Genomic DNA, 56,847 nt, shown 5'->3' on the forward strand with positions numbered 1-56,847 from the left:
GACGAAGGTCGGAAACGACTTCGTGCGTACGGCGTCGAAGGTCGCGGGTGCATTTCCCTCTACCAGGAAATCCTCGTCAGGATATTGAATGTCGAACCACGCGGCGACTTCGCCGTTGGAGACGACTACGGAACCAAATCCGTTGCGGAGCAACAGCGCCCGTCGGGAGCCGTAGGTGCCGTCCTTGTAGAACGAGTCGCCGTCTCCCGCTTCACCACGCAATTCGCTGCGCTTCTTATCCCAGGCAGCGACAACCTGGGAGTCGGCGCCGATTCCGCGCAAGGTCACCTTGAATCGGCCGTTGTCCTCCATCTCCCACGAGCACTGCACATTCTTGGGCGTCGAACCGCCGCCACCTTCGTACATGCCGGTCGCGCAGAGCTGGGTTCGCGAAAAGTTCTGTGTCGGGATGAAGCCCTTGAGTTGTTCGGGGCTCAGCAGATTATTGATTTCGGGCCAGGTCGCCGGGTCCACCATCGCCGACTCGCCGCCATCGGGCAGTTTGACGTCGGACAGTGGGTCGCCTTTGACGACCTTGTACTGATCGTCGTCGGCCTTCTCACCGTCTTTGTCGTTGGTGTTGGTCGCTTCAGCCGCGGCCCAGGCCGTTGGCTTGGGCTCCGCGGGTTTCTCTCCGTCGCCGCAGGCCGTCAGTCCCACGGCTATGAGCGATGCCGCTGCCAGGCTTGCTCCCCGCGCCCGAAGTCGCATGACTTTCCTTGTCTGCTCGTCCAACCAGTGTGCTCACTGTATGTCCGATCCAGTATGCCGCCCGGCACCGACGAGTTCATGTCCGTGGGTGCCAGGTGGCGGCCGTACACGGGTATCTCGCCGGGGGCTAAGGCATATGGTTCGAGGAAATGACTGGATCTCAAGGGGTGTAGCGGTCCGGTGCCACGGTCGGATCGACGGCTGGCGGCTGCGCCACCTGAATCTCGGTGCCCTTGCCGCGATGGACCAGGATGCCTCGGCCGGGCACGACCCGACCGGTATGGGGAACGTGAGCGGCCAAAAGGTCGCCGTCCCCACGTGCGGGCTGAAGGATCAGGCCACTTTGTCGGCGCCTCAGGTCGGCGGCAACTCCCTGATAACTACCGATGAGGTCGCTGGTTGCGCCGGCAACAAGAAGAGCGCCCGCTCCCTGGGCGCAGCGGTCGAGGAAGGACTCGGCAAGGCGGTCGTAGGGCGGCGCGAGAAGTTCGACGTCGTCGATCACGAGTGTCGCAAATCCTGCGGACAGTAGGTCCCAGACGTGGTCAGCGTCGTCTTCAACCCTCAGGTAAGTGACGCCTGGCGAGGATTCATGGCGGTCGCGCGCACAGGCGAGCCAATAGAGAGGGCCGCGATCGTGCAGTTGGGCGGCCAAGGTCTGCAGTGCGGTGGTCCGACCGCTTCCGGGCGGCCCGGCAATCAGCGCGACGCAGCCGTGGACTGGATCTGGGTGCCACCATCGCGGCTGCGCCGCCTCGCCACCCACGCCGAGGACGAGCGCGTCGGGACTTGGCGCGGATGTGGCGTCGAGGTCTTCCCACCTGATGCGCTCGGGTAGGCCGACAAACTTCTTGGGAGGGCACGAGCGGGGCGGTGGCGTGTCGCGCGCAATGGCACGAATCGCTTCTGACTGGGCCGCGCCTTCTGCGCTAGCGCCGGGCAGCGCCACCTGGAGTTCGTCGCCGTTGGGCAACACGAGGGCTCGACCGGGCGGCATGAACGATGGAACTTGGGCCGGCCGCAATCCCGCCATGACGAGATCCATTTCGTCGGCCATACGAAGGCAGATGCGGTGCTGAACCAGGCTCGCCACCCGACCCGACAACACGGCGCGCCCACCGGTGAGCAGCACGCTGAGCCCGACTGCCGGACCATCACGCAACAGGTGGGCCACGCTGTCCACCACGGCGCCGTCGGCGAGTTCGTACTCGGCCTGGAACCCATCCCAGCCGTCGATGATCAGGACGAGGTAGGAAAGAGCGGACCCGGCCGCAGCGCCACGGCGCTGCTCGGAAAGGTCGGCATAGTCGCCGGCGGCCAGAACCTGCTGTCGGCGGACGCATTCGTGGGCGAGCCAGTCCAGCACCTTCTTGACCAGGGTGGTGTCGGTGCTTGGAATGATGGCTCCAGCGTGGGGGAGTTCTTGGAGGGCGCCCAGCGTGCCTGCGGTATCGATCGCATAGACGTGAATGTCCTCAGGTGTCCACCGCTCGGCGAGCCCGGCCACGATCGTCCGGACCGCGGTCGTACGTCCACTGCGCGGTCCTCCCACGACTGCCAGATGCCCGCTGCCGAGGTTCCATGCCACGGTCACCTGTTGTTGCTCCGCTGGTAGATCGATCAGGCCCAGCGGCGCCGCGGGTTGGTCATCTGCCGAGGTTCCTCCCTCGAGAGTGCGCCACGTGGAATGTCCTACGGTCCGGGCGAGCATTGCGGGCAGCGGCGGTAACCATGGAGAGGGCATCTGCGGCAGCTCGGCGAGTTCTGCCGCCCCGCGAAGGGTGGTGACCACGAAACTCAAGTCGCTAGGGCCGCCGGAGGTCTCGATGGTTGGGGGACCCGTCACCCGTCCCGTGCACGGGTCAACGGGCAGAACCCGAACGGCTTCAACGCCGGCTGCGCTGCCGCCGACCCGCGCAGCTTGCACCGCGATGGGTGGTGTCGCGCCCGTGCGCAGCAGCGCCCGCCCAGGGGTGTGCGCACTCAAGGCTGCCGCAGCTGGCGATTCGATGATGTCCTCGGAGTCGGAGGTGTCTCGTACGCGCAGCGCGATGCGCAGATTGACGTTGGCCCGGATATCCCCAGAGATCACCCCGGCGGGCCGCTGGGTGGCGAGGATGATGTGGATTCCGAGGCTGCGCCCGACGGCCGCGAGTCGTACGACACCGTCGATGAAGTCCGGGAGTTCCTCTGCAAGGACACGGAACTCATCGATGACGAGGACGAGTCGAGGGATCGGCGGAGCGTCCGATGTGTGAGCTTGATAGTCCTCGAGGTCCTTGGCTCCGACCGCGGCGAGGAGCTTCTCGCGGCGTCGAACCTCGGCGTCAAGCGAAGAGAGCGCGCGTTGGGTCAGGAAGGGGTCCAGATCGGTGACGAGGCCGACGGTGTGCGGCAGGTCGACGCAATCCTTGAATGCGGCGCCACCCTTGTAGTCCACGAGCAGGAAGGTCAGTTCATCAGGTCGGTTCCCCAAAGCAAGGGAGGCGATGAGCGTCTGCAGGAGCTCTGATTTTCCAGAGCCCGTCGTGCCACCCACCAGGGCATGCGGGCCGTCGCGGACCAGGTCGACCGTGACGGGTCCCTCGGCGCCGAGACCGACCAGGATCTCGTGGCTGCGCGGACGGCGGTGCCATTGGTGGCGCACCTTTTCACTGGTGAGGTCGTCATCAAGCACGTCGAGAAGGCGCACCTGTGCTGGCGGTTCGCCGCCGTGGGCTCCCGGCGTGGTGTCGACGGTTGCAGAGAGAGCCGATCCGATCGAGTCCCGCCATGTGGGTGCGGGCAGGTCAGGTACGAACGGTTGGACGATGTCGCCAACCAACAGTCGACCCGATAGTGGGTCGTCGAGTACCGCCATGGCAGTGCAGTCGGCCGGCAACCCGTCGGCGTGCGGCGCCGCGGCGAGAACCACGACGCCATGGTGCGCCCCGTTCTGCACCAAGGCGTGCAGAAGCGGGCGCTGCGTCAGGCCGGTGCCGTCGAGCACCACGACCGTGTGCACGCTGGGCTTGGACGCACCGATCAGGGGGGTGTCCAACGGCCGTGACCAGGCGTCCAAGGCACTGCTGATCTCCTCGAGATCGTGGTCGGGATGAAACACCAGCGGAGAGCCGGTGGTGTCCGGTCGCAGATGGGGTAGCCAGACCGCCCACCCCCAGCGGCCCGGTTCGGCGCTGCGCGAACTGATCACCAGCAGCCGCAGCGCGGTTGGGGAATGAGTCGCGACGAGTTGTCCGACGAGAGAGTCGAGCACGCGGTCCAGAAGTTCAGGAGTGCCCGTCAGCCCCGTCACGGGATGCTCGTTCAGGTCGACGGTGATCGGCATGCGTTCCAGAGGGAAATGCTCGCGCGCGCCGTCGCTATCCCGAACGCTCGTGTGTGCGGACACCGTTCCGGTGCCGAGCCGGCAGAGCAGATGGTCTTGGTCTCCTGGCCGCCGGGCCCAACAGCGACCAATGCGAACGCTCGTGGCGATCTCGGCCAAGTCTGGAGCCAGGCGCCGTCGGTCGGTGGTTTCGCGCAGGAGTCGCTCGGCGAGCTCGCGCTCGATTTCTTCGGTCCGGGCCTGGAACTCCTCCAGTTGCGCACGCCGAGCCCGCCGCCCGCCGATGCGGTCGTGGAGGTATTGGCCCATCATCATGAGCGGGCTGAAAGCGGCAAAGGCGAGGAACATCGGACTACGGAGCAGGATGGCAAGGACCAGGGCGATCGGGACCGGCAGGAGCAGGACTAGCCACGGAATGCTGAACTCGAAGGCCTGAGGAGCGGTGGGGCGAGTGAGTTCACCGGAGATCAGCTCGGGGACCTGACGGGGTGGGCGGCTGAGTGCCCGGCGTCCGGCTCGCAGCGGCAGCGGCGGGGCCGTGCGGACGGGGGTGAGTCGGCTGACTGTGTGGCCGGTGCGCAATCGCTGGCCTACGCGAAGTTCGCGCGGCACGGTGGCGTCGAGCCGCCCGTCGTCGATCCAGGTGCCGTTGGTCGAGTCCAGATCCCGGACTGTTGCTAGGCCGTGGGTGATGTCGATAGCGGCATGTTCACGCGACAGCGAGGGGTCGCATAACGGGAGGTCGCACACGGGGACACGCCCGAGCACGGCGCGACCGACAAGGGGCCGGACCTGTCCACTGTCCGGTCCCTCAGCGATGGTGAGTTCGAGAAGGGGGCGGCGGGGCGGTTGATGCGGCCGGTCAGTGAGTTGAGCGGCGTGCAGCAGTGGAGGTTCACCGATCAGAGAGTCGTCTGAAACGGGCGTTTCGTATGCGTACCAGAGCGATTCGCGTAGGTCGCCTGGCAGGAGTGTTCGGACCTCGGCCCATGGGGTGGATGACGCGACGCTCACGACGAACGTGCTGGAGCTTGCGGCCTCGGCGCGGACGAAGGTCAAGGCCACGGTGATGGGCTCGCCAACTGAAGTGCTCACGAAAGTGAGTATGTGCAGATTTCTCGGCTATCCATCCGGTGCTCAGGGCGCTCCTGTGGACAACTCTGTTGAGGCGGCGGGAACTTTTTTTCTGTGGATAACCTCCGCGGAGCCCTTATATCGGGTTTATTTGGCCTCGGAGTAGTACGGCGGGGCCGGGCATCGGTCCATCACAAAAGAAGTAGACGAGTCGCGGGAAAAGGAATGCCATGGAGGGGATTCAGCTCATTGAGGGCGAGGTCCGTGAACTCATTCGCCGTCAGCGGCTGGATCCTGCCCTCGACCGGGAGGCTGTTCGCACGCTGATCGACGACGTCGTCCGCGACTACGAGGAGCGAAGCCTGCACGGTGGTCTGACACCGTTGGCTGACCGATCCGTGGCGAAGTCGTCCGTGCTGGATGCCGTGGCAGGGCTTGGTCCGTTGCAGCAGTATCTGGACGATCCGAGCGTAGAAGAAATTTGGATTAATGAGCCGGCCAGAGTCTTCATTGCCCGGTCAGGAGTCCCCGAACTTACCCCGACAATCCTGACCCACGACCAGGTGAAGAACCTTGTCGAACGCATGCTCAAGCCGTCCGGTCGCCGGGTCGATCTGAGTTCGCCGTTCGTTGACGCCTCGCTCCCGGATGGGAGTCGGCTACATGTTGCGATTCCTGATGTGACGCGGTCGCACTGGCTGGTCAATATCCGCAAGTTTGTGGTCCGTGCGCACACTCTGGATGACCTTGTCCGGATGGGGAGCATGTCCGCGCAGGCAGCGCGCTTCCTTGGCGCGGCCACTGCGTCAGGTCTCAATGTGTTGGTTTCGGGTGGAACCCAGGCCGGTAAGACCACCATGCTCAACTGCTTGGCCTCATCGATCCCGTCTAACGAGCGCGTCGTGAGTTGCGAAGAGGTTTTCGAGCTCAAGTTGCCGCTGCGGGACTGGGCCGCGCTGCAGTGTCGCCAGCCAAGCCTTGAGGGAACGGGCGAGATTCCGCTGCGCCGCTTGGTCAAGGAAGCGCTGCGCATGCGTCCATCACGGGTGATCGTAGGGGAGGTGCGGCAAGCCGAAAGCCTTGACCTGCTCATCGCACTTAACTCGGGGCTACCTGGGATGTGCACGATCCACGCCAACAGTGCCCGCGAGGCGATCGTGAAGATCTGCACGCTGCCACTGTTGGCCGGGTCCAATGTCAGCAGCTCGTTCGTCGTGCCGACGGTAGCCAGTGCAATCGACATCGTGGTGCACCTAGGGCTTGAGCGGGACGGCAGCCGTCGAGTGCGAGAGATCGCAGCCGTTCCCGGGCGGGCCGAAGGGGACGTCGTCGAGCTTGCTGACATCTTCGTGTCGCGGGGCGGGCGCCTCGTGCGTGGAACGGGCTTCCCACCGCACGTCGAGCACTTTGAGCGCGCCGGCTACGACGTGCACGAAATGTTGGGGGAGAGCGGATGAATGGCACGCTCCTCGGACTGACCTTTGGGCTGGGTCTGTTCTGTATTTGGTGGTCCTTCTGGCCGAGAACAGAGCGGCGAGTCGACCCGCATAAGGAAACCGCCGTCGACCGCCTGCGCGATGACCTGGCCCAGGCCGGGTGGGCGCAAGTCACGGTGACTCGGGTGATTGTCAGCTGCATCCTGATGGGGATTCTCGGGTCCTTGGTGGCGTACATCCTGACGGCCGTTCCTGCGTTGGCATTACTGGGCGCTGGTGCCGCGGCGTACCTTCCGGTTGCGGTGGTCCGGGCTCGTGCTCGCCGTCGCCGCAAACAGCTTCGCGATGTGTGGCCCGACGTGGTGGACCACATTGCGTCGGCCGTACGCGCGGGCATGGCGCTTCCGGAATCCTTGGCCCAGCTCTCGGTGCGCGGGCCTGAAGAATTGCGCCCCGTGTTCGCCGACTTCGCCCAGGACTACCGCACGACCGGGCACTTTCATGAGTGCCTGGATGCGTTGAAGGTACGCCTGAGCGATCCGGTGGCTGACCGGTTGATCGAGTCTCTGCGCATTGCCCGAGAGGTCGGCGGCACCGATCTTGGCATGCTGCTGCGTACGCTGTCGACCTTCCTGCGGGAGGACGCGCGGACCCGTGCCGAGCTGGAAGCACGCCAGTCGTGGACGGTCAACGCCGCACGGTTGGCGCTCGCTGCACCGTGGATCGTGCTGCTGATGCTCGCCACCCGCGGTCAGTCCTTGGAGGCCTATCGGGCACCACTCGGCGTGGTCGTCCTGATCTTCGGCGGATTGGTGTCGCTGCTGGCATACCAGATCATGCGTCGCATTGGTCGGCTCCCTGAAGAAGTGCGGATCATGCGATGAGCAGCATGCAATGGTCGTGGCCCGGTGCCGCCGTTGGCGCGATCATTGGTCTGGGCCTCATGCTGGTGCTTGCTGGTCTGCCGGTATGGCGACGCCCGGATTTGATTGCTCGCGTCGGTCCATATGTCAGCGATCGACCGCGCCCGTCCCGACTCCTCGTCGCGGCGTCGGGAGATGTCAGCGTGCATAAGGCGTTACGTCCTCTGCTGCACCGTCTCGGCGCGTTGGTGGGGCAGATCTTGGGCGGTTCGACGTCGGTACGGCGGCGCCTGGAGCGCGCTGGACAGCCCACCGATGTCGAGGGTTTCCGTGCGCAGCAGGCATTGTGGGGAGTGTTGGGTGGTCTCGCTGGCACGGTCTTTGCGACGACACGCGTGTGGAGTTCGGGAACCTCACTACCGGTGGCCGTCGTCCTGATCGCGCTGTCGGTCGGTGGGGGAGTCGTCGCACGCGACCAGAAACTCTCCCGTGATGCGTCCAAGCGGGAAGAGCGCATTCTCGCCGAGTTTCCTTCTGTGGCAGAGATGCTCGCGCTCGCCATCACCGCCGGTGAGGGAGCAGCGGCGGCGCTCGACCGGGTGACGAGGTTGTCCCGAGGCGAGTTGTCCGGTGAACTCGGTCGCTGCCTCGCAGACGCCCGGGCCGGCGCGACACTGCCGCAGGCTCTGCAGGGCCTGGCGGACCGTACCGGCATCCCGAGTCTGGCGCGCTTCGTCGACGGCATCGTGGTCGCGGTCGAACGTGGCACCCCACTCGCCGATGTCATGCGCGCGCAAGCTCAAGACGCGCGCGACGCCGGCAAACAACTGCTCCTTGAAGAGGGTGGTCGCCGGGAGATCGCCATGATGATCCCGGTGGTCTTTCTCGTGCTCCCTGTGACGATCCTCTTCGCCATATTCCCTGGTCTCAGCCTGCTCAACCTGAGCGTGTGACCGCCCAATGAAAGGAAGACCATGACAACGAACCGACTGGTGGCAGACCGCATCGTCCGGATGATGGTGGAGGCCCGCTACCGATTGCAGGCGCAGCGGGATCGTGGGGATGTCCCGGGCTGGGTCCTCATTACGTTGATGACCGCAGGCATCGTCACGCTTCTGTGGAGTGTGGCCGGGGACCTGCTGAAGAACCTCTTCACGAACGCGGTCAACGGTGTGAGCGGTCCGGGCAGTTGAACGGGCGGCGTTCTGGTCAAGAACGCCGCGAGAGGCTCGACCGTGGGTCGGCTGTTGCTGAGTACGCCATGGTGAGCGGCCTCGTGGTCGTGTTCTTCCTTGCGGCCTTCCAGCTCGGCTTCACCCTATATGTGCGCAACACGCTGATCGCGCATGCCGCTGAGGGTGCGCGATACGGCGCCCGTGCCGATGCCACGCCAGCCGACGGCGTGGACCGCGCTCGGACGATGATTCGAGCGAGTTTGCGCGACTCGTATGCCCAAGACGTCACGGCACAACGGACCACGACCGACGGTGGGGCGGCGGTTGTGCAGGTCCGAGTCTCCGCGCCGTTGCCGGTGGTTGGTCCGTGGGGCCCGAGTGGTCAACTCACCGTCTCTGGGCGCGCGTACGCCGAGGATCAGTGAGCCTGGTGATCGCGTTCTGGTGGCGAACGGCCGAGGCCCTGCGTCGGCGGCGTGGGGAGGAGGGAAGTGCCGTGGTCGAGTTTGTCTTTCTCGGGGTGCTCGTGACGCTGCCGATCTTCTACCTCGTGGTGCTGTTGGCCCGGCTGCACGCTGGGGCATACGCCGTTTCGCTGGCGACCCGGGAAGCTGGGAGGACCTTTGTAACCGCACCCACTGGCGCATCGGCGCCTGCGCGGGCGCAATCCGCCGCTCGAATCGCTTTTGAGGACCAGGGGTTTGGTGGAGAAGGAAGTGTCGCGGTGGCCTGCGCGGCGAGCCCGTGCCTCACGCGTGACGCCGAAATCCGGACCGAGGGAAGGTTGGCTGTCGAACTGCCTTTCATCCCAGACTTTCTCGCGGACGCGGTGCCAAGCAGTATCACTCTGACGTCGACTCACGTGGAGTCGGTCGACCGCTACGGGGACGCGTCGTGAGGCGCCTCCTGAAGGCGCGCCGCGATGACGGGCGAATCTCCATCCTCATCGCGGGTTTCCTCGGCATCTTGGCGATGCTGATTCTGGGAGCCGTCGATGTGACAGCCGTGCAACTGGCCCGGATGCGGATCTTGGATGCCTCCGATTCCGCGGCGGCAGATGCGGCCGATGCGATCGATGAGGGTGGCGTCTATACCGGAGGTGTCGACGGTGAGCGCCTACGGCTGACAGATGGCTCAGTGCGCCAGGTCGCCGTTGACAATCTGGGCAAGCAGCGACTGCCGCAGAACGTGACGTCGTGGGGGTTACAGTCGGGCACTGGAACCCGCGATGGACGCACCGCCCGAGTGGTGCTGAGTGGGACGGTGCAGCCACCCATTAGTGGTGGTGCGTTGGGCTTCTTCAAGGAGGTCACCGTCACCGTGGAATCCAACGCCCGCGCCGACGTGCAGCCTTAGCGATGTGCCCATTCACTATTTATGACCAAGGAACGTGCCCGGGGCAAAGGCGACATCATCGAACTACCGAAGGGGAACTGATCATGAGCGAACATCAGAATCGCACTGGGCGCCACTCGGGTCGACGAGCGGCGCTTGTTGTGGCGCCGATGCTCGTGCTGGCGTTAGTTGCCTGCGGCAGCGGATCTTCAGACAAGGGCGATGACGGCGGTGAAGCGGCGTGTGCGTTCAGGGTCGAATACGCCGACGTCACGTTCACTGATGTTGCCGCTATGCCCTCGAAGCCCACTGAACTGCTCGGCCAGGGCACCCAGTTGGGGTGCAGTGACTCCAATGACGAGACCGGCAAGGACGAGTCGGTCGACGTCTATCGCGTCGAAGGAATCGACCCCAAGGTAGCTGTGGCCGCCGGTGACGACGCACGGCTGCTGCGGGTTGACAAGGGATCGAAGGTTCCTGCCGAAATCACCAGTTGGCTCAGTCAGGACTCCGCATCGGGCTAGATCCGCTGCGGGCCGAAATCCGTCTTGTTAAGGGTAGAAACATCACCCAACGGGCGAATGTGCTGTTACCCGTTCGTGTCGATGTTTAGTCCTTCATGGGCGAAAATGACTTCACCCGAGAAGTTCTCTTGCGCAACCTCGAGCGCGCGCGCCGCTGGTCCGGGCTGCGCAACGGATGGGGTGTGGTGAACGAGGACGAGCCGCTTGACGCCGGCCTCGGTGGCCATCAGCGCTGCGTCTTCAGGCCCGCACATATTGCCGACCATTCCCTCCGCTACACATTCGTCGATCTGGTCGTCGCCATCGTGATGGTCCCAGCAGCAGCACAGCATGGTGTCGGCATCTTTTGCCAACTCTGTGACCTCGGGGCAGCGGGCCGTGTCTCCCGTAATGACGATGCTGGTCTCAGAGGTGTCAAAGCGGTAAGCCAGCGACTCGTGGAACGGTTGCACGTGGGATGCGCGTGCGGCCGTGACAGTCCACCCATTGCCCTGGACTGAGTTTCCGGACACCAAGTCGCTGGTTTTCCAACTCGGTTCCGGTCGGGGCAGGACGCCTCCACGCATCTGGTAAATGCGCTGGCTGGAGGGGTGCTCGCTCCGGGCATGGATGTCGTGGCGGAAGATTCCGTTGACTCCGGTGATGCCGTCGACGAGGTTGACCGTCGGAGCTGGCCCGTAGACACCCATCGGTTCGGATCCCGGGGCTTCGTGATCCCAGCGGGTCATGAGCATGCACGGTAAGTCAACGCAGTGGTCGTAGTGGTGATGGGTAAGGAACACGGCGTCAATGGCGGTAATGTCAATGCCGGCTTTGGCTGCTTTTGCTGTGGCGCCTGGTCCACAGTCAAACATCACTGTGGACTGGCCCGTGTCAATGACATAGCTACTACCAAATCGGTCACGAGTCGGCGCCGGCGTACCTGAGCCAAGGATGTGGATGTTTGTCATGGAGTCGTTCTCCTCATGAGTAGTGTTGCCGTCGGTCTAGTGCGGTTATTTCGATGGGGTCAAGGCTTGACCGTAGTGCCAATCCGCCGGAGCGCGACCATGGAGATTAACGAAATGAGGCCGGCGAATGTGAGATAGAGAGATACAGTCCAGGACTGCCCCCCGGAAACTTTCATCAGCAGGCTGGCGATGAACGGGGCTAGCCCACCTCCGAGCACTGCTCCGAGGGAGTATCCGACCGACACTCCGCTGTAGGCAACTTTCGTCGGGAAGAGTTCGACGAGAAATGCCGCAAGCGGCCCAAATACCGCAGATGCTCCGCAAAATCCTATGGCGAGTGCCAGTACTACGATGATTGGTTCGGCCGTGTTAAGGAGTGCGAACATCGGGAACGGGTAGATGACGAGAAATGCCGCCCCGAAGAACATGACGGGTGGGCGGCCAACCCTGTCCGAGAGTCTTGCGAAAACGAGAATGCTGACGATCATCACGACTGACCCGATGAGAGTTGCGCGCAACATCAATTCACGCGACAACGAGAGATACTCGGTTCCGTAGGCCAGTGAGTAGCTGATGAGGACCCAGATGAATGCGTTGAATCCCAAATTGACGCCAATGGAAATGAGGACATGCCTCCACGACGTCTGGAACACTTGGATTATCGGAGCCTTAGTTTTTCCCTGCTCGCTTTTGACTTTCGCGAACTTCGGACTCTCGGTGACGGTGAAGCGAATGACCAGGCCCACTCCAAGGAGGAGGAAGCTGAGGAGGAAGGGTATGCGCCAGCCCCAGGTGAGGAAGTTATCTCCTGTTGTGGCCGTGACGATGCTCATGACACCAGCCGCGAGGATCGTGCCGCCGGGACTTCCGATAAAAGTCCAGCTGCCATACCAGCCACGCTTGTCGGGTGGGGCATGCTCAACTGCCATGAGCACTGCGCCGCCCTGTTCGCCGCCGTGGAAGATTCCCTGGAGCAGTCTGAGAAAGACGAGCAGTATAGGCGCCCAAACTCCCACTGAAGCAGTTGTCGGAAGGAAGCCCATGGCGGTGGTGCATCCTCCCGCTCCCATAAGCGCGGTGACAAGGAGTGCTTTTCGGCCGACGCGGTCACCGAAATGTCCGAAGATGATCGCGCCGAAAGGTCTGGCGAGGAATCCGACACTCAACGTGGCAAAAGAGAAGACCACGCCTAAACTGCTGGAAACATCGGAGAAAAACACACTGCTGAAGACCAGCGCCGAGGCGACTCCATAGATTTGGAAGTCATACGCTTCGATAGTGGTTCCGACTGCGGAGCCGATCGCCGCCTTGCGGACCATTTTCGATTGACCCGAGTCTGTCTCCGGTGGGCTGGTTTGAGCTGTAGCCATAGCGTTTCACGCCTTTGTGAGGTGAGATCTTCTTTGGTGGACGGGTTCAATATCCTTGCTGCCTTGATGCGTTTACGACTCAGATATGGGTGAGTGCGCCATCAGGGGACGTTTCAGTACAGCCTCGACATCTCCGAAGTCGGCTACGCGGAGGCGCTGTTCGGAGCGGATTCGGGAGTCAACCTTTACTGGACCACAGGTGGTGCGCAACTCGCTACGCATCCTTTCCAGCACAGATGCGTGGTTCGGGTCTGCAGCACGGCTCGTGTTCTGATATGGGTCGGCTCCCATGTCGACGAATGGTTCATCGATGTTCGGAGTCCGTGCAGCATTACCGCCATAGGAATCGCCGGCGAGGGGGGCAGGCTGATCAGACATTGCTAGCAGAGAGTTGCGGGACATGAATCGCCTTCGACTTGGATCTTGTTGACGGTACAGGAGTTCTGTTATAGAATCGAGTGATATCTTTTAATAGTATCGATTATAAATAGTTATAGGGGTTCCTTTGGATAGGCGCAGTCTCGAGTATTTTCTCGCCGTCGTCGACACTGGATCGTCCTCGGCTGCTGCCGACGCGGTCCATGTCTCTCAACCGACGATTTCTGTGGCGGTGAAGGGTCTGGAGAAGGAACTGGGCGGCGCTCTGTTCGTGCGAACGCCGACCGGCCTGACCCCGACGGCCGCCGGTCGTTCCTTGATCGGGCCAGCCCGGCAGGTCATGGGAGATTTCGATGTTGCCCGCGAGAGTGTCCGGGACACGTTGGGGTTGCGCGGTGGCGAGATTGACATCGGCACAGTCCCGGCCCTGGCGATGAGCTGGCTCAACGAGCACATCGTCAACTTCCGAATGGAATACCCCTCAGTGGCGGTGCGCGTCCACTTGGAGAACGATGATCGGCTGATCAGCGATCGGGTCCGCAACGGACACTACGACCTCGGGCTCACAGTCACGGCTCCTAGCATCGTTGGACTGTCTGCTCGCTACGTGGGATCGCAACATCTTGTGGCACTCCTCCCGCCTGGTTCGGCGGGCGGGGATGAGCCCATCGACATCGGCGAGCTTGCCCACAAGGACCTCGTGACACTGCACCGCGACCTTTCCTCGTCTCGTCGGTGGCTGGAGACGGAACTCGGGCAGAGAGGCATCGAACCCCAGATCGGCGTGGTCCTGGGGACGCCATTTGACCTCATTCCCATGGTTGCTGCAGGGATCGGCTACGCGCTGTGGTGGAGCCCGGTGTGCGACGAATCCGCTCTTGTTGTGCGCCCGATCCAGCCTGCGTACAAGCGCCCAATCAACCTCATCAAGCGTGATCAGATGCAGTCTCCTGCATCGCTGGCGTTCCTCGCCATCGTCGAGAGAGTTTCCACGAGCGAGTCGCTTTACTTTCCAAGCGCTGGAGACGCCAAGCCCGGCTAACTCCGGTCGGCACTGGCTCATGAACTCCGCTGTCGTGTGACAGTGCTCGGGCGTTATGGTGGATGTCGACGCGGGGTGCCACCGACAGGAGGTGGCTGAGATGACACCCGTTGCACCTGATCTAGGTTGTTCTAGCGATAGGGACGTCATGTCTGACATCAGTTCACCCACCCATGCCGCGATCGATGCGGCCGCGGTCGGGAACACGCTGCACCGGTTGCGTGAGCGCTCCCCGTTAGTGCAGTGCCTCACCAACAATGTCGTGATGGGGTGGACCGCCAACGTCTTGCTCGCGGCGGGCGCGGCGCCAGCGATGGTGGACAATCCCCGCGAGGCTGGCGAATTTGCAGCGGTAGCCGATGGCGTACTCATCAATCTGGGCACCCCACAGGACAGCACCATTGCGGCCATGAAGGTGGCAGTCACCACGGCTGCCGATGCGGGTACGCCCTGGGTCCTGGACCCGGTTGCAGTCGGTGGTCTGTCCTGGCGCACCGGCCTAGTACCGGAACTCATCCAACTCGAGCCGCCTGCGGTCATCAGGGGTAACGCCAGCGAGATCATGGCCGTCGCGGGTGGGAGCGGCGGACGTGGGGTCGACGCCATCGACTCCCCAGAGCAAGCAGCGCTGCCAGCGCGGCAGCTTTCGCTTGGCGGGCCGGTGGTTGCCGTGTCGGGGGAGGTTGACCACCTGGTTCATCACGACCGGCTTGTACGCGTCCGCAATGGTCACCCGTGGATGACCAAGGTGACCGGCGTCGGGTGCGCCTTGGGAGCCCTGATGGCGGCCTTCGCGGGAGTCGAAGATGACTACCTGCTGGCTGCCGTGGCGGCGACAGCGACCTTGACTGTCGCGGCCGACCTCGCCGCCGAAAACGCCCGCGGCCCAGGCTCATTCGCGATGAATCTGCTCGATGAACTTTCGCTTCTCGAACCCGACACCCTCGCCGAACGCGTGAGGTTGGCATGAGCGGCCGTCCTCCATTGGACCTGTCGATCTACCTCGTCACGAGCAGCGCCCACACCGGGCGTGATCGCCTGGTGTCGACCGTTGTGGCTGCGGTCGAGGGAGGCGTCAGCATCGTCCAGCTGCGCGAGCCCACGGCAACTGATGAGGTCGTGCTCGACCTCGCGATCCAGCTCGTGGATGCCCTTGCTGGGTCAGATGTTCCGCTGCTGATCGATGACCGAGTCCACCTGGTTGAACCCTCTGGCGCAGCGGGCGTCCACGTGGGGCAGACCGATATGCCTGCGGCGCAGGCACGCGACCTCATCGGGCCGGACCGTTGGCTTGGTCTGTCCGCTCACACCACTGAGCAAGCTCGAATCGCTGAAGCCGAAGGCGTGGTCGACTATCTGGGGATTGGCCCGGCGTGGCCGACCAGGACAAAGGACACCGGACGAGATGCGTTGGGGCCTGAGGGTATTCGAGCCGTCGCCACCGCCACACCGCTTCCATCGGTGGCGATCGGCGGGATTGACGCAACCCGGGCGCCCCGCCTGAGAGATGCCGGAGTGGAAGGCATCGCCGTGGTCACAGCGATCTGTTCCGCGCCCGATCCACAAGCTGCTGCCCGCGACATTCGCTCCGCCTGGGAAGCGACACCATGAGCGCGACGTCCAGGCCGCCAGTAGCGCTCACCCTCGCCGGATCAGATCCTTCCGGGGGAGCGGGCATCCAGGCAGATCTCAAGTCGTTCAGCGCGCTGGGGGCATACGGCTGCGCGGCATTGACCGCCCTGACCGCCCAGAGCACGCAAGGAGTCACCGGCGTGCATGCGGTGCCCCCAGATTTCGTCCGTGAGCAGGTGACAACTCTGGTCAGTGACGTACGCCTTGATGCCGCCAAGCTTGGCATGTTGGCGAACGCTCCAATCGTCGAAGTGGTGACCGAGGTCGTACGCGACGTGCTCACCTGCCCGGTCGTTCTGGACCCCGTCATGGTCTCTACCAGCGGAAGCCGCCTTCTCGATGATGACGCCGTCTCGGCGATGCGCCGACTAGCGCCGTACGCCGATCTGGTCACGCCCAACCTGCACGAGGCGGCTGTCCTGTTGAACTCTGAGGTCGCCCTGACGGTGGATGACCAGCAACGACAGGCGAACTCACTCCTGGAGCTGGGCATACCTCGCGTTCTGGTCAAGGGCGGACACCGGGTCGGTGACGACGCCATCGACATCTATGCCGACGCCAAAGGCATGCACGTGCTGGAGCAGCCGCGCGTGAACACTCCGAACACGCACGGCACCGGTTGCTCGCTATCAGCGGCAATCGCGGCGTTGCTGCCACAGCTCGACGCCAACTGGCTCACCGCGATCAGCGATGCGAAGGACTGGCTGACCACCGCCGTAGCAGCTGGGCACGTCCTCCAGATCGGCTCCGGGTCCGGCCCGGTCCACCACTTCCACGAGTGGTGGTGACACCAGCGCGGGTCGAGCCACCAACGTTGGTCGAGCCACCAACGCTGGTCGAGCCACCAACGCTGGTCGAGCAGGTGGAGGCGTTAGCCGAGGCCGTGTGGACCCTGGTGGGTGGTCTCGATTCGGCGGTCACTTCGTTCCCGCCTACTCGACCGGCGTAGGTGGAGCCACCAACGTTGGTCGAGCAGGTCGAGGCGTTAGCCGAGGCCGTGTCGAGGCCGTGTGGACCCTGGTGGGTGGTCTCGATACGGCGGTCACTTCGTTCCGGCCTACTCGACCGGCGTTGGTGGAGCCACCAACGTTGGTCGAGCAGGTCGAGGCGTTAGTCGAGGCCGTGTGGAGACCCTGGTGGGTGGTCTCGATACGGCGGTCACTTCGTTCCCGCCTACTCGACCGGCGTTGGGCTCGACCGGCGTTGGGCTCGACCGACCTACTTCATCGTTCCCTGCGACAGCGAACCTTGCAGCTGTCGTTGGAAGACGACGTAGACGATCAGCACCGGAACGACGGTGATGACCACGGCGGCGAACAGCGCGCCGAAGTCAACGGCGTAGCCAGCGGATGAGGCGAAGGACTCCATCCCCTGGGACAGAACGTAGTTGGACTCATTGGTGTTCAGCGCGACAGGCAGCAAGAACTGGTTCCACAGCCCCAGAAAGTTGAAGATGGCGACCGCCGCGATCCCCGGGCGCGCCATCGGCAGCATCACTTGCAGGAAGGTCCGCCAGTCACCAGCCCCGTCCATTTCAGCGGCCTCAGCGATCTCGCTGGGCAGGCCTTTGAAGAACGGGTAGAGGAAGAAGACCGTAAAGGGAAAGGCAAAGGCGACGTACGCCAGGATCAGGCCCGGCAGCGTGTTGAGTAGTCCGAGGTTCCGTAAGACGAAGAACAGCGGCACGATTGCCAGGAAGATCGGGAAGGTATTTCCCGCCAGAATCAGGTAGTAGATCGTCCGGTTCCCGCGGAAGTCGAAGCGCGCCAGTGAGTAGGCCGCCATCGAGCCAAGGATCATCACGATGATGAGTGAGATGCTCACCACCACAACGGAATTGAGCAAGTAGCGCCCGATGTTGGAGTCGTTCCATGCCCTGACGTAATTGTCGAAGGACAGGGTGCGCGGCAGTGACAAGGGGGAATCGAAGATCTCGCCGGTGGTCTTCCACGATGACAAGAAAACCCAGAGCAGCGGAAAGATGACGATGATCGACCAGATCGTCAGGACCACATGTGAGGTCACGACGACCGCGCGGTCCTGGCCCGTGGTCTGTGGCGTTTCACTCATCGCGGGTCCTTTCCACGGGTCAGTCGGAATGCCAGGATCACTAGGACGGCGAAGAACAGCGTCAGGAGCGCGAGGACGACACCCATGGCGCTGGCGAGCCCGAACTGGTTCTTCCTGAACGCGGTCTCGTACAGCACCTGTGGCATCACCAGAGTGCTGTTCTGCGGGCCGCCACCGGGGTTGAGCGCCTGCATGTAGACGAAGGCGTCGAGGGCGAAAATCCCGAGATAGATGTAGGCCGTTTGCACGTTGTCGCGAATCATCGGCACCGTGATCGTGAAGGTCATCCGGATTCGGCCCGCGCCGTCGACGCGGGCCGCGTCGTACAACTCGGCCGGAATCCCCTTGATTGCTGCGACGAACAGCACCATGTAGAAGCCGACAAAGGCCCAAATGATGACAAACATCGAGACGGGCATCGCCGTCCTGGCGTCGCCGAGCCACGGGTAGGACTCGAAGCCAGACAGACCGATCGAGGTGAGGGCGCCGTTGATCAGGCCGTTCGAGGGGTCAAAGTTCTGAGCCCAGATCAGGCCAATGACGATGGCCGGGATGGTGTAGGGAAAGAAAGACACCACGCGATAGAAGGATGACCGGCTCAGGCCGCGTACGGCACCTGAACTGGCGCCACCGACCGTCAGCATCGTCGCCAGCGCAAGCGCCAAGGTGATGGTCACTAAGGGCACGACGGTGACCAGCAGGATGTTGTTGATCACCGCCCTGCGGAAGACTTCGTCGTTCCACAGCGTGACGTAATTGTCCAGGCCGATGACGTCGAAGTTGCCGGAGAACCCTGTCCAGTTGGTCAGCGAGTAGCCGAAGGCCTGAATGAATGGCCAGACGACCAGGCCGAGATAGAACGCCAGCGGTAGGCCCAAGGTCACCAGCAGGAAGCCGACCCGCCCGGGACGCATTCGGCGCCGTGAGGGGGCAATCGATCCTTGCCCGGTCGCCACGGGCGGAACGAGCGCCCCGCTCACGTGACCTTGGCCTTCTTCACCGAGGAGTCGTTGCGGACCTTGTCCGAGATGGCCTGCAGGCTCTTGGTCAAGCCTGCAGCGTCGATCTTCCCGGAGAGGAAGGAGTTCCACGGGACAAGCTGATCCTGGTTGGTGCCATACAGATTGACGAAGTTGAAGGTGAAGACATCCTTGCCGGCATCCTCCAACAACTTCGTCTGGGACTGAAGCGCGGTCGAGCCAAAGCCGTCGGTGGGGACAGTGTCTTTGACGATGGTCGGCGTGAGCTTCGTCTTGGCGAAGTTGGCGGCAGCCTCCTTGGACAGCATGATCCGCAGAACCTCTTTGGCCGATGCTGGGTTCTTGCCGTCACTCGGAACGATGAACGCTTCGTCTGCGGCGGCGTGCAGCGCCGTCAGCGGCATCTTCGAGGAGCCCGTCTCGGTCATTTCTGGAGCGCCGGTCATTTTGAAGCCACTTTTGGTTTGCTTCTTCATTTCGTTCTCGATCCACGAGCCCGAGGGGTAGAGCAGCGCCTCCTGACTCCGGCTCCACTGCGCTTGTGCCTGGGTGAACTGGGTGCCTGCCCCGCCCGGCTTCATGTAGCCAGCTTTGATGATTTTCTCCAGGCCCTTGATGGCGCCCTGGACGGCCGGGTGGGACCAGCCATCCTTGTCGAGGTTTTCCAGGGCCAGACGAACGTCGTCGCCGCCCTCCTTGATCGCCGACCCGATCACGAGCGTCTGGTAATAGGTCGCGGCCTCCTTGCCCCACAGGAAAAGGAACTTGCCCTTGCTCTTGGCCTTGCCGCCGAGCTCGTAGGCCTCATCCCAGGTCTTCGGTGGGGTCCAGTCGTTCTCCTGGAACAGGCTTGCCGAGTACCAGATCGCAAAGACGGTCTGCACGTAATTGATCGCGATGAGCTTGCCGTCGATCGTGCCGGGGCTCTTGGCACCGGGGTACAACGTGTCCTTGATCGGCTTGCCTTCAAGGTTGTTCGCGTCCAACACGTCGTTCAGATCTTCGAGCTGATCGACGATGGCGTTGAGGCCGATCTTGTTCGCGCCCGAGTTGTCGATGAGGTCGGGCGGGTTCTTCCCCACGAAGCGTGGCTGCAGTTGCTGGGAGATCTGCGTCGAGGGTTTGACCTCGAACTTGCCACCGTGGGTCTTCTCGAACATCTTCGCGGCGAAGGTGACGTAGTCAATTCCCCATCCGCCATTGAAAATCACCGAGGTGCCGGTCGCGCCGTCCTTGATGCCGAACGGATTCTTGGCGTCAGCCTTAGCGCCGCCGCCGGTTGCCTTACCCCCGGTATCCTCATCGCCACCGCTCGTCGCGCACGAGGTGAGCGCCGAGGAGGCCGACAGCCCCACGCCAGCAGCAAACGCGAGGCGAAGGACATTTCGGCGGTTTGGCATGCTTCGCGAATCGGTCATCGGGCACTCCTAGCGTGGTGTGTGAGCCATGTCATGACTGAGTTTCATGCTGGTCCGCGTGATCAATGTTGTCAATCAGATTGACAAAATGAGCACAAAAGATCATGTTTCTCGGTATGAACCGGACACTGGTGACTGTCACCACCGCGCAGGTTCGGGGATCCGAATTAGGACCAGAAAGTCGGCTTCCCGCCTACGCACCGGTCCGTTCGGCGAGTGCCCCGGCGGTCGAAGATGGCGCCCCGCCGGACATGGTGGAGCGCGTTGCGCGCGGGCGGCTTCGGACGCCTCTGCCATACGGTCTGATGAGTGATTACGACCGGGGGAGTCACCAACTCGCCTTACCTGCAATCGAATTGGCAAACGAGCAGGCACGAGTCACGATTTTGCCGACGCTGGGCGGTCGGGTGTGGTCTTTCGTCGATGTGCGGCGCGATCGCGAGTTGCTCTACTCCCCGCCACGCCTGCGGTACGCCGCCTTTGGGCTGTCTGATGCGTGGTTCGCCGGAGGCATCGAGTGGAACCTGGGGTCGTTCGGGCACACGACGATGACCACGCGGCCGATGCACGCCGCACGGATTGCCTCGCCCAACGGTGATGGCGAGGGCGTGCGTCTGTGGGAATGGGAGCGCACTCGCGACATCCCGTTCGCGATCGACCTGTGGCTCGATGGTGCGTGCCTGATGGCCTCGACCCGGCTGGTCAACCTCGACGCAGAGGACAAGCCGCTCTACTGGTGGACCAATATCGCCGTGCCAGAGACAGACGAGACGCGAGTCCTGGTTCCCGCGACGCACGCCTGGCAGACTGACTACCGCGGCGTCCTGACCCGCGTTGCGGTGCCACGACCCGACCCGAACGGCGTGGACGTCAGCCGACCGGCGGCTTCGACGTTCGCAGCGGACTACTTCTTTGAGGTCTCTGATTCGCCCGCGAGGATGGTGTCCGCTTTCGAGCCGGATGGTCGGGGCTTTGCTCAGACCTCCACGGCGGCGTTGCGTGGCCGCAAGTTGTTCCTGTGGGGGCGCGGCCCAGGTGGTCGCCGATGGCAAGAGCACCTCGGTGACGGTGGTCGCTATGCCGAGATTCAGGCGGGTGTATGCCCCACCCAACTTGAGCATGACCTCCTCCCCGCGAACAGCATGCTCACGTGGACTGAGTGCTTCACTGGCGTCGACATGACTGCGGCCGAGGTGGCCGGGGACTACCAGGCGGCGAGCGCCGCCGCGGCGCGTGCTGCCTATCGCGAGATGCCTCCGGAGCGCATTAACGCACTTCACCAGCAGTGGCTTGAGACGACCGCCGAGGCCGACCCGGGCGAGCAGTTGGCGCTCGGATCCGGCTGGGGCCACGTCGAACTCGCGCTTCGATCCACCTCCTCGCCGGATGGCATGACCTTTCCTGAGGTGGCCGACGATAGTCTCGAAATGTTGCCCCTTGTCCGAGGTGGCCAGGTCGTCGCGCAGCCGTCGTCGGCGCCACTTCCTGGGGTATCGCCGCGATGGCGTCGAGCTATCGCCGAAGCAGCCGCCCGGCCCGACGCGACGTGGTGGGCGTTTTACGCACGAGCGGTCTTGGCTCACCTCGACGGCGAACACGACGCCGCCCGAGCCGATTACGAGGGCAGTGTGCAACGTGAGGCCAGCGCGGCAGCCTTGCGTGGATTGGCTCAGCTCAGTTCCGACATAGATCTGGTGGACCGAATGTTGGCGCAGGCGCATGAGATTGCCCCACACGAGCGGCGATTGGTCACCGAGCGACTGAGCCGGCTGCTGGAGGCGGGGCGACCACAGCGGGTCCTTGACGTGCTCGACGAGGTGCCGGACGACATACGCCAGCATGGGCGCACACAATTGTTGGCGGCCCAGGCCCTGGCCGACCTGGGCGAGACCAGCCGGGCGCTGGACATCCTGCGCGCACTCGAGGTCCCTGACCTTGCCGAAGGAGACAAGACCATGGCACTCCTATGGCAACGACTATGTCCCACCGAGCCAGTCCCAGAGCATCTTGACTATCGGATGATGCGAGACACCGAAGCGACCACGTCGTGACGGGCGCAGAGGTCGACCAGCAGTCACGGTGGCGCAGGCTCCTCGACTTGCTGTCGACTCGGGAGCGGCTGACGGTGAGTCAGGGTGCCGAATTGCTCGGCGTCTCACCGGCGACCGTACGCCGAGACTTCAGCGAATTGGCAGCCCGCCAACTCGCCACGCGAGTTCACGGCGGCGTGGTGGCGACCTCGGTGGCTTATGAGTTGCCAGCGCGATATCGCTTGGCAGAGAACGACCCTCGCGTTCGGATCGCCAGGGCTGCTGCCGCCGGGGTGAGTCCAGGTGCCGTGATTGGCTTCAATGGTGGCACCACAACGACTGCCGTCGCCCGTCACGTCGCGCAACGTCCGGACCTCCGCGACAGCGGAGTCACCGCGGTGACCAACTCCCTCAATATCGCGACCGAATTGGTGCTTCGCCCATACATCCGCACGATCTGCATCGGCGGCGAGGCTCGACCGGAGTCCTACGAGTTGCATGGGCCTTATGCGGCCGTCCTACTCAAGGAACTGCGCGTCGAATGCCTGTTCCTTGGTATCGATGCCATCAACGCGGAGGCGGGTGTGACGTGTGGACACCTGGGAGAGGCAACCGTGAACGCCGAGATGGTTCGTGCCGCGCAGCGGGTCGTCGTGGTGGCCCACGGGGCAAAGGTCGGCGGGTACGCGCTAGCTCGGATCTGTGGAAGCTCGGACGTCGATGAACTCATCACCGATGACTCTGCCGACGCGTCGGAGATTGACCGACTTCGAGACGCCGGTGTCACCGTCACGTTGGTCTGAGTGATGGAGGCTAGTCCACCTCGTGGTGGATCGGGCCGCCGCGAGCGGCGAGCGGCATACCCTGACCGCCCCACCGCCGACTGATGATTTCGGCGGCGATTGACACGGCCGTCTCCTCCGGCGTGCGCGCCCCGAGATCCAGGCCGATAGGGCTCTGCAGATTCGCCAGTTCCTGTTCGGTCAAACCACTTTCGCGTAGCCGTGCCACCCGGTCGTCGTGAGTGCGCCTCGATCCCATTGCCCCGATATAGCCCACGTCCGAGAGCCGGAGCGCGACCTCCAGGAGCGGTACGTCGAACTTGGGATCGTGGGTGAGGACGGTCAGGACCGTGCGTCCATCGACTCGACCGGCCTCGACCTCGGCCGAGAGGTAGCGGTGGGGCCATTCCACGACGACCTCGTCGGCATCGGGGAAACGGGAGTTGGTGGCAAACACCGGTCGCGCATCGCAGACCGTGACGTGATAGCCGAGGAACGCGCCCATACGGGCCGCGGCGGCCGCAAAATCGATGGCTCCGAAGACGATCATTCGGGGGCGCGGGGCGTACGAGCTCACGAAGACCCGCATGCCCTCGCCGCGACGCTCGCCGTCGGAGCCATAGGTCAAGGTCGCGTTCCGTCCGGACTCCAGCAACCCCCTGGTGTCATCGGTCACCGCGTCATCGCGCCGCGGCGATCCGAGGGTGCCCACCACGTCGTGTGGTTGAACGACCAATCGGCGGCCGACGAGGCGGGGGTCGGGGTGCTCGATGACCGCGGCGACGGCGACTGGCTGCTCCTGCTCAATGAGGCGCGCAACCTCCTCGAGTTCAGGGAATGTGGTCCGCGAAATGGGCTCTATCTGGACGTCCAAGATCCCACCGCAGGTGAGGCCTACCGCGAACGCGTCGTCATCACTGACGCCATAGCGATGCAGTTGCGGGGACCCGGATCTCAGGACCTCCTGGGCGGTCTCATAGACCGCACCTTCGACGCACCCGCCCGAGATCGACCCGACGGCTGCGCCGTCAGGTCCGAGCAGCATGGCGGCTCCGGGCGGACGCGGAGCCGAGCGCCAGGCGCCGACCACCGTGGCCATACCGACAGTCTCGCCGGCGCGCCACCACGTCAGTAGGTCCGGGAGCACCTCACGCATGACTGTTCACCACACCTCTTCTTGAATGCACCTGTGCAGTATGCCTATCCGACCCGGGTGCTGGGTGAAACGGTCAGGTCGGAAGGTCGCCCTCGTAGTCAATATCCCGCCCAGTCGCCAGGTCGCCGCACTCCACGAGGACCGGTTGGTGGCGCCGGAAGTAGTTTCGTGCGCCTTGGTCGCCGGTCGCCCCGTCAGCGACCCCTGCCCAATGCTCCCGGCCGATGAGAACGGGATGGCCGGGGACGCCGCCGTATGCCGCACGGGCCAGAGCCGCCCGCGAGTCACCCCCGTCAGCGACCAAACGCGCCACCACCTCCGGGCCTACGTCGGGCAGGTCCACGAGGGACACCACCAGACGGTTCGTGCTGAGCCCGCTGGCCGCGGCAAGTCCCGCACGGAGCGAGGCGCCCATCCCGTCAGCCCAATCGGCGACGGCCACCACGATCTCGTCGGTGAGCAGAGCCGTCACCGTGTCGGCTTCGGCGCCGACCGCGACGAGGACCGGGTCGCAACCGCCCGTCTTCAGAGCCTCGACGCTGCGCTGGACCCACGGCGTCCCATCCGGCGTTCTCACGAGTGCTTTAGGCCGGCCCATACGAGTGCCGGAGCCAGCCGCTAGGAGCAGTGCCGCTACTGGAGTGGTCATGTGGTCCATCCTGGCGCGTACCCTGTCGTCTCGTGGCTGTTGACTTCGCACAAGAGATCAAAGACCTGCGCACGACGATGGAATCCGTGCGCCAGGTGACTGACCTTGGCGCGCTGCGTTCCCAGATTCGCGAGCTGGAAGAACAATCCGGCGCACCAGACCTATGGGATGACCCCGAGCATGCGCAGCAGGTGACGAGCCGCCTGTCGCGAGCCAATTCCGAGCTGGAGCGCATCGAGGGCATGGACTCCCGCGTCGAGGACCTCGAAGTTCTCGTGGAGATGGCGCAGGAGGAAAGCGACGCGGACACGCTGGCCGAGGCACAGCGCGAACTCGAGTCGCTGACCAAGGCGGTGAAAGAACTTGAGGTACGCACCCTGCTCGCTGGCGAATATGACGAGCGCGCCGCGGTCGTGACGATCCGAGCGGGAGCCGGTGGCGTTGATGCGGCCGACTTTGCCGAGATGCTGATGCGGATGTACCTGCGGTGGGCCGAGCGACACGGCTATCCGACCAAGGTGATGGACACCTCCTACGCCGAGGAAGCGGGCCTGAAGTCGGCGACCTTCGAGATCGACGTGCCCTATGCCTACGGCAACCTCTCGGTCGAGGCGGGAACGCACCGCTTGGTGCGCATCAGCCCCTTTGACAACCAGGGCCGCCGACAGACCAGTTTTGCTGCCGTGGAGGTCGTTCCACTGATTGAGCAGACCGATTCGATCGACATCCCCGAAAACGAGTTGAAGATCGACGTTTTCCGGTCGTCAGGGCCTGGCGGACAGTCGGTCAACACCACAGACTCAGCGGTACGTATGACGCACCTTCCGACCGGCACCGTCGTGTCGATGCAGAACGAGAAGAGCCAGATCCAGAACCGTGCCGCGGCACTTCGCGTCATGCAGTCGCGCCTGTTGGTGCTCCAGCGGCAGCTGGAAGCCGCGGAGAAGAAAGAGCTTGCGGGGGACATCAAGGCTTCCTGGGGTGACCAGATGCGTTCCTATGTCCTGCATCCGTATCAAATGGTCAAGGACCTGCGTACCGAGTACGAAGTCGGCAAAACCGATGCCGTACTCGATGGTGACATCGACGGCTTCATCGAAGCCGGGGTGCGCTGGAAGCGTGGCCAGGAGCGCCAGGACAGCTAACCATTCAAGGGAGAAGCGATGCGTTCTAGAGCGATCCGCGCAACCGTCGGTGTCCTGGCGACAGCTGCCGTTGTGGCGCTCACTGGCTGTCAGGAAGCCACCGCACCGGCGAGTCCCTCGAGGCAGGAATCGCCGAGTGGCGCGAGCACGTCGGGCCCGGCCTCGGCCTTTGTCCCGGCGGAGGGTGCGCGCGCGAACGGGTACACCGCCGTCGTACGTGAGCCGGACGCCGCCCGCGACACCGTGGCCGAGCTGATGCTGGTCGGGCCGGACGGGCGCAGCAAGTCGCTGGGGGACGTATCAGCCGAGGAAATGGTTTGGGACATCAGCCCAGACGCCAGGACGGTGCTGACGGCCCGGAAAGTCGAGGAAAAGCGGATCCTGACGGTGTGGGACACGGCGTCGGGAAAGCCGACGAAGTTGGACGCACCTGCAGCCCAGGATGCCGTCTTGGTGAAAGACGGGATTTTGGTGCTCCGAAAGGGACCTGGGAAGTCCGCCGCCGCGCGAACGGCGGTCTACAGCGTGTCTGGCAAGCGGCTGCGCAGCCTCGGCAACGTCCCTTTGGTGTACCCAGTGGCGTCCGCCGATGGTCGGCTCGTGGCTGCCAACGAAGGCGACATCATCACGGTTCGCGACACCAAGACGGGGGCGCTGAAACGCGCGATCGACAAGCCCAAGGGGAAGGGCGATTGCTATCCCGGATTGCAGTATGGCGCTTCCGATTTCGCGATCCACTGCACGGCCAGGGAAGAAGCACGTGAAAAGGGTTCGGTTATCTATGTCACTTCGTACGAGGGCGACAGCGCGCTGCGGCGGGCGCTGGCGGACGACGAGGGAATTCAGATAATCCGCAAGGTTGCCGGTGGCGCCGCGTACGGCCGTGGGGTGAACGCTGAGTGTGCCGCGGCGATGTGGGCTCACGACGGCCGTGTCGAGCAGGCATACCCTGCTGGCTCGAAAGTCGAGTCAGCGCGGAACGACCTGCGGTTCATCGGGGCATACGGGGCGACCATGGTCCTGGCGGGAAGCAGTGACTGCCGACAGCCAGGCGGGCTGCTGCGGGTCGACCTCAAGACCGGAAAATCAACCCACTTGATTGGCGAGCAAGCGAAGATCAAGGGCTACGTCACCAGCGCGAGGACCGTCGACGGCACCTGAGACTAGTCACGGCGGACCGAACCTGTGAGTACGCCTGGAAGTGTGGGGTATTGCGGCGCGTCTACCGGATGGATCACCTCCCGCGCCCTAGCGTGAGCCTCGCCTGTTTCGGGGCAGGTTGTCCACCGCTGCCAACGCTGAGGTTTCGCTTCCACGATGATCCGCTTCGATCAGGTCACGATGCGGTACGACAAGGAGCCCGACGCTGCCCTTGACGACCTGTCCTTGGAGATTGAGCGCGGCGATTTCGTCTTCGTGGTCGGCGCCTCCGGCTCCGGAAAGTCGACCCTCCTGAAGTTAATGACCCGCGAGCTCATCGCGACCGATGGTGAACTGCTGGTCGCTGGGCGTGACTTGCGGCGACTCCCGGACCGCAAAGTGCCTCAACTCCGGCGTGAGATCGGCGCGGTGTTCCAGGACTTTCGACTGCTGGAGGACAAGACCGTCTCGCAGAATGTCGCCTTCGCCCTCCAGGTCCTCGGCCGCAAGCGGCACCAGATCAAGCAATTGGTACCGGAGGCACTTGAGGTTGTCGGGCTTAATGGCAAGGGTGCCCGCACGCCGCGCCAGCTCTCCGGCGGTGAACAGCAGCGCGTCGCCATCGCCCGGGCCATCGTGAACAAGCCCACGATTCTGTTGGCTGACGAGCCCACCGGAAACCTCGACCCAGACACCAGTACCGAGATCGTCGAGGTACTCGAACGGGTCAACAAGGCCGGGACCACCGTGGTGATGGCCACCCACGACCACCACATCGTCGACGACTTCCGTAAGCGGGTGATTGAGCTCGCAGGCGGCGTCGTCGTGCGCGACGACCTCATGAGCGGATACGTCGCTGAGCCAAAGCGGGGGATCCGCCGATGAGGCTGCAATTCCTGCTGAGTGAGATCGTCGGGGGGCTGCGGCGCAACACCTCGATGATCATCTCGGTGGTCATCGTGTCGATGGTCTCGATGTTCTTCCTCGGGGCGGGGCTCCTTGCGCAGCGCCAGGTCGATGTGGCCAAGGGCTTCTGGTACGACAAGGTCCAGGTTTCGGTGTTTCTGTGTACGGCCCAGTCGACGGGCACGCCCTCCTGCGCCGATGGGAAAGTGACCGACGCCCAGCGCACGCAGATCCGAAGCGACCTGCTCAGCCTGCGGCCGCTGGTGCAGGAGGTGCACCACGAGAGCGCGAGCGAGGCGTACAAGAGGTTCACCGAACAGTTCAAGAACAGCCCCGAACTCTCCAGCGTTGACCGGGACGCGATCCCGGAGTCCTTCCGCATCAAGTTGTCCGACCCACAACGTGTCGGTGAAATCATCGCGGCGATCGATGGCGCGCCTGGCGTCGAAGCCGTGAGTGACCAGCGCAAGGTGCTCGACACCTTCTTCCGGCTCCTCAATGTGGTGTCGATCGGTGCGGTCGCGCTCGCGGGGTTGATGACGGTCTGCGCGGTGCTGCTGATCACGACGACCATTCAGCAGGTGGCACGCACCCGCCGCCGTGCGGTCGAGATCATGAGATCGGTGGGCGCTTCGGCCTTGGTGGTCAGGCTTCCGTTCCTGGTAGAGACGGTCGTCGCGGTGTTGATTGGCGCGGGCCTGGCCATTGCGGGCCTGTGGGCCACCGTCCGATACGGCACCGCCCAATTCTTGGACGACGGTGGTGGCGGACTCGTGAGCCTGATCGGAACAGAAGACGTGTGGATGGTGGCGCCGTGGCTCGGCGTCGGGGGTTTGGTGGTAGCCAGCGCAACAGCCTGGCTAACCCTTCGACGGCACCTGCGGGTGTGAGGAGCACGATGTCAACGACGAGGACGCGCAACCTTAAGGGCGCCAGTGGCGCTGTGGCCGGAGCCTTGGTGCTGTCGCTGACCTTCGGGGTCGCGGGCGGTGCGCTCGCGGACGACCCCGATGAGCAGAAGAAGTCCGTCGACAAACAGTTGGTCAAGTCGAAGAACGATCTTGACGGGATCTCTCAGGAACTCTCCGCTGCCGTCGCGACGATGAACTCGACCTCAAAAAAGGTGGGGCTCGCGCGCAAGGACCTTGATCGTGCCCAGCGAGCCTTGAACACGGCCAACCGGGAGAACCGGGACATCAGCGGACGTCTCAAGGTCGCCCAGGCCAACGAGAAAAAGTCGCTCAAGGTGTTGGCCGCCAACAAGCAGGCCCAGCAGAAGTCGAAGGTCGCCGTCGGGGGGCTCGCGCGCCGTAGTTACATGAAGGGTGGGCTTGGCGGCTTCGAGCAGACCCTGAACGTGCTGTCGTCTCCGGGGGGCGGCGCCTCGGATGGCTTGACCCTTGCAGATGTTCTCGCCCGCCAGCAGGGCGGAGTCCTGAACTCGTTGTCCGGTCAGCAGGCGACGGCGCGATCAGAGAATGCCCGGTTGGGCGGCATACGCCGCCAGATCAGCAGTTTGAAGATTAAGGCGCAGGCCGCAGTCAAGCGAGCGGGCAAGGCACGCACGGACGCGCAGTCCGCCAAGTCGGCGCTGGATGGTCTGCTCAAGAAGCAGACCAGGGCGGCTGCCGACCTTGGCAAGCGGAAGAAGGCCGAACAGGCCGACATTAAGAAGTTGACGGCGCGCTCTAAGCAACTCGGCACGCTTTTGCGCAAGCGCGCGGCTGCTCGGGCCAAGGCTCGTGCCGCTGCCGCGGCACAGAAGAAGCAGGCGGCCGTGCCCGACCAGGTCAAGGCGCCGCCCGCCGACGGGCATTTTCTGACGGGGCCTGCGCCGAAGGCGCAGATTTCATCGCCGTACGGCTACCGGATGCACCCCATCCTGCGGGTGCGCCGGTTGCATGGAGGCGCCGACTTTTCCTTCAACTGTGGCACCCCGGTCTATGCGGCCGCGGCCGGTCAGGTCGTCCAATCAGGCTTCAACGGCGTCTCGGGAAATCACGTCATCGTCGATCATGGTGAGGTCGGTGGAACGAGCCTGGCCACGCAGTACGACCACCTCAGCGCCATCACCGTGCGCAGCGGATCGGTCAAGAAGGGCCAACTGATCGGTCGGGTCGGTACGACCGGACGGTCGACCGGATGTCACCTGCACTTCGTGGTCCTGGCTAACGGCAATTACGTCGATCCGGTGAACTGGATCGGCTGAACCCCATCCTCCGCTCGGGAATGTCGTTCGAACACAGGCGTTAACGCAGGTACGCTGAACCGCCGCTGAGCAACGATCGAGAGGAGGAGCCGTGGCCAAGGCAAAGAAGCCCAAGGAGCAGGACCAACGCAATCGGGTGATTGCCAACAACCGCAAGGCACGCCACGACTACCTCATCGAGGACACCGTCGAGGCCGGTCTGGCGCTGATGGGAACCGAGGTGAAGTCCCTCCGGATGGGGCGGGCCACGATCACCGAGGGCTGGGCCAGTGAGAAAAACGGAGAACTGTGGCTCGAGGGAGTGAACATCCCCGAGTACCTCAATGGCAGTTGGACGAATCACTCAGCCCGCCGTCGTCGCAAGCTCCTGATGCATCGCCACGAGATGGACAAGTTCATTCGTAAGAGCGAAGAGGCCGGACACACCCTGGTCCCGCTGTCGATGTATTTCAAGAACGGCCGCGTCAAGGTCGAGATCGCGCTGGCCAAGGGCAAGAGAGAATTCGACAAGCGGGAAACGCTGCGCCGTCGCACCGATGACCGTGAAGCTCAGCGAGCGATTCAGGTCCACCTCAAACGCGGTCGTTGACGACCCATAGCAAGGTTTGGCCGCCTTCGACCTGACCGTGCGGGTCGGGCATCGCCACCCGAACGTGTCCGCTGGTGGGGGAGCGGATGGCCGCCTCCAACTTGACCGCTTCGACGACGGCGAGCTGGTCGCCAGCAGTGACCTGATCACCCGCGCGCACCGCGAGCGTGGCGTATCCCGCGAATGGTGCGCGCACGACTTCTTCGGACATCACGCACCTCCGGTCTGGGACCACTGAACGGCGCCGAGCCTAGCGCGGGATCATCCGAACCGCGCGGCGAACCGCCCAGGGGTCAGCCCGGTGGCCGACCGGAAGTCCCGCGTCAGGTGCGCCTGGTCGGTATAACCGAGGTCGGCCGCCAGCCCGGCTAGATCAGTCTCGGATCGTTGCAGCCTGCTGACCGCATCGTGCAGTCGGCGGCGCCGGATGAGCCACTTCGGGCTCAGCCCGAGGCGACGCCGGGTCAGCCGCTGGAGACTGCGCTCGGTGATCTCAAAGCGCTCGCAGAGGTCGTTCACCCGCAGCACATGCTGGTCGATCTCGACGCGATCGACGATGTCGTTGACGAGACGGCCCTCGTCGTCAACAGGGCCGTACGCGCGCACCTGTGCCTCGATGCGCTCGCGCGCAGACTTATGTGCTTCCGCTGCGGTCGGGTCTGGCGCCATCGCGGCGCGTACGTCCTCAACCACGGTGGGCGTGAACCCGGGGATGGTGGTCAGGCCGACGTATGTGTCGCGCAACTCGGCGACACTGCGTCCGGTGACGAGCCGCCCCGCCGCGGGCTGCAGCATGAGGCCGACCGCCCACCCGTCGCCGCGCAAGATCGTCTCGGAGAGGCCAGAGGTGACTCCATAGAAGCGGGCGTAGTCATCCGCAATCACGATGAGGCAGACGGGGTATTGCAGGACGTGCTGAGGGGCCTCCTGGCCAGGTGGTACCGACCAAGTCGGGATCCAGAATCGGCGAGCGAGAGCATCGAGGTCGGTACTGACCGGGTAGCGCGCGATGGTGTGCGATCGGTCCGTCGGATCGCGTAGGTGCGCACGATCAACAGGGTCCTCGCCAGGGCTCATGCCCGCACGGTACTGGTGGATTGTTGCGCAGGATGTGGGTTGTGGCGGGTTCGGCGCGAAGTAACACATCCGTGCCGCAACAACTCACCACCGCGTCGGGAAACGACAAGACCGGGCTGGGGGATCCGCCTAGCGTTCGGGGAACACCGACCGAAGGAGTTCCATGGACACCGCAACCAGTGAGTACGCCTGTCACGCTGACGCTTTCGACGCCACCGTGCGATCCGTCATCGAGTGGGACGCCGCGTCCCCCTGCGAAGGGTGGGACGCTCGTGATGTCCTGCAGCACATCGTCGAAACCCAGCGTGATTTTCTTATCGCCCAGGAGGTTGACCTGGGAGCCGCGCCAGAACTCTGCGATCCGACGGTGGCATGGTCTGAGCACGATGCAAGGGTTCGTGAAGCACTCGCCGACCCCAACATCGCCGGACGCGAATTCGACGGCGCATTCGGGCCGACCACGGTCGGCGAGACCATGGCACGGTTCTACGGGTTCGATCTGGTCGTGCACCGCTGGGATGTGGCGCAGTCGGCGGGCCAGGACGAACGATTCAGCGATGCCGAGCTCGACTTGCTCGAGCGGTCGGTCGAGGGGTTCGGCGAGCACCTGTATGGAGCTGGGATCTGTAAGCCAGCGCGTGAGGTGGGCCCGACCGCGGACCGCCAGGAGCGCATCCTGGCAAAGCTGGGTCGCGCTGCGGTCGAGCACCAGACCCCGCCCAACTGAAATACGATGGCGCGTTTGAGCGTTATGCCCCGTAGACTGCGCTGCAGTTCAACTAAATAGTGTGACGCGCCCGTACCAGCATGGGGGTGATCGGTTTCGACGCTGATTGCCGATGCAGGGGAAGCGGGTCGAGGACGCACGGTCATCTCGCGAACGATCCGTGCAAAACCAATAGGTGCCGACTCTTCAAAGCGCACCGACTTCGCTCTCGCCGCCTGAGGCGATCGAAGTCCGTCAGTCTGAGCTAGCTTCCGGCTCAGTTCCTGGCGTCATCTAGGAAGCTTGCTGCGATGCCATGTCGAGGGGTATCGCGGGACTCTTACTCGACTGGGCCTGTCGAAGAACGTGTGCGCGCGAGCTTCGGGGCCGAGAAAAGCCATAGCGCACTGCACCCGGAGAAGCCCTTTATCGCCGTCAACGGACGCGGGTTCGATTCCCGCCACCTCCACCAATTCGGGCGCGTCACACTGTTTTTGCGTTCCTGCCCGGCGAAACGCCGCGAGGCGGGGCCGAGTTCAGCACTCGCGCTGACACAATCGATTCGTGACTTTAGATCCCGCCGGATGGACCGAACGCGGCGACCGACGTGCCCGCGGCGACGGTGTCCTCTGGTTCCTTCTTGGCTTGGCCCTTGCCCTCCTGGGATGGATCGCCGGATGGTCATTTGCCGTCCTCCTGGGCGGGTTCGTCGCCATACCTGCTCTACTTGTCCTACTCCTCCTGCGCCGCGACCGAGTTCGTCGAGGAGTTACCGTCCCGAAGAGTTCGAGAGAATGAAGGTTATGAGCAACCCGTCGATTTCCAGCTCGATCACTGTCCGCCTCGAGTTGCCCGCCCGTCCCACGGCCGTCAGCGAACTCTCCAGTGCAGTTGAACGTGCAGGCGGTGTGCTCACCGCACTTGACATCACGTCATCCTCGGCCGAGCGGATGCAGGTCGACGTCACGTTGAGCACCCGGGACAGTGACCACGGGGACGAGATCGTCGAAGCCATGCGCTCGGTTGAAGGGGTCGAGATCGGCAAAGTCTCCGACCGGGTCTTCCTGTCCCACCTCGGTGGCAAACTTGAAGTCAACTCCAAGGTTCCGATCAAGAACCGTGACGATCTCAGCCTCGTCTACACGCCCGGTGTCGCACGTGTCTGTATGGCTATCGCGAAGAACCCGGCGGACGCCCGCAGCCTGACGATCAAGCGCAATACCGTGGCTGTCCTGACCGACGGAACGGCAGTGCTGGGTCTCGGCGACATCGGTCCGCTCGCAGCGTTGCCCGTCATGGAAGGCAAGGCAGCGCTGTTCAAGCGGTTCGCCGGCATCGACGCCTTCCCCATCTGCTTGGACACCAAGGACACCGAGGAGATCATTGCGACCGCGAAAGCGATCGCCCCCGTCTTCGCCGGCATCAACTTGGAAGACATCTCTGCTCCGCGCTGCTTTGAGATTGAGGAGCGGCTTCGCGATGAACTCGCGATCCCCGTCTTCCACGACGACCAGCACGGCACGGCAATCGTCGTCCTGGCCGCCCTGCGCAACGCCCTACGCGTCGTCGGCAAGGACCTAGGCGAGGTCCGCATCACCATGAGCGGAGCGGGAGCCGCCGGAACCGCCATCTTGAAGTTGCTGATGTTGGCAGGTGCGCAGCATGTCCTCGTGTCGGACATCAACGGCATCATCCACAGCGGACGCGAGGATGTGTCCTCCGACAACGTGCACTTGCAGTGGATTGCTGAGCACACCAACACCGATGGGGTAAGTGGCAACCTTCAGGACGCCATCCGCGACGCTGATGTGTTCATTGGTGTCTCTGCCCCAAACTTGTTGAATGGCAACGATATTCAGACCATGAACAAGGATGCGATCGTGTTCGCGCTCGCCAACCCGACACCCGAAGTCGACCCGGGCGAGGCGGCCAAGTACGCAGCAGTTGTCGCGACCGGTCGCAGCGATTTCGCCAATCAAATCAACAACGTCTTGGTCTTCCCCGGTGTGTTCCGCGGGCTGATTGACGCAGCGGCGAGCGGCGTCTCGGATGAGGTCATGTTGGCCGCGGCCAAGGCCGTGTCTGATTCGGTACCCGATGACGAACTCAATGCCGCCTACATCATCCCGAGCGTCTTCCATCGCAATCTGTCGCAGGACGTCGCGGCCGCGGTCGAGGCGGCGGCGAGAGCCGACATGACCGCCTCCGAAAGTTCGGGGTCGACCAGCTGAGCCGTCACGTATGTGACGAACGTCCCGCCCGCTGGATTCTTCCAGCGGGCGGTTCCGCAGTTAGAATGTAGAAACCGACCATCTGATCTTGCGTTCTTTCGTCATGTCTTCCGTAGTGAGCGCCGAGATCCACGCCGCCTGATTGCGCTGCACTTCCGTAGCGACACCGCGGCCGGTACGCACCGCGAGACGAAACGAGAACTGCATCATGAAGTCAGCCCGTACTGGGAACAGTGCTGCCCCGAAGAAGGCGCGCTGGACCCGAGCCCAGAAACTCGAAGCACAGCGCGCCAAAGTGCGCAAGCAGGTCAAGCCCCGCCGAGGTCCCTCCGCCGCGTCGGGTTCCGATGACCGCCGCCGGGACGACCGTGGCCGTGATGAACGTAGGCAGGACAACCGCAGGCCGGATCGCACTGAGCGTCGTGAGGATCAGCCGCGGGGGGCACGCCGCTGGGAGAACAGCCAAGTCCGCGACAACCGTCGCGATGACCGCCGTAGCGATGATCGTCGTGACGACCGTCGTAGCGACGACCGCCGCAATGATCGTGGTGACCGTCCGGTTCGTGCGGATCGGTTTGAGCGTCCGCGTCGCGACGACCGCCGTGACGATCGTGGTGACCGTCCGGTTCGTGCGGATCGGTTTGAGCGTCCGCGCCGCGATGACCGCCGTGATGACCGTCGCGACGAGCGTCGCAATGATCGTGGTGACCGTCCGGTTCGTGCGGATCGGTTTGAGCGTCCGCGCCGCGACGACCGTCGTGATGAGCGTCGCAGCGACGACCGCCGTGAAGAACGTAGCGAGCGTCCCGCAACCACGACGCCAGTGGTCAAGCCCGTTGAGCAGGCCCCAGTTGACCTGAGTGCGAACGGCTTTGCCGACCTCGGGCTCCCCGACGTCATGGTCGAGCGGCTTGCTCGAGATGGCATCACGGCGCCGTTCCCGATCCAGGTCGCGACCATTCCCGACGCCCTCGCTGGCCGCGACGTCCTCGGCCGTGGGCGCACAGGTTCCGGAAAGACTCTGTCCTTCGGACTGCCCACGTTGGCGTTGCTGGCCGCGGGGGGCAAGGCGCGTCCGCACCAACCTCGGGCGATTGTGCTGTGCCCGACACGCGAACTTGCGATGCAGGTCAGCGATGCCCTCATGCCGCTGGTGCACGTCATCGGCCTGCGACACAAACTCGTCGCGGGTGGTATGCCGTACGAGCCTCAATTGCAGTCACTTTCCCGTGGCGTCGACCTCCTGGTCGCCACCCCGGGGCGTCTCATCGACCTCATGGAGCGCGGCGCGGCCGACCTGTCCCGGGTTGAGATCGCCATCCTCGACGAGGCCGACCACATGGCGGAGATGGGCTTCCTTGAGGCCATCACCGAGATCCTCGACGCCATCCCCGAGGGCGGCCAGCGTCTCTTGTTCTCCGCCACCCTCGACCGCGGCATCGACACCGTCGTTGATCGCTATCTCGTTGACCCCGTGACGCATTCGACCGATGACGGCACTGCCAGCATCGCCACGATGGCGCACCACGCGCTGCTCATCGAGCCCCAGCACAAGAAGGTCGTGACGGCCGAAGTCGTCAACCGCGAGGGGCGCACCGTCGTGTTCTGCCGAACCAAGCTCGGTGCAGACCGGGTCGCGGGCGAACTTCGCGAGCAGGGCGTTGTCGCTGCCGCACTCCATGGTGGGCTTAACCAGAGCCAGCGCAACCGGGTGCTGACTGCCTTCAAGGAGGGTAAGGTCCCCGTTCTGGTCGCGACGGATGTCGCGGCGCGCGGGATCCACGTCGACGACGTGGGCGTCGTGCTGCAGATCGACCCGCCAGCAGACCACAAGGACTACCTGCACCGTGCGGGTCGGACCGCGCGCGCCGGAGAGAGCGGCACCGTGGTGACCCTGGCCCTGCCGCACCAGCGTCGCACCGTGCAGCGGTTGCTCGATGACGCAGGAACCGGCGCGACGCTGCGCAAGGCTCGGCCCGGCGATGAGGTCATCGCCGAGGCTGGCGGTAGTACGCCCACGGCTGGCCCGATCAGCGATGCGGATCTAGAGCAACTCATCAACCCGCGTCGTGGGCGTGGTGGCCCTCGCGGTGGCGGCGGCTACCGAGGTGGCAGCGGTGGTGGACCTCGCGGCGGAGGCGGCGGTGGACATCGTGGTGGTGGCTATCGCGGTGGCCGTCAGGGTGGCGGACGCCCCTCTGGCAGCCGTGGTGGAAGTTATGGCGATCGTCGCCGTGGCGAAGACCGCGGTCCCCGTACACCACGGTAGGCCCGTTCCTGGACCTCAGTGGCTCGGCGGGTAAGGATGGTCCCGTGGACGATCTGACTGGACAGCTGCTCATAGCCGTCCCTCGGCCGGATGACCAGGTCGACGAGGATGATGTTTTCGCGCGCAGTGTCATTCTCGTCCTGCACCACGATGACGAGGGCGCGCACGGGTTGGTGTTGAACCGGCCCCTGCGCGCCGACGTCGACGTGGTGCTTCCGGGCTGGCGAAACCATGTCACCGCACCCCAAACCTTGTTTCAAGGTGGGCCGGTCCAGCTCGATTCAGCGCTGGCGCTCGCCGCTGTCCCCGGGGACGATTCGTCATTGGGGATCAAGCGACTGTTTGGGGCAGTCGGCCTGGTCGACCTCGACGCCCCACCTGTCGTGGTGATGCCTGAGGTGAATGCACTGCGCATCTTCGCGGGCTACTCCGGCTGGGGCTCGGATCAGCTCGAGGGCGAGATCCGCCGTGGCATGTGGTTCGTCGTCGAAGCCGAGGCGGCCGACGCCTTCACCCACGATCCAGACGGGCTCTGGGCTGGCGTATTGCGCCGACAGCACAGCAGTCTCGCGCTGGTGTCGACCTTCCCGGCCGATCCGTCGATGAACTGATGTGGCTACGACCGTGCCAACACATCCAGGGTGAGTAGGACGTTGGCGTCACTCCACACCAGTGGCGCCTCCGCTGCGGGTGAACCGTCGTAGACGACTTTCTCGGGTATCGACCCGCACTCGGTGCGATGGTCGTCAATCCAGTCGAGGATTTCGCGCGCACCCTGATGGTCGCCAGCGCGGGCCATGGCCAACCCGAGGAGAGACGTCGCTGGGGTCCAACTGATCCCATCGCGCTTCCACGACGCGCCCGGCGAGATGCCGCCAGCCGGTTTGAGCAGAGCGCGCCGGACCGACCGGAGTTGCCCGGAAGTCATCAGCCCTCGTACTCCCAGAGCGTCGAAGAATGCCGACCCACCATCGGGTCCTCCGTGCGATGTGTAGCGCTGAAAACCGTTGGCGCCGAAGGAACCTCGAATAACCGACGCCAATCGCTGGCCGGGCTCCGGCTGACCGAGCAACTCGCCTCCAGCCACCAGCCCGCCGAGAGTGCACGCCGCCACCCCGATGGTGGTGCGAGTTTCTGGCACCTCCCAGAAGTCGGGCGAAGCTGCCGGAAGCGCGCGGCCACCATCGGTCGCCTTGCTCAGTGCTTGGAAGGACCGATTCAGTAGGGGTTGAAGTTGGTCATCGATGTCGCGCTTGTAGCGCCTGGCGGAGCGTCGTACGTCGGCGATGGCCCAGGTCACCAGTCCCGTGCCGTCGAACTGCCGTTCGCGTCCGTCCGGTGGATCGGCGGTCCCTGGTACGTACCTGGCCTCGAACCATCCATCGGAGAGCTGCACCTGCTGCAGATAGCGCAGTTGGCCCACTGCCAAGTCAAGGTGTCCCACCCGCGCGAGCGCTGCGGCGCAGAAGGACGCATCGCGCGGCCAGACATAACGCCACGGCGGAGACCAACCAGCGACTGCGGCTGGCAAATCATCGCTCAGGATCCACAGGTCCAGCAGGGCATTGCGCGCGAGGTCCACGTATCGTCCGGGGACGGTGTCCAGCCAGGGCTCCGCGGCCTTAAGAAAGGCCGTCATTCGCTCACGCGGGCGCTCGGTTGTTGGACCCTCCGCTACCCGTGAATCTGCTTCTAGCAGAGCCGGATCGGTGACGAGGACACGCTTGTCCTCAGTGGCATAAGCCACGGTGTGCGCGTGCAAGTCGACTTCGGTCCGGCTGCGTTGGCGAAGCCACGTGCCGCCTGCCGCGCTCGCCGCAAGCCCGACGCCTGCCGCGCCGAAAACCAGCACCTCGCGGCGATTCACCGAATGACCTACGCCTGATGGCAACACAACATCCGGACGTTCAGTCGCCGCCGTCTTGTGGGGCTCGAAGGCCCTCGTAGATCTCCTGGCAAATCGGGCATACCGGGAACTTCTTCGGATCGCGACCCGGCACCCAGATCTTGCCGCAGAGGGCGGTCACCGGATCTCCCGACAATGCGCTCTCCAGGATCTTCTCTTTACGGACGTAGTGGGAAAATCGCTCGTGGTCGCCCGGTTCCTGGGTCTTCTCCTCGACCTGCTCCCGCTCCAAGACTGCCGTGGTGGTCTCTCGGCCCGGGTCGGAGAGCGGGGATCCGGGCTGACTAGGGTCATCGGCCGAAGACATCATGAGGCAGGAGTCTAGTTCGCGTTTCCCACACACATTCCCGGTCCAGGTCAATCCACCAGGGTGAGGTGGATTCTTGGGTCGTCGGTCCTGCTGGCTAAGGTGGCCCGCGATGTCTACCTCGGCCGCTTCGCACCTTCCTCCGGCATTCCCAGGTCGTGCTGCGTGGGGCACCGCAAGCAAGTTGCGCGCGTGGCAGGCACAGGCTCTGGAGATCTATAGCCGAGAAGCGCCCCGTGACTTCCTGGCGGTGGCCACACCGGGAGCCGGCAAGACGACCTTCGCTCTGCGGGTGGCCGCCGAACTCCTGCGCTCCGAGGTGGTCGAGCAGATCACCATCGTCGCGCCCACTGAGCATCTCAAGACACAGTGGGCCGATGCCGCGGCCCGGGTCGGGATCCATATCGATCCGAAATTCACGAATGCACAAGAGCAGCATGCCGCCGATTACGACGGCGTTGCCCTGACCTATGCCGGTGTCGCGAGTCGCCCGGCGCTGCATCGAGCGCGGACTCAGGCACGACGCACCCTGGTGATCTTGGACGAAATCCACCACGGCGGCGACAGTCGGTCGTGGGGCGACGGCCTGCGGGAGGCGTTCGATACGGCGACCCGGCGACTCTCGCTGACCGGCACGCCCTTCCGCTCAGACACCAACCCGATTCCTTTCGTGCGGTACGACGAGGGGCCGGACGGCATCCGCCGTTCCGCGAGTGACTACACCTATGGCTACTCCGAGGCGCTCCAGGACGGCGTCGTGCGACCGGTGCTCTTCATGGCCTACGGCGGCAGTATGCGATGGCGCACCCGGGCCGGCGACGAGATCGCGGCCAGGCTGGGCGAGCCCATGACCAAAGACGCGACCGCCGCTGCTTGGCGTACCGCCTTGGATCCCAAGGGGGAGTGGATTCCCTCGGTGTTGCGGGCCGCTGATCAACGGCTCTCCGAAGTGCGTCGTCACGTCGATGACGCCGGCGGCTTGGTGATCGCGTCCAATCAGACGGCAGCTCGTGCGTACGCCCGAACCCTCGAGGCGCTGAGCGGTGAGAAGCCCACCGTGGTGCTGTCCGACGACGCCGGATCGTCTTCTCGCATTGAGGAATTCGCTCAATCGACTGCCAGGTGGATGGTGGCCGTACGCATGGTCTCCGAAGGCGTCGACATCCCGCGACTCGCGGTCGGGGTCTATGCGACGTCCACGCAGACGCCCTTGTTCTTTGCGCAGGCAGTCGGTCGGTTTGTTCGCGCCCGCAAGCGGGGCGAGACGGCCTCGGTGTTCCTCCCGAGTGTGCCCCAAATTCTGGAGCATGCCGCGACCCTCGAGAAGGAACGCGACCACGCCTTGGATCGCCCCGGACCGACGGGGGAGGACGCCATTTGGGCCGAGGAAGAGACATTGCTTGCCGAGGCCAATCGTGCTGAGAGCGCCTCTGCCGATCAGGACAGCCTGCCGTTTGAGGCGCTGGAGTCAGCTGCCGAATTCGATCACGTGCTGTTCGATTCGCAGCAATTCGGTCTGGGCGCCGAGGTCGGCAGCGAGGACGAGAAGGACTATCTCGGGCTGCCCGGACTTCTTGAACCCGACCAGGTGAGTCACCTGCTGCGAGAGCGGCAGACCAAGCAGGCTGACAGCGGCAAGCGGCGGCGCAACGACGACGTTCCGATGGCTGCGCATCGAGCGCTCGCCGCACAGCGCAAGGAGCTCAACGCGCTGGTGGCCGCCTATGCCCGCAAGTCGGGCCGATCGCATGCCACGATCCATCACGACCTGCGCACCACGTGCGGCGGGCCTACCCTCGATCGGGCGAGCACCGACCAGGTCACCGCTCGGATCGAGAAGATCCGGAAGTGGTTCGTCGGCCGCAAGTAGGCCTGGGAGAATAGCGGCGTGGCTATCTTCGGCAGACGCAAGAACGACACCGGCGCGGACGTGCCCCCAGATCAGGCCGTGGTGGCTTTCTGGGAGTGGTGGAACCGGGAAGGCGCCCACCAGTGGGCCCAGGTCGCCGGGCAAGGAATCCCTGACGGTGAGGTGCTCGACGGGTTGCGCTCGCGGGTGGAGGCGATGGGCGATGGTCTGATGTGGGAGACCGCTGCAGGATCAGAGTCAGTGCATCAGTTGATCGTCACGGCCGAGGGAAACCCTGAGTTGCGGGCCACGGCCCGCCGCTGGTTGCTTGCTGCACCTGAGACCGATCCCATTTGGTCCTATGGCGACTCGCGGCCCGCGCGCGGCGCCATCGAGGACATCGGAGTGGTCTTGGGAGACCTGAACATTGACGGTGCCCAGGCGCAGGTTGGTGTCCGCCGCTCTGGCTCCCGCGTCGATGTGACCCTCTACCATCCTGGCCTCGCCGAGGTCTCTGCTGACGACCGAGCCTTGACGCTGTTCGTCCTGCTGGATCAAACGCTGGGCGAGAAGCAGACCGAGACCTGGATCGGGGAACTCACGCCTAGTGAAGTACCACCGCTGGACGGATTCGGCTTGTCCGGTCTGCGGGCAGTGGTCCGTGATCTCGCGGCCGAGTTCACCTCTCCTGACGGTGAACCGCTGTGGGCGCAGTTCAGCGGCGAGAGTCCGTTAGGCCCGGTGACGGCGGCGGCTCAGATACCGCTGGCCGCGGCCCAGTGGCCGCTGCTCGATCGGTATGCCCGGGTGGAAGCGCAGTACTCCGATCAGGAACCGAACGGCCTGCCGAACGCCAAGGGCCAGGCCACTTTGGAACGTCTCCAGGGTGACCTAGACGAGGCCGTCGGCGAGCAGGGTCGCGTGGTGGGTCACGAAACCACGGGTGGCCTGCGCGCACTGCATGTCTATGTCGACTCTCGCTCCGGGGCGTTAGCGGCCGTGCGCGAGGTGGCGAAGCGCTGGGACGGCAAGGCCCGCGTCACGGACGAATATGACCCGGGCTGGTCGGCTGTTCAGCATCTGCGCGGCTAAGGACATCGCGCGGGAGGCCATGGGCAGTACGCCCAGCCTTGCCCGGTGTGGTCTCTGCGGCCAGGAGTGAGGACACCAGCGCGGCCTCGGCAGCCTCCAGCGCTGCGGTGAGCAACGGGTCTAGTAGGTGATCGGCGAGAGCAGGTGCTGGTTCGGCGGTGGAAACGGCGATGCCATAGTCGCCGCTCCCATGGGAGTACGACGCGCCCACTCGACCTAACGCAAACACTCCGCGGCGCGCGATCCGTGCGAGTTGGCGTGCGTCAATGGGTGCGTCGGTGACGAGCAGGACGATGCACGAATTGCCCTGTGTATGAGGCGCATTGCTCGCCGGACGGTCCCCGTGCGCGTCGTTTGGCCCACCCGGCCCGAGGACCTGCGCCGCTTTGAAGTCCTGGGTTCCTACGCGTAATGACCCGGAAAAATTGGTCAGAACGAGCGCACCAACGGTGGCGGGGGAGCCGGCCATCTCGGTGGTGCGGGAGGCCGTACCGATACCACCTTTGTAGCCCATACAGACCATGCCGCTGCCTGCGCCAATGGCGCCTTCGGCTGGCCGTTCCGCAGTTGCGGATTCGAGCGCCTGCTCGACATGTGCCGTGGTCACGGCGCGGGCGCGGATGTCGGACAACCAGGAGTCATTGCATTCAGCAACAAGGGGATTGAGCGTGACGGTGTCCTCGTATCCAGGCTGGCGCAAAACCCATCCGGTGAGTGCGTCGGCCGCCAAGAACGTCGACAGGGTGGCCGTGAGAACGATCGGCGTCTCAAGACATCCGAGTTCGGCCACTTGGGTCGCGCCTATGAGTTTGCCGTGGCCGTTGCCCACCGCGATAGCTGCCGGAAGCGTGCGTCGGTCCGCGCCGAGTTGGTCGAACCGCACCGCGGTGACGCCCGAGACGACGTCGGGGCTGGTGCGTACGTCCTGGTGGCCTACGCGGACACCGGGCACGTCAGTCACCCCATCGGTGGGGCCTAGAGCGGTCCGATGGCGAAGGGCCGAGGCGAGGTCCGACCGGTCTCCTGCAAAGTTCACGTAGTCACGGTAGTAGGCCCGGCTACCGTGGCGTCCATGAGCGACCCCAGTGCCTCACCAAGTTCGCCTGACTTGGGCGGCGAGACCTCACAGACGATGGATCGTGGGCTGGCCCTCCTGAGCGTGCTTACCTCGGGGTCTCGACCAGCTGGCGCAACGATTACCGAACTCGCGGCAGACCTGAACGTCGGTCGACCCGTCATCTATCGCCTGCTCGCGTCGTTGGCACGGCATGACCTCGTGGCGCGCCGCGCTGATGGGCGAGTTGGGCCGGGCCTGGGATTGCTGCGTTGGGGTAGCGCGGCGCGACCACTGGTGGTGGAAGCTGCGATTCCGGTGCTGCGGGTGTTGGCTGACACGGTCAACGCCACCGCGCACCTCGCGATCGCCGAGCAGGGTGAAGCGTTGGCGGTCGCCGTCGTCGAACCCACGTTGGGTGATCTGCACGTCTCCTACCGGGTCGGCGCACGCCATCCGTTGGATGCGGGAGCTGCCGGTCGGGCGATCTTGTTAGGTCGCGATGATCCACCGCACGCGGCGGAGCGCTACGTCGTGACCGACGGTGAACTTCAGGCGGGCGCCCACGGCTTGGCCGCACCCGTAGTGGGCATACCCGGGCTCGAGGCATCGGTCGGCGTGGTGTCTCTGCAGGCCCTCGACGCTGACCGGGTTGGGCCGCGAGTCGTTGCGGCGGCCCACGCAGTGTCAGCGGCGCTCGGCGCGGGCTGACTCCTGCACGAGTGGACCAGTTCTGCGCGGGAGGATCTCGGCCAACGCAATCACAGTATTCGTCCGGGTCACAGTCCCGCGGCGCACGATCAGGTCAATCACGCGCTGCAGGTCAGGGTTGTCACGGGCGACAACGCGAACCATCAGGTCCCCGTCGCCGGTAATCGTATGGACCTCGAGCACTTCGGGGATACCGCGCAGGTGCTCCAAGATCGCGTCGTGGCCGTCATGCTGCTGGATCGCGAGGGTGGCAAATGCGGTAACCGGGTAGCCGAGCGCGGCGGGGTCGATGGACGGCGCCTGCGACCTGATGACCCCACGATGCATGAGTCGATCGAGTCGCGCCTGCACCGTGCCGCGGGCCACTCCGAGCTCACGGGACGCGCCGAGGACGCCGACCTGTGGGCGCTCAGCCAGAAGGGTGAGGAGGCGCGCATCGAGTGAATCCACCGCAGACATGGACAAAGTGTATGCGCCTAGCCGACTAAGGCCAGGCACAATGTGCAGGATGTGTAGTGCAATGTGATCGTCTTGCTTGGTCATGAGTCCCACGTCACAGTGGCTTCATGACTGACACGTTGAACCTCACCGAGACCGAGCGCGACGCCGACCTCAATCTGGATCAGTTGAAACAACTGGTTGGTCTCGTCGACTACGACGCAGACAGCGATCCCTTCCCGGTGACCGGCTGGGACGCGATCGTCTTCGTCTCCGGCAACGCCACCCAGTCCGCGCAGTATTACCAGGCGGCGTGGGGCATGGAACTTGTCGCGTACTCAGGGCCAGAGACCGGCAATCGTGACCACAAGTCGTTCGTGCTGAAGTCTGGCTCCATCAAGTTCGTGATTAACGGGGCCGTCGACCCGGACAGTCCGTTGGTCGAGCACCACCGCGTGCACGGCGACGGGGTTGTCGACATCGCGCTACAGGTGCCCGACGTCGACAAGTGCATCGCCCAGGCGAAGTCGGCTGGTGCCACGGTCGTGCGTGAGCCGGAGGACATCACCGATGAGCACGGGACCGTACGCATCGCCGCGATCGCAACCTACGGCGAGACCCGACACACGCTGATTGACCGAAGCCGCTATGAGGGCGCCTACCTGCCGGGCTACGAGGCGCGTACGTCCACGTTCGTCAAGCGCGACGGGCAGCCGAAGCGGCTCTTCCAGGCGCTCGACCACATCGTCGGCAATGTCGAACTCGGAAAGATGGACGAGTGGGTCGGGTTCTACAACCGCGTCATGGGCTTTGTGAATATGGCCGAGTTCATCGGCGATGACATCGCCACCGACTATTCGGCGCTGATGTCGAAGGTCGTCGCGAACGGCAACCACCGGGTGAAGTTCCCGCTCAATGAACCGGCAATCGCCAAGAAGAAGAGCCAGATCGATGAATACCTGGAGTTCTATCGTGGACCCGGTGCGCAGCATCTCGCCGTGGCCACGAACGACATCCTTGCGAGCGTGGATGCGTTGCGTGCCAACGGTGTCGAGTTCCTCAATACCCCGGACTCCTACTACGAAGACCCGGAGTTGCGGGAACGGATTGGCGAGGTTCGGGCGCCGATCGAGGAACTTCAGAAGCGCGGCATCCTGGTTGACCGCGACGAGGATGGTTACCTGCTGCAAATCTTCACCAAACCTCTGGGAGACCGGCCGACTGTCTTCTTCGAGCTGATCGAGCGCCACGGCAGCCTGGGTTTCGGCAAGGGCAACTTCAAGGCGCTGTTCGAGGCGATCGAGCGCGAGCAAGACCGCCGCGGCAACCTCTGACTCCCGCCTAACTGCGACCTTCGGTCAGACCATCCGTGAGCACGAGCGCACGGATGGTCTGACCGAACGCTTTGTCCGCTTCCGGGCTCTTGCGACACGCCGCCGGGTTGCAGTCCAGGGTGTGATCCGGGAACAGTGGATGACCGCGAAGGTGGGACAGGAGAGTGATGTCCCGCTACTGTGTCTGATTGTCGACAATCACTATGAGCGAGCACCCGTCAGGGGAGGCCAGCAGATGAGCACGAGTCCGACGACGACTTCGACTGGGGAACCAGAAGTTCCCAAGAGTGTCCTACACCGAGCAATCGGCGCGTCCGCGATCGGAAACGCGGTCGAGTGGTTCGACTACGGCGTGTATGCCGTCACTGCGGTGTACATCGCCGGGGCGCTCTTCGAGAGTGACAACGCCGCCACGTTGACGCTGCTGGGCTACGCGGTGTCCTTCCTCTTCCGCCCGCTCGGTGGCGCGATCTGGGGGCCGCTGGGTGACAAGATCGGCCGCAAGCGCGTGCTGGCGATGACGATTCTGCTGATGTCAGGCGCCACGCTCGCTGTTGGTCTCATCCCCTCGTACGCCCAGATCGGCATCTGGGCAGGTGTGTTGCTGTTCGTCTGCCGCACCGTGCAGGGCTTCTCGGCCGGTGGTGAATATGGCGGCGCAGCAACCTTCATGGCTGAGTACGCGCCTCGGAACAAGCGCGGCTTCTATGGCTCGTTCCTCGAGGTCGGAACGCTCGCAGGTTTTGCCGGCGGGGCGGCGTTCGTGCTCGCGCTGCTGCAGTTCTTGAGCGAATCGCAGATGCAGGATTGGGGTTGGCGGATACCGTTCTTCGTCGCTGCACCCCTGGGCCTGATCGGGATGTACTTGCGCTCGCGCATGGAAGACACCCCGATTTTCCGCGAACTCGAAGCGAAGGAAGAGGAGCAGGAGGAGATCAGCGGGATCTACAAGATCCTGTTCGGCAAGTATCTGCGGCCCATGGCAATCATGTTCTGCATGGTGATCTCAGTGAACGTGGTCAACTACACGCTGCTGAGTTACAGCCCGACGTACTTCGAGACCGAGCTCGACATGTCGACGAACGACGCACTGATCGCGATATTGATCGGACAGGTCGCCATGGCGATCGTCCTTCCGTTCATCGGTGCGTTGTCCGACAAGACTGGCCGAAGGCCGATGTGGCTGTTTTCCTGCGCTGCGACGGCCTTCGCTGCGATCCCGATGTATCACCTGATGGGAGCCAGCTCGACCGGTGCCATCATTGGCTTCCTCGTCATCGGGCTGCTGTACGCGCCGCAGCTCGCCACGATCTCGGCAACCTTCCCAGCGATGTACCCCACGGTCGTGCGCTTTGCGGGAGTGGCCCTGGCCTACAACGTGTCTACCGCGGCCTTTGGCGGAACATCGCCCTTGGTTAACGACAGGATGATCGAAGCAACGGGCGACAACATCTTCCCGGCCTACTACACGGTGGCCGCATGCGTCATCGGCTTCATCGCTTCCTGGTTCCTCATCGAAACCAAGGGAGAGTCGTTGCGGGGCACCGAGATTCCCGGAACCCCTGAGGCGCACGCCGAGCAGACGCAACTCAATGCTGAGCGCGGAAACGCCTGACCAACACCGACAGGCGAAGGGCCGCCACCCCAACGGGGTGGCGGCCCTTCGCCTGTGCCGGGTGCGGGGTCAGAGCGTGGACGCCACGACCTTCTCCCAGATGCCGACTGCTTCGTCGACCAGTGGCTCGTCGACCACGAGGGCCGGGATGAAGCGCACGACCTGGCCCCAGGGTCCGCAGGTGAGGAGCAGGAGGCCCTGCTCGGCGGCGGCCTGTTGTGCCCGCGCTGCGGCGGCACCGTCCGGGTTGCCGTCTGCGTCGCGGAACTCGTTGCCAATCATGAGGCCGAGGCCGCGCACGTCGGTGATCGCGTCGTACTTGTCGGCCACCCCTTGCAATCCGGCCTTCAGCTGAGCACCACGAGCGGCGGAGTTCTCGACCAGCTTCTCCTCCTGGATCACCTCCAGAGTGGCTAGCGCAGCCGCGCAGGCCACGGCGTTGGCGCCGTATGTGCCGCCCTGCGAGCCTGGCCAGGCCTTCTCCATGAGCGCGCTGGAGGCGGCGATACCCGAGATGGGGAAACCGGAGGCGATGCCCTTGGCGGTCACCAGGATGTCGGGTTGCACGCCGAAGTGGTCCAGCCCCCAAAACTTGCCAGTGCGACCCCAACCGGTCTGCACTTCATCAAGCACCAGCAGGATGCCGTGCTTGTCGGCACGCTCCCGCAGGCCCTGCAGGAATGCCGTGTTCGCCGGGACGTAGCCGCCTTCGCCGAGGACTGGCTCGATGAAGAACGCGGCCGTTTCGTTCGGTGCGCTCATGGTTTGCAGGGTGTAGTCGAGTTGCTTGAGTGCGAAGGCGGTGCACTCTTCCTCACTCCACCCGAAGAATCCCGGGTCCGGGAACGGCGTGGTGTAGACGCCGCCCATCAGTGGCGAGATGCCGGCGCGGAACTTCGTGCCAGACGTCGTCATGGTCGCGGTGGCGACCGTACGTCCGTGAAACCCGCCATGGAAGGTGATGATGTTGGGGCGACCCGTGGCCTGACGCGACAAGCGCAGCGCGGCCTCGATGGCCTCCGAGCCGGAGTTGGCGAAGAAGGTCCGATCCAAGCCGGCCGGGAGTACCTCGCTCAGTCGCTCAGTGAGCTTGAGTAGCGGCTCGTGCATGATCGTCGTGTATTGCCCGTGGATGAGCTTGCCGACCTGCTCCTGCGCGGCGGCGACGACCTTGGGGTGGCAGTGCCCGGTACTCGTCACTCCGATGCCCGCCGTAAAGTCCAAGTATCGACGCTCTTGGGCGTCGAAAAGCAACGCTCCTTCGCCGCGAGTCGCGACAACGGGAGTTGCTTGCTTCAGTACGGGAGACAGCTCGGCCATCGTTGACCTCCAAGTTGATAGATTGTCGACAATCACTCTAGAGCACAGAACCAACTCCGTCGAAGGGCACTTCACTCATGACAACGTCCTCCCAGACCTCGGGAAGCTCGACTCGTTCAGAAGCGGAACAACGAGTGCTTCAGCGCGTCGAATCGCGCATGCTGATCGGCGGCGAATGGGTCTCCGCTGAGGGCAATGCCACCTTCGACGTCGACGACCCAGCCAACGGTGAAGTGATCGCGCAGGTCGCCGATGCCACGCCGGCTGATGGACGCCGGGCACTCGACGCGGCGGTGGCCGCGCAGGCCGACTTCGCCAAGACCACACCGCAGGAACGACATGACCTGCTGATGAAGGCGTACGACGCGCTCATCGCAAACCAGGACGACCTCGCGCTCCTCATGACCTTGGAGATGGGCAAGCCCGTCGCCGAGGCGAAGGGCGAAATCACCTATGCCGCAGCCTTTTTCCGCCACTTCGCCCATGAGGCGCTGCGCATTGCAGGAGAGTTCCAGACCGCGCCCGCCGGAAACGCCCGGTTCATGATCACGAAGCAACCGGTCGGCCCGTGCCTGCTCATCACTCCGTGGAATTTCCCGCTCGCGATGGGCACCCGCAAGATCGGACCGGCCCTGGCGGCCGGGTGTACGAGCGTCATCAAGCCTGCGCACCAGACCCCACTGTCGATGCTCGCGTTGGGCCAGATTCTGGTCGACGTCGGTGTCCCACCCGGTGTCGTCAACATCGTGACCTGCACCGGGGCGGGCGAGGTGATGGAACCGCTGATCCGGTCAGGAGATGCGCGAAAGCTCTCGTTCACAGGTTCGACCAAAATCGGCAAGGTGCTCCTGGAGCAGTGCGCGGAAAAGGTGCTCAGGACGTCGATGGAGCTTGGCGGCAATGCTCCGTTCATCGTCTTCGAGGACGCGGACCTCGACGAGGCGGTCACCGGAGCGATGCAGGCCAAGATGCGCAACATGGGCGAGGCGTGCACGGCTGCTAACCGAATCTACGTGCACGAGAGCGTGATTGAAGAGTTCGGTCAACGCCTCAGTGCAACAATGGCTGAACTGAAGGTCGGTCCTGGTACCGCCGAAGGCACTCAGGTTGGACCGCTGGTCGACCAGGCCGGACGCCAGAAAGTGAGTGATTTGGTCGCGGACGCCAAGGACAAGGGCGCTTCGGTGCTCACGGGTGGCGAAGCCCCGGACGGTCCGGGCTACTTCTACCCGCCGACGGTGCTGACCGGAGTGCCTGAGGACGCCCGCATGGTCCGGGAAGAGATCTTTGGACCGGTCGCGCCGCTCACTCCTTTCACTTCCGAAGATGAGGTCATTGCGGCAGCGAACAGTACCGAGTTCGGCCTCGTGTCCTATGTGTTCACCAATGACCTGCGACGCGCGCTGCGGGTCGCAGAGCGTATTGAGTCCGGAATGGTCGGGCTCAATCAGGGCGTGGTGTCCAACCCGGCCGCTCCCTTTGGTGGCATCAAGGAGTCGGGCTTGGGCCGCGAGGGCGGCAGCGTCGGCATTGATGAGTTCCTGGAGGTCAAGTACATCGGTGTCGCGATGTAGGACCGTGGAGTCCATGCAGATGTAGGACCGTGGAGTCCATGCATAGGGGCCGGTCGAGATACTCGACCGGCCCCTATCGCTGCCCTGCGAACTACTGGGTTTCGAGCGTGACGCCGTAGTTCTTCGCGGCATCCCAGACTGGCTGCACATAACTCGTGCTGTTCTTGATGTTGCCCCCGTTAAAGGCGCAACGCTGGGTGGTGGGTCCGCCGGAGGTCATGCCCTGGGCCTGATCGCCCCAGATGTAGGCGCCGCCACTGTCCCCGGGCGCACTACACACTGTCGTGCGAGCGAGGCCGCTCACCGGTGTGCGCACGCCGGCTTGGTTCGTGTAGGTCACCCGGTTGTTGTAACTCTTGACATTGCCGCAGGTCCATCCCGAGGTGTTTCCGGCCTTACACACGGCGGCATTAATCGGGGCCTTCTGCATTCCTCGAACGGGGAGCGTGACTCCTGCGCGAGTGTCGACGTAGGGCTGTCCGGTGTCTTCGTTGTCAATGTCCATGATTCCCATGTCGACGCTCGCTCGGCCTTCAGTAAAGCGCGTCGCGAAGGTGTATCCGAGCTTAGTTCCGGCCGCGTTGTAGACATTGGGGTATTTCGCTAGGACGCAGTGTCCTGCCGTCAGAAGTACCGTGTGGCCGCCAGCAAGGCGCCCCGGAAATCCCAAGGAGCAGTATTTGTTGGGGTCGTTTGGGTCAAATCGCATCGCTTGGCCGGGGATGACGTCGGCATAGGTACTCAAGTCGTCGCCGCGCTTGACCGTCCCATCGGTCGTCGACTTGATCTGCGTGATCACTGAACTCGGCGCGCTGTCCGTCACGGTGACGTTCAGCGTGCCCGTGGTGACGTCGGGCTCAATGGACTGGATGTGCGTCGACCGCTTGCCGAGGTCGGCGACGAGTGCATCTGCTCGCTTGCCCAGCGTAGATTCGCCTCCTCCCACTCGGGCGGAGAGGCCAGCGGACCGAACCTTGGCCGCAGCCTTTTGCGAGGTGACGACGACGACCAGTTTGTCGCCCTTGAAGTAGGACCCGTCGGCGGTGACGGTGCGCTCCACTGTCCGCAACGTTTTGCGCTGACGTTCTTGCGTGGAGATGACGGCGCGAGCGGCCGTCGTGGAAATCCCTCGGTCTTTGGCGACAAACGAAGCGGCGGCATCCTTGAATGTGCCCGACGTGTCCGACGGTGGTGCGGGCGCGGCGGTGGCGCCAGAGGACAGTGCGACGGCGGCGAGGCCGACACCGCACACAGATGAAATGACTCGAGACTTCATGAATTCTCCTGACCGAGATTCGACGAGAAAATGGGCACCGCGCACGTCATCGCCAGTTCAGCGTCAATGTTGGGCTGGATGGGTGAAGTGTCGGGTTCTGCTATGCCGCCCCCGGCAACAAGGCGATCGTCACCTGATGCGACGCGACTCGTCAAGAATGAACGCTAAACCTTTACTCATTCCATAAGAATCCGGCAAGAATAGCGGCAGAAACGTGGAGAAATGTGCTTCTGGAGGGTCGAAGATTCTCGAGTCAGGGAAGCAGGCGATCTACGCCGTCGCGCATGTGAGCCACGAGCAACCGATCGGTTTGCACCAGGTCGCCAGCGGCGAACGCGTCGGCGATGGCACGGTGTTCGGTGACGCGGGCTGCATTGCTCGCGTAGGTCGGTACCAGCGCGTTGAGGCACATGCGGGTTTCGGTGATGAGCGTGCGGTGCATCCAGATCAGCCGGCTGCTGTGGCTGCGCTCCACGAGAAGTTCGTGGAATGCCAGGTCGGCGTCGGTCACTTGCTGGTCGTCGGTGCCTTGGGTGGCTCGCTCCATCTGCTCCACAACCGAGAGCAGTGCGCTGCCGGTTGACCTGGCATCGCCGCGCGCGTGAACCTCGTCGGCTGCGCCACGCTCCACCGCCTGGCGTGCGGTATAGACATCGCGCACGCGTTCTGGGGTCATGTCGATCACGAACAACCCACGGTTTCGTCGGGCGATCAGAATGCCTTCCTGGGTCAACCTCTGGAGCCCCTCCCGCAACGGTCCGCGGCTCACGCCAAGCTGTCGTGCGAGCTCGACCTCGCCCAGCTGTTGACCAGGAGCAATGTGTCCCAGCGCAATAGCCTCGCGCACGGTGCTCGCAACTCGGCTGGCCGTGGTCTCCTGGGCCAACGGTTGCAGTTCGGCGGCGGGTGTCATGGCGTCAGCCTCCTCCTTCTCAGGATTGTCGGGCAAAAAGTCGCCCGGCGTGGGGAATGAGCGGGGTGTGCCCGAGCAGGTCGAGTCCCTTCCAGGTGGTCACCTGATTCGCGGTCAGCACCGTACGCCCGGCGGCCCGTTCGAGGTCATCCAGCCACGCGAGGGTGTGCATGGCAGTATCCGGAACCAGCACTGCCTGAACGTGAGCGGATAGGTCGGCACCCGTGACGACCTGTTCGACTTGGTCTCGGCCTAAGGTCCCCACCTCAGCGGCCGTGATGATGCCGTGGCTGCCCATTCCGACCACCTCAATGTCGGCCGCGCGCAAGAAGGCGACGAACCTCTCCGCGATGTCCTGAGGATAGGAGGCCGCCACTGCGACTCGTTCGATGTTGAGTGCTCGGCACGCATCGACAAAGGCGAATGACGTTGAGGATGCTGGCCGCTCGCATGCCTGCGAGAGTTGCTCGACCTGGTCGGCAGCACCTTTCCATCCGAAGACGAATGAACCCGAGGTACACGCCCACATGACGCTCTGAGCACCCAAAGCCACCAGTTCGCGAGCCCCGTCAGCGAGGTAGTCGGCATTCCCGATGTCCAGGAGAGGCCCGACTTCGTGGGCGTCGATGTCCATGCGGGTGTGGATGAGCGGTAGATCGATGGGGATGCCAGCGTCGCGAACACGCGCGGCAAAAGCGGGGTAGTCGTCTTCGGCGCTGTATCCGGGGTACAGCATGCCGACCGTGGGTGTGGTCATGGTGCTTCCTTCGTGGGGGTGGACACGAGTAGCCGCCACGCGGTGAGCGCATAGGCCCGGGCAGCGGTAACGACTTCGTCTACCCCGACAGACTCATCGGGCCGATGGGCTTGGTCGTTGACCGATCCTGGGCCTAGCACGACCACCGGAACATCCCAGTCGCGGGCGACGAAACCGCCGTCGCAGGCGGCAGTCCACCCGCCGAGTGGATGGCCGGGCCCGCCCGCCGCGGTCAGTGCTTCGTCGAGCGCGCACACGAAGGGGTTGCTCGGTGCCGTTTCGAAGCCGGGCATGCTCATCGGCAAACTGAGTTCAACGGTGAGACCGTCCTGGTCAAGGTGGAGTGTGTCGATACGCGCCTGCGCATCTTTCTCGACCTGCGCCGGATCCTCGTGGGGCAGGAGACGTCGGTCGACCTGAATGTGGCACTTTGCAGGCACGATGGAGGTGCCCTGACCGCCGTCGATCATGCCGACATTGAACGTTGCGGGGCCGGCCAGTTCATGGGGTGTTGCGGCGAGTTCGCCGTGCCAGGCGCGTAGTTCCGCCACGATCCGGGCAGCGCCGTAGATCGCATTGCGACCGTCGTCAGGGCGCCCCGAGTGGGCAGCCACTCCGGTGACGACGATGTCGAGGTAGGCGTCACCGCGCGCAGCGATGACCGTTTGGAGGTCGGTTGGCTCAGCAGTGATGCATCCCTGGTAGCGCGCGGGAGGGGGAGAGTCGATGAGCGCGCGAATGCCGATCCCGGCCTCCTCCTCGTCCACGGTGGCCAGGAGATCGATCGGTCCGGTGAGTTCGGCTCCGAGTTCGCTCGCGAGCTGTCGGACTACGGCCATCGCCTCGAGGCACGCCGCGAGGCCACCTTTCATGTCGGTGCTACCTCGCCCGAAGATGCGTCCATCGCGCACCTCGGCACCAAACGGGTCGGTGCTCCATCCGTCCCCAATGGGGACAACGTCGGTATGCCCGAGGAGAAGCAATCCGGGACCCGCGGTGTCGCCGTCCGCGCGGACGGCGACGTTCTCGCGGCCCGGGGCGACCTCGGTCTGCGTCACCGTCAGTCCGCGCTCGGAGGCAAGCTCGCTGAGGACAGCGACCGTCTCTGCTTCTTCGCCGGGTGGATTCTGGCCGCGCGCCTGGACAAGTCGTTGGGTGGCCTGAATCAACCAGGTCTTGTCGATGCGATCGAGGAGAGTCTGCTCCGCCGTGGTCAGGTCAGTCACTCCGATTCCACCTTCTCAATGGCTCGGGCGAGGCGGGTCACGCCTTCGTGGATTCGGGCCGGCGGCATCGATGCGAAACACAGGCGCAGGTCGTGCGGGAACCGGCGGCTGGGGGAGAAGGCGTTGCCAGGAATGAACGCGACACCTTCTGCCAATGCGACCTCGAACAGTCTTTCGGTGTCGACTGATTCGCCGAGTTTCACCCAGAGAAAGAAGCCGCCTTCGGGGTCGGTCCACCGCGCCTTATCGCCGAGTTGCTCGGTGAGCGCAGTCTGCATCGCATCCTTGCGGTCACGGTATGAGACGCGCTGCGTTGCAAGGTGATCCGCGAGATGTCCTTCGCGTAGGAAGCCTGCGACGAGCCGCTGGAGTGGCAAGTTCGTGCACGTGTCCATGGCCTGCTTGGCACTGATGAGGAGCGGCTGCAGACTCGGGTCGGCACTCACCCATCCCACCCGCAGCCCGGGAGCGATGATCTTGGAGAAGGTCCGCACCGAGAAGACAAGCGGTTCACCGTTTGCGACCTCCTGCAGTGAGGGCACGGGTTCGCCTGCGAAACGGAGCATGCCGTATGGGTCGTCGTCGATGATGACGCTGCCCCAGCGCTGGGCGAGTTCAAGCAGCCGCTCGCGTCGCTCGAGCGACATCGAGGCACCCGACGGGTTCTGGAATGTGGGGATCGCGTAGATGACTTTGGGCGTCCGGCCCGCCCGCACCACCAACTCCTCGAGTTGCTCGACGTCAAGACCGTTCTCGTCGACCGGCGCCTCAAGAAGCTCCGCCTGATAGGACAGGGCAGTTGCGGATCCATTGGTGTAAGTAGGGGATTCGACGACGACGAGGTCACCGGGATCAACGAACAACTTGAACGCCAGGTCGAGGCCTTGCATGCCCCCGGAGGTGATCGTCAGGCGGTCAGGAGTCGTGGCGTCGGTTGTGCCGGCCAACTCGGCGAGCAAGGCTTCACGCAAAGCGCTGTCACCCTCGGTCGCGGCGTAGTCAAACGCGTCGGCCGCTCCAGCGCCCATCGTCTGGACGGCCACATGAGCCAGCGTGTGCGTGGGTACGGCGTCCGCGGCAGGGGAGCCCATCGCGAACTTCACGATGTCGTGAGTCTGCTGAGCCAACAACGATGTACTCGAGTCGATGACCGACCCCACAAGGTAGTCGGCGCGGCTGGCTAGGGGCAGGTCGGTCATTCTGCTCACTCCTTCACAGTCAGGCCACGAGGGACCTGTGTTAGTAGTTCTGGGCCGTCGTCGCCGATGATGAGCGATTCGGATGTCTCGTATCCCCACCCGTCCATCCACATACCGAGGATGACGTGAAAGGCCATGCCGGCGCGTACCTCCGTCTCCTCCTCGGCGCGGAGGCTGACGGTGCGCTCACCCCAGTCGGGCGGATAGCCGATGCCGATGGAGTATCCAATGCGGGACTCCTTCGAGAGTCCTTGGCGGGCAATGGTGGTCGTGAATGCACGATGGGCGTCGCGACAGGCGTTGCCGGGCCGCAATTGTTCCAAGGCGGCGGCCATCCCGTCGCTCACGGCTGCCGAGCAATAACTCAGGCGGTCCGGTGGTCGGCCGAGCACGACCGTTCGCGCCAGGGGTGCGTGATAGCGGTGGTGCACGCCAGCCAACTCAATGGTTGTCGCTTCACCCGCGATGAGAGGTAGGTCGGACCAGGTGAGGTGGGGGGTGCCAGCGGTCTCGCCAGTGGGGAGCATGGGAACGATAGCGGGGTAGTCGCCGCCCAACTTGCGGGCACCCAAGGTCTGCGTGCGCTGGATCTCCGCCACGACATCGCACTGTCGCCGTCCCACTTCGATCTTCTCGATGGCCCGCTTCATGACCCGAGTCGCGACACGTCCGGCTTGGCGCATCTTCTCCTGCTCCAAGGGAGATTTGATGACGCGGACCCAGTTGACCAGTTCATGGCTGTCGATCAGCGCGGCATTGCGCAGGTGGGCATGGAGGGCAAAGAACCCGCGGGGTGAGAAGTAGTGCGCGTCCGTCTCGGCAGCGACATAGGTTCCGGGAGCGTCGCTGAGTACGCCTGTCTCCAAGGCGCGTTCGGCGATCCAGTCGAACGGGTGAACGTCAGTCCGGTGCACGAGCCACTCGGGGTAGCCGTGAATGTGGTCACGGGCCAGGGAGGCGGTGTAGTGCGCTCCTTGGGCATCCATGGCCCGGGCGAAGAGGTGTGGGGCACCTTCGACCGGAACGATCAGGCACTGAGGCATGTAGAACGACCACGCGTTGTAGCCGGTGAGGTAGTAGAGGTTGGCTGGATCGACCACG

53 protein-coding genes, 1 other RNA gene and 1 riboswitch (2 of these 55 running past the window's edge) are annotated in these 56,847 nt (G+C 64.2%); of the genes, 32 read left to right on the top strand and 22 right to left on the bottom strand.

From position 1 onward, the window contains the following. Together F562_RS0102685 and F562_RS0102690 are read right to left on the bottom strand one after the other, a co-directional pair. Window positions 1–711, bottom strand: the 5' portion of a protein-coding gene (locus F562_RS0102685; RefSeq protein ID WP_018155382.1) for a hypothetical protein. 36 nt of this gene lie to the left of the window's left edge; only the first 711 of its 747 coding nucleotides appear in the window; it begins with the start codon at window positions 709–711; its stop codon lies off the left edge, out of view. A gap of 160 nt (window positions 712–871) precedes the next feature. Beyond that, window positions 872–5,134, bottom strand: coding sequence for a type VII secretion EssC family protein (locus tag F562_RS0102690; protein ID WP_018155383.1), 4,263 nt, complete (start codon window positions 5,132–5,134; stop codon window positions 872–874). A 209-nt stretch (window positions 5,135–5,343) separates the two neighbouring features. Here F562_RS0102690 and F562_RS0102695 point away from each other — a divergent pair, with 209 nt between their 5' ends. From F562_RS0102695 to F562_RS17840, 8 genes are all read left to right on the top strand, one after another. Then, window positions 5,344–6,570: a TadA family conjugal transfer-associated ATPase gene (locus F562_RS0102695; RefSeq protein WP_018155384.1), complete on the top strand. Its 1,227-nt coding sequence runs from the start codon at window positions 5,344–5,346 to the stop codon at window positions 6,568–6,570. Next, entirely contained in the window at window positions 6,567–7,433 is an 867-nt protein-coding gene (locus F562_RS0102700; RefSeq protein ID WP_018155385.1) for a type II secretion system F family protein, read from the top strand. The genes F562_RS0102695 and F562_RS0102700 overlap by 4 nt, the downstream gene beginning before the upstream one ends. A 5-nt stretch (window positions 7,434–7,438) precedes the next feature. After that, the gene (locus tag F562_RS0102705; protein ID WP_018155386.1) at window positions 7,439–8,365 is read left to right on the top strand and encodes a type II secretion system F family protein; all 927 of its coding nucleotides are present in this window, start codon (window positions 7,439–7,441) and stop codon (window positions 8,363–8,365) included. A gap of 60 nt (window positions 8,366–8,425) precedes the next feature. Then, the gene (locus tag F562_RS0102710) at window positions 8,426–8,605 is read left to right on the top strand and encodes a hypothetical protein (RefSeq protein WP_051080132.1); all 180 of its coding nucleotides are present in this window, start codon (window positions 8,426–8,428) and stop codon (window positions 8,603–8,605) included. Further along, window positions 8,602–9,012, top strand: a complete 411-nt coding sequence (locus tag F562_RS0102715) for a TadE family protein (protein WP_281164085.1) — start codon at window positions 8,602–8,604, stop codon at window positions 9,010–9,012. Before F562_RS0102710 ends, F562_RS0102715 begins: the two co-directional genes overlap by 4 nt. Further along, entirely contained in the window at window positions 9,009–9,485 is a 477-nt protein-coding gene (locus tag F562_RS0102720; protein WP_018155389.1) for a hypothetical protein, read from the top strand. Before F562_RS0102715 ends, F562_RS0102720 begins: the two co-directional genes overlap by 4 nt. Next, window positions 9,482–9,943 carry a pilus assembly protein TadG-related protein gene (locus F562_RS0102725; RefSeq protein WP_018155390.1) on the top strand — a complete coding sequence of 154 codons (462 nt, stop codon included), beginning with the start codon at window positions 9,482–9,484 and terminating at the stop codon, window positions 9,941–9,943. Before F562_RS0102720 ends, F562_RS0102725 begins: the two co-directional genes overlap by 4 nt. 83 nt (window positions 9,944–10,026) lie before the next feature. Further along, window positions 10,027–10,446, top strand: a complete 420-nt coding sequence (locus F562_RS17840) for a DUF6281 family protein (RefSeq protein ID WP_156822490.1) — start codon at window positions 10,027–10,029, stop codon at window positions 10,444–10,446. A gap of 65 nt (window positions 10,447–10,511) precedes the next feature. Here the strand turns inward: F562_RS17840 and F562_RS0102735 are convergent, their stop codons facing one another. Continuing rightward, window positions 10,512–11,396, bottom strand: coding sequence for an MBL fold metallo-hydrolase (locus tag F562_RS0102735; protein ID WP_018155392.1), 885 nt, complete (start codon window positions 11,394–11,396; stop codon window positions 10,512–10,514). 59 nt (window positions 11,397–11,455) lie between these two features. Then, the gene (locus F562_RS0102740) at window positions 11,456–12,715 is read right to left on the bottom strand and encodes an MFS transporter (RefSeq protein WP_018155393.1); all 1,260 of its coding nucleotides are present in this window, start codon (window positions 12,713–12,715) and stop codon (window positions 11,456–11,458) included. 556 nt (window positions 12,716–13,271) lie between these two features. Here F562_RS0102740 and F562_RS0102750 point away from each other — a divergent pair. The 4 genes from F562_RS0102750 (at window position 13,272) to thiD (ending at window position 16,606) form a co-directional block, all read left to right on the top strand. Further along, window positions 13,272–14,186 (top strand): LysR family transcriptional regulator, encoded by a 915-nt coding sequence (locus F562_RS0102750; protein WP_018155395.1) that lies wholly within the window; start codon window positions 13,272–13,274, stop codon window positions 14,184–14,186. Window positions 14,187–14,247: 61 nt separating this feature from the next. Next, window positions 14,248–14,347: riboswitch (TPP riboswitch) on the top strand. Beyond that, entirely contained in the window at window positions 14,335–15,156 is an 822-nt protein-coding gene (thiM, locus tag F562_RS0102755) for a hydroxyethylthiazole kinase (RefSeq protein WP_018155396.1), read from the top strand. Its footprint overlaps the riboswitch before it by 13 nt. Next, window positions 15,153–15,797 (top strand): thiamine phosphate synthase, encoded by a 645-nt coding sequence (thiE, locus tag F562_RS0102760; protein WP_018155397.1) that lies wholly within the window; start codon window positions 15,153–15,155, stop codon window positions 15,795–15,797. The genes thiM and thiE overlap by 4 nt, the downstream gene beginning before the upstream one ends. Then, window positions 15,794–16,606: a bifunctional hydroxymethylpyrimidine kinase/phosphomethylpyrimidine kinase gene (thiD, locus tag F562_RS0102765; RefSeq protein WP_018155398.1), complete on the top strand. Its 813-nt coding sequence runs from the start codon at window positions 15,794–15,796 to the stop codon at window positions 16,604–16,606. Before thiE ends, thiD begins: the two co-directional genes overlap by 4 nt. Window positions 16,607–17,036: 430 nt before the next feature. Here the strand turns inward: thiD and F562_RS0102775 are convergent, their stop codons facing one another. The 3 genes from F562_RS0102775 to ngcE form a co-directional block, all read right to left on the bottom strand. Continuing rightward, window positions 17,037–17,888, bottom strand: a complete 852-nt coding sequence (locus F562_RS0102775) for a carbohydrate ABC transporter permease (protein WP_018155400.1) — start codon at window positions 17,886–17,888, stop codon at window positions 17,037–17,039. Continuing rightward, window positions 17,885–18,802: a carbohydrate ABC transporter permease gene (locus F562_RS0102780; RefSeq protein ID WP_018155401.1), complete on the bottom strand. Its 918-nt coding sequence runs from the start codon at window positions 18,800–18,802 to the stop codon at window positions 17,885–17,887. The genes F562_RS0102775 and F562_RS0102780 overlap by 4 nt, the downstream gene beginning before the upstream one ends. A 62-nt stretch (window positions 18,803–18,864) precedes the next feature. Next, a complete protein-coding gene (ngcE, locus tag F562_RS0102785; protein ID WP_018155402.1) occupies window positions 18,865–20,286 on the bottom strand; it encodes an N-acetylglucosamine/diacetylchitobiose ABC transporter substrate-binding protein in 1,422 nt (473 codons plus the stop codon). Between the two features lie 305 nt (window positions 20,287–20,591). Between ngcE and F562_RS17845 the strand changes: the two genes are divergently transcribed. Beyond that, complete coding sequence (locus F562_RS17845; protein WP_169333355.1) at window positions 20,592–22,337, top strand: DUF5107 domain-containing protein; 1,746 nt, start codon at window positions 20,592–20,594, stop codon at window positions 22,335–22,337. Next, the gene (locus F562_RS0102795; RefSeq protein ID WP_018155404.1) at window positions 22,334–23,119 is read left to right on the top strand and encodes a DeoR/GlpR family DNA-binding transcription regulator; all 786 of its coding nucleotides are present in this window, start codon (window positions 22,334–22,336) and stop codon (window positions 23,117–23,119) included. The genes F562_RS17845 and F562_RS0102795 overlap by 4 nt, the downstream gene beginning before the upstream one ends. Before the next feature lie 10 nt (window positions 23,120–23,129). Here the strand turns inward: F562_RS0102795 and F562_RS0102800 are convergent, their stop codons facing one another. Further along, window positions 23,130–24,254 carry an XdhC family protein gene (locus F562_RS0102800; RefSeq protein ID WP_018155405.1) on the bottom strand — a complete coding sequence of 375 codons (1,125 nt, stop codon included), beginning with the start codon at window positions 24,252–24,254 and terminating at the stop codon, window positions 23,130–23,132. A gap of 73 nt (window positions 24,255–24,327) precedes the next feature. Beyond that, entirely contained in the window at window positions 24,328–24,903 is a 576-nt protein-coding gene (locus F562_RS0102805) for a nucleotidyltransferase family protein (protein WP_026180951.1), read from the bottom strand. A gap of 32 nt (window positions 24,904–24,935) precedes the next feature. Here F562_RS0102805 and prfB point away from each other — a divergent pair, with 32 nt between their 5' ends. From prfB to smpB, 6 genes are all read left to right on the top strand, one after another. Next, window positions 24,936–26,048, top strand: a complete 1,113-nt coding sequence (gene prfB, locus F562_RS0102810) for a peptide chain release factor 2 (protein WP_018155407.1) — start codon at window positions 24,936–24,938, stop codon at window positions 26,046–26,048. A gap of 18 nt (window positions 26,049–26,066) precedes the next feature. Further along, on the top strand, window positions 26,067–27,209 hold the full coding sequence (locus F562_RS0102815) for a hypothetical protein (protein ID WP_018155408.1): 1,143 nt from the start codon (window positions 26,067–26,069) through the stop codon (window positions 27,207–27,209). Between the two features lie 156 nt (window positions 27,210–27,365). Further along, a complete protein-coding gene (gene ftsE, locus F562_RS17850; RefSeq protein ID WP_018155409.1) occupies window positions 27,366–28,073 on the top strand; it encodes a cell division ATP-binding protein FtsE in 708 nt (235 codons plus the stop codon). Further along, on the top strand, window positions 28,070–28,984 hold the full coding sequence (ftsX, locus tag F562_RS0102825) for a permease-like cell division protein FtsX (protein WP_018155410.1): 915 nt from the start codon (window positions 28,070–28,072) through the stop codon (window positions 28,982–28,984). Before ftsE ends, ftsX begins: the two co-directional genes overlap by 4 nt. Window positions 28,985–28,992: 8 nt before the next feature. Continuing rightward, entirely contained in the window at window positions 28,993–30,303 is a 1,311-nt protein-coding gene (locus tag F562_RS20025) for a M23 family metallopeptidase (protein WP_083915437.1), read from the top strand. A gap of 91 nt (window positions 30,304–30,394) precedes the next feature. Continuing rightward, window positions 30,395–30,892: an SsrA-binding protein SmpB gene (smpB, locus tag F562_RS0102835; protein ID WP_018155412.1), complete on the top strand. Its 498-nt coding sequence runs from the start codon at window positions 30,395–30,397 to the stop codon at window positions 30,890–30,892. On the opposite strand, the gene F562_RS0102840 is transcribed toward smpB, so the two are convergent. Both F562_RS0102840 and F562_RS0102845 read right to left on the bottom strand, forming a co-directional pair. After that, entirely contained in the window at window positions 30,876–31,103 is a 228-nt protein-coding gene (locus F562_RS0102840) for a biotin/lipoyl-containing protein (RefSeq protein WP_018155413.1), read from the bottom strand. The two genes, smpB and F562_RS0102840, sit on opposite strands and share 17 nt — an antisense overlap. A 50-nt stretch (window positions 31,104–31,153) precedes the next feature. Continuing rightward, window positions 31,154–31,969 (bottom strand): helix-turn-helix domain-containing protein, encoded by an 816-nt coding sequence (locus F562_RS0102845; RefSeq protein WP_018155414.1) that lies wholly within the window; start codon window positions 31,967–31,969, stop codon window positions 31,154–31,156. Between the two features lie 163 nt (window positions 31,970–32,132). On the opposite strand from F562_RS0102845, the gene F562_RS0102850 reads away from it, so the two are divergent. From F562_RS0102850 to F562_RS0102875, 6 genes are all read left to right on the top strand, one after another. Then, window positions 32,133–32,696, top strand: a complete 564-nt coding sequence (locus F562_RS0102850) for a maleylpyruvate isomerase family mycothiol-dependent enzyme (protein WP_018155415.1) — start codon at window positions 32,133–32,135, stop codon at window positions 32,694–32,696. 82 nt (window positions 32,697–32,778) lie between these two features. Then, window positions 32,779–33,147: a transfer-messenger RNA gene (gene ssrA / locus F562_RS20485) on the top strand. Window positions 33,148–33,239: 92 nt separating this feature from the next. Next, the gene (locus tag F562_RS20710; protein ID WP_156822491.1) at window positions 33,240–33,473 is read left to right on the top strand and encodes a hypothetical protein; all 234 of its coding nucleotides are present in this window, start codon (window positions 33,240–33,242) and stop codon (window positions 33,471–33,473) included. Between the two features lie 5 nt (window positions 33,474–33,478). Then, entirely contained in the window at window positions 33,479–34,906 is a 1,428-nt protein-coding gene (locus F562_RS0102855; protein WP_018155416.1) for an NAD-dependent malic enzyme, read from the top strand. 898 nt (window positions 34,907–35,804) lie between these two features. Beyond that, window positions 35,805–37,175 carry a DEAD/DEAH box helicase gene (locus F562_RS17860; protein WP_342661913.1) on the top strand — a complete coding sequence of 457 codons (1,371 nt, stop codon included), beginning with the start codon at window positions 35,805–35,807 and terminating at the stop codon, window positions 37,173–37,175. A 44-nt stretch (window positions 37,176–37,219) separates the two neighbouring features. Further along, window positions 37,220–37,786, top strand: coding sequence for a YqgE/AlgH family protein (locus tag F562_RS0102875; protein WP_018155420.1), 567 nt, complete (start codon window positions 37,220–37,222; stop codon window positions 37,784–37,786). A gap of 5 nt (window positions 37,787–37,791) precedes the next feature. Here the strand turns inward: F562_RS0102875 and F562_RS17865 are convergent, their stop codons facing one another. Both F562_RS17865 and F562_RS0102885 read right to left on the bottom strand, forming a co-directional pair. Then, on the bottom strand, window positions 37,792–39,042 hold the full coding sequence (locus F562_RS17865) for a glycoside hydrolase family 15 protein (protein WP_018155421.1): 1,251 nt from the start codon (window positions 39,040–39,042) through the stop codon (window positions 37,792–37,794). 40 nt (window positions 39,043–39,082) lie between these two features. Beyond that, complete coding sequence (locus tag F562_RS0102885; RefSeq protein ID WP_156822517.1) at window positions 39,083–39,388, bottom strand: DUF3039 domain-containing protein; 306 nt, start codon at window positions 39,386–39,388, stop codon at window positions 39,083–39,085. A gap of 112 nt (window positions 39,389–39,500) precedes the next feature. Between F562_RS0102885 and F562_RS0102890 the strand changes: the two genes are divergently transcribed. Together F562_RS0102890 and F562_RS0102895 are read left to right on the top strand one after the other, a co-directional pair. Beyond that, on the top strand, window positions 39,501–41,258 hold the full coding sequence (locus F562_RS0102890; protein WP_018155423.1) for a DEAD/DEAH box helicase: 1,758 nt from the start codon (window positions 39,501–39,503) through the stop codon (window positions 41,256–41,258). Window positions 41,259–41,276: 18 nt separating this feature from the next. After that, on the top strand, window positions 41,277–42,329 hold the full coding sequence (locus F562_RS0102895; protein WP_018155424.1) for a DUF695 domain-containing protein: 1,053 nt from the start codon (window positions 41,277–41,279) through the stop codon (window positions 42,327–42,329). Here the strand turns inward: F562_RS0102895 and F562_RS0102900 are convergent. Next, entirely contained in the window at window positions 42,277–43,365 is a 1,089-nt protein-coding gene (locus F562_RS0102900; RefSeq protein ID WP_018155425.1) for a P1 family peptidase, read from the bottom strand. The genes F562_RS0102895 and F562_RS0102900 overlap by 53 nt on opposite strands. 36 nt (window positions 43,366–43,401) lie before the next feature. Here F562_RS0102900 and F562_RS0102905 point away from each other — a divergent pair, with 36 nt between their 5' ends. Further along, window positions 43,402–44,094, top strand: coding sequence for an IclR family transcriptional regulator (locus F562_RS0102905; RefSeq protein WP_051080123.1), 693 nt, complete (start codon window positions 43,402–43,404; stop codon window positions 44,092–44,094). On the opposite strand, the gene F562_RS0102910 is transcribed toward F562_RS0102905, so the two are convergent. Next, a complete protein-coding gene (locus F562_RS0102910) occupies window positions 44,071–44,553 on the bottom strand; it encodes an Lrp/AsnC family transcriptional regulator (RefSeq protein ID WP_026180954.1) in 483 nt (160 codons plus the stop codon). The genes F562_RS0102905 and F562_RS0102910 overlap by 24 nt on opposite strands. 107 nt (window positions 44,554–44,660) lie before the next feature. Here F562_RS0102910 and hppD point away from each other — a divergent pair, with 107 nt between their 5' ends. Both hppD and F562_RS0102920 read left to right on the top strand, forming a co-directional pair. After that, entirely contained in the window at window positions 44,661–45,866 is a 1,206-nt protein-coding gene (hppD, locus tag F562_RS0102915) for a 4-hydroxyphenylpyruvate dioxygenase (RefSeq protein ID WP_018155428.1), read from the top strand. Between the two features lie 235 nt (window positions 45,867–46,101). Beyond that, complete coding sequence (locus tag F562_RS0102920) at window positions 46,102–47,481, top strand: MFS transporter (protein WP_051080134.1); 1,380 nt, start codon at window positions 46,102–46,104, stop codon at window positions 47,479–47,481. A gap of 69 nt (window positions 47,482–47,550) precedes the next feature. On the opposite strand, the gene F562_RS0102925 is transcribed toward F562_RS0102920, so the two are convergent. Further along, window positions 47,551–48,801 (bottom strand): aspartate aminotransferase family protein, encoded by a 1,251-nt coding sequence (locus tag F562_RS0102925; RefSeq protein ID WP_018155430.1) that lies wholly within the window; start codon window positions 48,799–48,801, stop codon window positions 47,551–47,553. Between the two features lie 77 nt (window positions 48,802–48,878). Between F562_RS0102925 and F562_RS0102930 the strand changes: the two genes are divergently transcribed. Continuing rightward, window positions 48,879–50,375: an NAD-dependent succinate-semialdehyde dehydrogenase gene (locus F562_RS0102930; protein WP_051080124.1), complete on the top strand. Its 1,497-nt coding sequence runs from the start codon at window positions 48,879–48,881 to the stop codon at window positions 50,373–50,375. A 91-nt stretch (window positions 50,376–50,466) separates the two neighbouring features. Here F562_RS0102930 and F562_RS0102935 read toward each other — a convergent pair whose 3' ends face one another. The 6 genes from F562_RS0102935 to F562_RS0102960 all read right to left on the bottom strand — a co-directional run. After that, complete coding sequence (locus F562_RS0102935) at window positions 50,467–51,651, bottom strand: S1 family peptidase (protein WP_018155432.1); 1,185 nt, start codon at window positions 51,649–51,651, stop codon at window positions 50,467–50,469. A 253-nt stretch (window positions 51,652–51,904) separates the two neighbouring features. Beyond that, on the bottom strand, window positions 51,905–52,564 hold the full coding sequence (locus F562_RS0102940) for a GntR family transcriptional regulator (protein WP_018155433.1): 660 nt from the start codon (window positions 52,562–52,564) through the stop codon (window positions 51,905–51,907). 19 nt (window positions 52,565–52,583) lie between these two features. After that, entirely contained in the window at window positions 52,584–53,321 is a 738-nt protein-coding gene (locus F562_RS0102945; protein ID WP_018155434.1) for a maleate cis-trans isomerase family protein, read from the bottom strand. After that, complete coding sequence (locus F562_RS0102950) at window positions 53,318–54,547, bottom strand: ArgE/DapE family deacylase (protein ID WP_018155435.1); 1,230 nt, start codon at window positions 54,545–54,547, stop codon at window positions 53,318–53,320. The genes F562_RS0102945 and F562_RS0102950 overlap by 4 nt, the downstream gene beginning before the upstream one ends. Next, complete coding sequence (locus F562_RS0102955) at window positions 54,544–55,746, bottom strand: aminotransferase-like domain-containing protein (protein ID WP_018155436.1); 1,203 nt, start codon at window positions 55,744–55,746, stop codon at window positions 54,544–54,546. The genes F562_RS0102950 and F562_RS0102955 overlap by 4 nt, the downstream gene beginning before the upstream one ends. A 5-nt stretch (window positions 55,747–55,751) precedes the next feature. Then, window positions 55,752–56,847: the 3' portion of a M24 family metallopeptidase gene (locus F562_RS0102960; RefSeq protein ID WP_018155437.1), read on the bottom strand. Its footprint extends 119 nt past the window's final position; 1,096 of the gene's 1,215 nt are visible here — the last part of the coding sequence; its start codon lies off the right edge, out of view; its stop codon occupies window positions 55,752–55,754.

Origin of the sequence: Demetria terragena DSM 11295 (assembly GCF_000376825.1) — a bacterium.
In the GTDB taxonomy this organism is placed as follows: domain Bacteria; phylum Actinomycetota; class Actinomycetes; order Actinomycetales; family Dermatophilaceae; genus Demetria; species Demetria terragena.

What these genes read in the sequence shown, in the direction of transcription:
- F562_RS0102780 (WP_018155401.1), bottom strand. Translation starts at nt 18,802, where the DNA reads ATGCGTCCCGGGCGGGTCGGCTTCCTGCTGGTGACCTTGGGCCTACCG.
- F562_RS0102850 (WP_018155415.1), top strand. Translation starts at nt 32,133, where the DNA reads ATGGACACCGCAACCAGTGAGTACGCCTGTCACGCTGACGCTTTCGAC.
- F562_RS0102710 (WP_051080132.1), top strand. Translation starts at nt 8,426, where the DNA reads ATGATGGTGGAGGCCCGCTACCGATTGCAGGCGCAGCGGGATCGTGGG.
- F562_RS0102945 (WP_018155434.1), bottom strand. Translation starts at nt 53,321, where the DNA reads ATGACCACACCCACGGTCGGCATGCTGTACCCCGGATACAGCGCCGAA.
- ngcE (WP_018155402.1), bottom strand. Translation starts at nt 20,286, where the DNA reads ATGACCGATTCGCGAAGCATGCCAAACCGCCGAAATGTCCTTCGCCTC.
- F562_RS0102815 (WP_018155408.1), top strand. Translation starts at nt 26,067, where the DNA reads ATGCGTTCTAGAGCGATCCGCGCAACCGTCGGTGTCCTGGCGACAGCT.
- F562_RS0102705 (WP_018155386.1), top strand. Translation starts at nt 7,439, where the DNA reads ATGCAATGGTCGTGGCCCGGTGCCGCCGTTGGCGCGATCATTGGTCTG.
- hppD (WP_018155428.1), top strand. Translation starts at nt 44,661, where the DNA reads ATGACTGACACGTTGAACCTCACCGAGACCGAGCGCGACGCCGACCTC.
- F562_RS0102845 (WP_018155414.1), bottom strand. Translation starts at nt 31,969, where the DNA reads ATGAGCCCTGGCGAGGACCCTGTTGATCGTGCGCACCTACGCGATCCG.
- F562_RS17845 (WP_169333355.1), top strand. Translation starts at nt 20,592, where the DNA reads ATGAGTGATTACGACCGGGGGAGTCACCAACTCGCCTTACCTGCAATC.
- F562_RS0102885 (WP_156822517.1), bottom strand. Translation starts at nt 39,388, where the DNA reads ATGTCTTCGGCCGATGACCCTAGTCAGCCCGGATCCCCGCTCTCCGAC.
- thiE (WP_018155397.1), top strand. Translation starts at nt 15,153, where the DNA reads ATGAGCGGCCGTCCTCCATTGGACCTGTCGATCTACCTCGTCACGAGC.
- F562_RS0102855 (WP_018155416.1), top strand. Translation starts at nt 33,479, where the DNA reads ATGAGCAACCCGTCGATTTCCAGCTCGATCACTGTCCGCCTCGAGTTG.
- F562_RS0102695 (WP_018155384.1), top strand. Translation starts at nt 5,344, where the DNA reads ATGGAGGGGATTCAGCTCATTGAGGGCGAGGTCCGTGAACTCATTCGC.
- F562_RS0102940 (WP_018155433.1), bottom strand. Translation starts at nt 52,564, where the DNA reads ATGACACCCGCCGCCGAACTGCAACCGTTGGCCCAGGAGACCACGGCC.
- thiM (WP_018155396.1), top strand. Translation starts at nt 14,335, where the DNA reads ATGTCTGACATCAGTTCACCCACCCATGCCGCGATCGATGCGGCCGCG.
- F562_RS0102935 (WP_018155432.1), bottom strand. Translation starts at nt 51,651, where the DNA reads ATGAAGTCTCGAGTCATTTCATCTGTGTGCGGTGTCGGCCTCGCCGCC.
- F562_RS0102920 (WP_051080134.1), top strand. Translation starts at nt 46,102, where the DNA reads ATGAGCACGAGTCCGACGACGACTTCGACTGGGGAACCAGAAGTTCCC.
- F562_RS0102890 (WP_018155423.1), top strand. Translation starts at nt 39,501, where the DNA reads ATGTCTACCTCGGCCGCTTCGCACCTTCCTCCGGCATTCCCAGGTCGT.
- ftsE (WP_018155409.1), top strand. Translation starts at nt 27,366, where the DNA reads ATGATCCGCTTCGATCAGGTCACGATGCGGTACGACAAGGAGCCCGAC.
- F562_RS17860 (WP_342661913.1), top strand. Translation starts at nt 35,805, where the DNA reads ATGGTCGAGCGGCTTGCTCGAGATGGCATCACGGCGCCGTTCCCGATC.
- F562_RS0102800 (WP_018155405.1), bottom strand. Translation starts at nt 24,254, where the DNA reads ATGCGTGAGGTGCTCCCGGACCTACTGACGTGGTGGCGCGCCGGCGAG.
- F562_RS0102930 (WP_051080124.1), top strand. Translation starts at nt 48,879, where the DNA reads ATGACAACGTCCTCCCAGACCTCGGGAAGCTCGACTCGTTCAGAAGCG.
- F562_RS0102735 (WP_018155392.1), bottom strand. Translation starts at nt 11,396, where the DNA reads ATGACAAACATCCACATCCTTGGCTCAGGTACGCCGGCGCCGACTCGT.
- F562_RS0102925 (WP_018155430.1), bottom strand. Translation starts at nt 48,801, where the DNA reads ATGGCCGAGCTGTCTCCCGTACTGAAGCAAGCAACTCCCGTTGTCGCG.
- F562_RS0102700 (WP_018155385.1), top strand. Translation starts at nt 6,567, where the DNA reads ATGAATGGCACGCTCCTCGGACTGACCTTTGGGCTGGGTCTGTTCTGT.
- F562_RS17840 (WP_156822490.1), top strand. Translation starts at nt 10,027, where the DNA reads ATGAGCGAACATCAGAATCGCACTGGGCGCCACTCGGGTCGACGAGCG.
- thiD (WP_018155398.1), top strand. Translation starts at nt 15,794, where the DNA reads ATGAGCGCGACGTCCAGGCCGCCAGTAGCGCTCACCCTCGCCGGATCA.
- F562_RS0102740 (WP_018155393.1), bottom strand. Translation starts at nt 12,715, where the DNA reads ATGGTCCGCAAGGCGGCGATCGGCTCCGCAGTCGGAACCACTATCGAA.
- ftsX (WP_018155410.1), top strand. Translation starts at nt 28,070, where the DNA reads ATGAGGCTGCAATTCCTGCTGAGTGAGATCGTCGGGGGGCTGCGGCGC.
- F562_RS0102955 (WP_018155436.1), bottom strand. Translation starts at nt 55,746, where the DNA reads ATGACCGACCTGCCCCTAGCCAGCCGCGCCGACTACCTTGTGGGGTCG.
- F562_RS0102840 (WP_018155413.1), bottom strand. Translation starts at nt 31,103, where the DNA reads ATGTCCGAAGAAGTCGTGCGCGCACCATTCGCGGGATACGCCACGCTC.
- F562_RS0102910 (WP_026180954.1), bottom strand. Translation starts at nt 44,553, where the DNA reads ATGTCTGCGGTGGATTCACTCGATGCGCGCCTCCTCACCCTTCTGGCT.
- F562_RS0102805 (WP_026180951.1), bottom strand. Translation starts at nt 24,903, where the DNA reads ATGACCACTCCAGTAGCGGCACTGCTCCTAGCGGCTGGCTCCGGCACT.
- F562_RS0102905 (WP_051080123.1), top strand. Translation starts at nt 43,402, where the DNA reads ATGAGCGACCCCAGTGCCTCACCAAGTTCGCCTGACTTGGGCGGCGAG.
- F562_RS20025 (WP_083915437.1), top strand. Translation starts at nt 28,993, where the DNA reads ATGTCAACGACGAGGACGCGCAACCTTAAGGGCGCCAGTGGCGCTGTG.
- F562_RS0102775 (WP_018155400.1), bottom strand. Translation starts at nt 17,888, where the DNA reads ATGAGTGAAACGCCACAGACCACGGGCCAGGACCGCGCGGTCGTCGTG.